The organism is Enterobacillus tribolii, assembly GCF_003363015.1.
In the GTDB taxonomy this organism is placed as follows: domain Bacteria; phylum Pseudomonadota; class Gammaproteobacteria; order Enterobacterales; family Enterobacteriaceae; genus Enterobacillus; species Enterobacillus tribolii.
This window is the reverse complement of record NZ_QRAP01000016.1, coordinates 1-42,291: the sequence shown is the minus strand read 5'-3', so window position 1 is coordinate 42,291 and position 42,291 is coordinate 1. Positions and strand designations below refer to the sequence as shown.

Here is a 42,291-nt window from a genome sequence, read left to right as displayed (position 1 = left end):
GCTACCGTCCGCAGTTCTACTTCCGTACGACTGACGTGACTGGCAACATCGAACTGCCGGAAGGCGTAGAGATGGTAATGCCGGGCGACAACATCAAAATGGTTGTTACCCTGATCGCTCCGATCGCGATGGACGATGGTCTGCGTTTCGCAATCCGCGAAGGCGGCCGTACCGTTGGCGCGGGCGTTGTTGCTAAAGTAATGGCATAATAGTTTTATATTGTTGAAAGGGCGCCTTCAGGGCGCCCTTTTTCTTTTTGGTATATTAGTGCTGTTACTTCTACATAAACATTCATTAGTTACCAAGAAAGAAAATTATATTATTTATCCCTTCTATAATCTCATCTTATTCTTCGTAATGCTTCCAGCTAAAGATCATCTTTCCTTTTATTAATTTTATTTCTTACCTGTATGTTTTTCGGTTTTTAATCGTATTGTTTTTATTATTTATCGGTGGTTATTACGTTTTTTTAAAAACCTTGTATTAATGTGTTGGCGTTTTATTTTTTATTGAATTACTATGCGCATTATTAATTTCGTTATCATTCTCATGATGTAATAGTTTCATTTCCTCATGAGTAATGCATCATTGATTATATTTTAAATGTGTGTGTTTTTTCGGTAAATATTATTGTCTCTGATAAATTCATTCAAGAATTAATCTGTTGCCTAAATATCATCGCATATTCATGCTCATAAACGGTATTTCGCCGTCTTTATATAGGGTTGGTTTGTTGTAAGCAAGGGCGTTAGTAGCCATAGGGTTATTAACGATTGGGTTGGAATTATAATGGATATAAATATGAGATTAAATAAAGTTACATCAGTAATGGTTCTGGCTGGGTTGATTATGTCATTCTCTGCTTCATCCGCAACTCTTACGATGAATGATGATACCAATACCATTTCAGGATTAAATACATCCCAGATGCTTTCTAAAAATAATGGAAGTACGTGGGTGGCTTATTCTGATGCCTCGCAGAATAGTTTCCCTGGCAAAGTAACCATTGCCGTGGCTGTGAAAGATGATATGGCGATTAAGGCCGTAGATTGGGACCCTAATATTGCTTACTCTACTGAAGATGGCGTTGATACCGTTCGCTATAATGGCTATTACTGGACGAACAAATGGTATGCTGACGGCAGTAATGTTCCCGGGCAAGGCGATCCCTGGGTACAGGCGGGAAAAATAGAAATAAATACGCTGGCCACATTCAACTTTACGCCGTGGTCAGGTCAAAAAGCGACGGATTTCCAAAACAGCGAAAAAACAAAAGTTGCAAACCAGCGTAAGGTTATCGGTTATTTCCCGGAGTGGGGCGTCTATGATGCACATAATAACTTTACGGCAAACAAAGTTGATTTCTCTCGGTTGACGCACCTGAACTATGGATTTGGCATTGTCAGCAATACCGGTGAAATTAGTATTCAGGATACCAATGCGGCTTTGACTAAAGGAACGCTGCCAGACCTGGAGAAAATGTCTGAAGCAAATGGCGTTACCTTTATGATTTCGTTTGGTGGCTGGAATAATTCCGAGCAAGGCGTTTTTGAAGCGGCAACCGCAACGACCGCAGGTATTAATACACTTGCAGATAACATGATTAGCTTCATGCAGCAGTACGGATTTGATGGGATTGATATTGATTGGGAATACCCGGATACCAATGCGGAAAAAGCGCAGTTCACTCAACTGATTCAAACGCTGCGCAGCAAACTGGATACGTTGGGTAAATCACAAGATAAGTACTATCAACTCTCTGCGGCTGTGACCACCAATCACAATAACATTCAGTATATCAACCCGTCGGTGACCGCCGGGCTGCTGGATAGCGTCAATGTCATGGCTTACGATATTCACGGTGCGTTCGACCCGATTACCGGCCACAATGCGCCGTTATTTGCCAATAGCAAAGACAGCGATCCGTTATTGAACGTTGCCTCCGCCATGAATGAATACAGCGAAACCTGGGGAGTGCCGAAGAGCAAGCTGATGATGGGGATTCCGTACTACGGACGCGGCTGGGGCGATGTTGAGCCGACGATAATCGTCAAAGGGCTGCCCGGTCTGTTTGCGAAAGGTTCGGCAACTGTACATGGTGCCTGGGATGATACCGATCAGTACACCGGCACCAACCCTTACTATGATCTGAAAACCAAACTGGCGAGCGGTAAATATGTTCGCTATTGGGACAATGAGTCTAAAGTTCCTTATCTTTATAATCCGGCGACTAAAGAATTCCTGACTTATGATGATCCTGAATCTATCCAGGCTAAAGTTAACTACCTTAATCAGCAGGGTTTTGGTGGCGCCATTATCTGGGATCTGAGCGGCGATACTTCAGATTATGAGCTGGGTAGCATTGTCGGTACGCTGAAGGGAAGCGAAATGCCGGATGGTGAGGGCGGGGATGATAATCCTGCGTTATCTATGCAAGCCGGGGTTTACAAATCCGGCAGAAATAACCTGTGTATTAAGGTTCTTTACAGCCATGTAGTCTCGAATCAGCCTGAAACCGCGGCCTGCAGTAACGTTAGCGATCAATTGCTCAGTGGTACCTCTTTCAATGAGATAAAAGTTGGAAGCAGCGGCTCGACGTGTCTTACGGTTACTGATCAGAACGTGATTAGAACAACATTCTGTGCTCAGCCATCCAGTGAGAGCGCGCCAAAAGCGCAGCAGTGGTATGTTGAAAATAACCGTTTCGTAAATAACGTTAATGGCCAGAAAAAATGCATTTCCGTTACTGATAATAATGGGTTAGTGGCTTCGACATGCGACAGTGGCAATGGCGCTCAGGTATTCTCTAAAACAGATGTATTTAATACGGGATTCTATCAGTCAGCATCAAACGGGAAGTGCATTGACGAAAACACCAAATACCCGGGCACGTCAGCAACGGCAACGTGTGATGGCAACATTGGGCAAAAGATCACGCTTACATCAGATGGCTCGCATTTCATGAAGCGGGTTTCTAAGCGGGGAGTGACATCGTGTTTCAATGTCCCGGCGAGCAATCTTCAAACCGGATACCCTGTTGTTTTAGGTAATTGCTTATCAAACTACCAAGGCATGAAGTGGCAGTATGAGGATGGTAAATTTGTCAGCCTGGTTAGTGGAGATAAATACTGCATGTCTGCGGGTACTGCTGCAAACGCATACGTCACGTTGAAGAAGTGCGATGATAGTGACCAGTCACAGATATTTAAAGAAGTGAATGTAAGTAGATAAGCCTCCTCGCGTTTACAGGCTCCCTGCCGGATCGGCAAAGGAGCCTTATTTAAAATTATCCGGAATATTTTAGCAGGAGACTTTGTAGTAAGTATCGATGTGAGCTAACATAAACCCATTGGATGCTAATGATTATCATTAGTGATAGCGAGCCGGGCTTGAGTGATAGTAGCTATGTACGTCTGCCTTTGTAACGGTATCAGTGACAAAATAATTCGCCAGGTGGTGCGCCAACACCATCCTCAGACTTTTCGCCAACTGTGCAAACTTATTCCTTTGGGAAACCAATGTGGTAAGTGTGTCCGTGCCGCCCGTGAAGTGATGCACGACGAAATGTTACACACCTCCGAATTTAAAGAAACAGCCTGAGCCTTGCTTTGACTTCACCCGTATGCCTTCTAAGCTTTTTAGAGAGTGGAAGCGGAGGAAGTCATAATGAAAGGTGATGCTAAGATAATAAATCATCTCAACAAGTTGTTGGGAAACGAACTTATTGCAATCAATCAATATTTCCTGCATGCCCGGATGTTTAAAAACTGGGGACTAAAGCGGCTCAATGATGTGGAATACCACGAGTCGATCGACGAGATGAAGCATGCCGATCAGTATATTGAGCGCATCTTGTTCCTTGAGGGGATCCCAAACCTTCAGGATTTAGGCAAGCTGAACATCGGTGAAGACGTTGAGGAAATGCTGCGTTCCGATCTGAACCTGGAACTGGAGGGGGCGAAAGATCTTCGCAAAGCCATCGCTTATGCCGATTCAGCTCATGATTATGTAAGCCGGGACATGCTGATAAATATTTTAGCCGATGAAGAGCGGCATATTGACTGGTTGGAGACTGAGCTCGATCTGATCCAGAAAATGGGAATTCAGAACTACCTTCAGGCACAGATCCGGGAAGAAGAGTAAACGATGGGCAGAGTGTCATGGCTCTGCCTTTTGTCTTGTTAGTGGAGCATCAGCCGGCAAAGCAGGATAAAACCTGCGATAGCCAGGGGCGGGCCAAAAGGGACAGGTTGTTGATGTATGCCTGCGTGGCGGGCATGACATAACGTCAGTACTATGCCGGTTAATGACGCGATAACCAAAATCAGCGGGAGGCTCTGCCACCCGCACCATGCGCCGCAGGCCGCCAGCAGTTTAAAATCGCCGTATCCTAACCCTTCGCGCCGCGTCAGCAGACGAAAAATATGGTAAACCGCCCATAAGCTCAGATAGCCCGCCACGGCGCCGTATATGACGTCCGGCAGCGGCAGCGTATTGCTCAGGCTATGGTATAGCAGCCCCAACCACAGTAACGGTAATGTCAGCATATCGGGAAGCAGCATAGTCTTCAGGTCAATCAGACTGAGTGCGTATCCGAACCAAAAAAAGCAGGCTAATCCAAACGCGGGCAGGCCCGGCGGGAAGGCAACGGCGATTGCGGCGAACCCCAGCATTGTAAAGAGTTCTGTTGCCGGATAGCGCCAGCTAATCGCAGCATGGCAATAGCGGCAACGGCCTTTCAGTGACAACCAACTGAATAACGGGACATTGTCATACCAGGCGAGTGAGTGTTGGCAGGTCGTGCAATGAGAACCAGGCCACCATAGCGACAGCCCGGCGTTTTCCTCCATAATCATGCGGGGTAGCCGGTACACCACAACGTTCATCAAGCTTCCGGTAAGCAGCCCCAATAACCCCATCCAGGCAATCCATTGTTCACTTAATAGCATAATTCACTCTGCTTTCTTCAGGCGCAATATCACGACATCGACATACTGTTTACCTGCGCCGCTTGCATCAAAGCGCAGCTCAACGGGATAGATCCCGTCATCGGCTTTAAGCTTTTCAAGCCACTGAGTCAGCTGCGACAAAGGGAGCGCTTCAAGGGTGACGAGCGCGGACTTTTGTTCCGATGTTTTAACCTGTAATACCAGCCCGGCTTTTTTGCCGGATTGTATGACGCTTTCTTCCAGCGTTACATTAGATGGCTTCACTGCAATAATGCCTGCCAACGCGGCCTGTTCATTCAGCCATTGCCGCTCTTTGCTGAGTTTCTTGTTTTCCTGACGTAGGTTAGTCGTGAGATGGGTCAAAGGCGTAAATATGCCGTACCAGACGATGACGATCAGCGAGAAGCAAGCCAATAACATCAATCCGCGTTGTTCCCGTTGGTTTTTGCTTTGCCACCATTGCTTCATGTGTTCTTCTCGCTTTGTAAGTGGTAAACATCCCCCTGCGCGGGCTGGGCGAGAGAGAGATGCAACTGATCCCGGCTGATTTCCAGAAACTGATCGATGGACTGTTTGCTGTCGGCACGGAGCGTTAAATGCAGTTCTCCCGTCTCTTTATTGCTGGAAAAACGGGCAACCTGTAAGCCGGGAACTTGCTGAAGAAGCTTTTCTATTTGCTTTAAACGGATTAGCGCATCGGGGGCTGGTTGCTTTACTTTTTGGCGGAAGAAAAAACGATAGTTCCCCTGCCGTTTGTCGCCGGGAAAGTAGCTTTGCCATGTATTCCGTAATGAGGTCGTCAACTGCTGTTTTTGCGAGTACTGCTGCCAGACGACGATGGTCTGGGTGAGAAAAAATGAAAATAAAGCGAATGTGGCAATGCTGATAATCCCTTTCCGCCAGGTCGGGGGAATACCTAAGGCAGGTATTTTTACGCGGAATTCGCCATGCAGCAGATTAAGGGGCGGAGCGGAGAAGCGCTCGTTATAGAATGCCAGGGGGGAGCGCCAGTCGCGATACTCGGCAGCGAATGCAGACGATGGGGGACTGTAGCAGACTAATTGTGGTGGGGAGAAATGCTCAAACAGCGGGTGCAATGCGGTGTCATTTATCATGCTCCATTGATAGTCTGAATGGCGGACCAGCCAGTGTTCGTTCAGGCGGAGTGCAGACCATCCTGCTTCGATAACAGGAAGGTAAAGACCATCCGGGACGACGGCCTTTACCGATATGCCAGCATGCCGGCAGTCTTCAAGCAGGGTGCGTAAACGCTGTTTATCCACTCCGACGACATCTGCATATTCGTCATGGCGCTGCGTCATCGTCCAGTGAATATCCTCGCTGTCGCCAATTACGCTGTCTTCCACCAACCAGGCGATGGCCTGCGATGATGCATTGAATTTCTGAGGGGGAATGCTGCACCGGCGGTAAATAAGGCCATCAACCGGCAGCAGCAGGCAGGCATTATCAGCGCCGCTGAGTAAGCCAATCTGCCGTAGCGCATCGGCTCCGGAGGATTGATATAACTGACCCGACAGACACCATTCTGTTACGGGACAGGTTGGCGTTTCCGGGCGGATAACCAGCGTTGTTTGCTGCATAAAATGTATTCCTGCCTTACTCATCGTTGAACACTCGCTGGTGTGAATACACCCATAGCTCACGACTTTTCCGTTGATAAAAGAGGTCACTCCTGCGCGTGAATATTTTGTCATCCCGTGAGATGCGGCTTATCAACACAAAATAATCACTTTGGGAAGTTAGCCCTCCTTTGGCGACGTTAACGGCGTCTTTGAGGTGCGGATAGGCCCGATCCGTGGCCGTTAATAGTTGTTCCGGAGCACTCCACCCGAATTCCGGCGCATTGAGTAATACTTTGCGGGCATCGTCGGTACTCAATTTGTTGAGGAAGAGTGCGGCTACGAGGGGGGCTTTGTTGGGCGTTAAAAAGCTCACGTTGATTTGCAGAACCGTATTTTCCTGCACGCACAGCCAGGGCAAAAGTTTGTTATAAAGCGTGGCGCTCATGCCTTTAATTGAGCGGATTTCACTTACCGTGAACAGCGGCTGATTGGCAACAAACCGCATGGGTTTATCGCTGTAATCATCATCTTCCGCACCGTCGCGGCGCCGGATGTTGTCTTTGTCGATATAGTCCGCAATCGCATCAATCAGTGCATCAGCGTTAAGCCCCTCCACGCCGGCTTGTGCCAAAATGGCACGGAAGACGGCGACGCTATAAGGCTCTTCTTTCTGGCTATCGGTAGGCACATTCGCCAGCGCGTTGAGGTTATAACAGTCCTGCCCGCTGTACAGTTGCCAGGTGAGACGAGTGCGTTCATCAATTTCTAGCGACTGAGGCTGAGCCCAAAATTGTTCCCGGGATGTCAGCTTTGGACTGTCTTCCAGTGATTGGCGCAAAATCGCCAATGCGCGTTCTTCCGCCAGACGAAACAGCCATTGATGCTGTAAGTCCTCGCCCTGGAATTCCGTGCGTTTCAGGTTTGTCTGGAAGCGGGTCGTCATGTTTACCGCCAGCGCAGACATGATGCCGAGAAACATTAAAACCACGAGTAATGCAAAGCCTTCCTGTTTCATTGCGGCTTTACCTCCGGATTCGTGAGCGTGGCGGCGGCGGTGTCATCGGCCGGCAGAACCGTCGGCCATGGGCCGGGAAGTGGAAAGCGGCGGGTGATTGTCTGTTTATTTTTGAGGGTTAGCGTCACTTCCAGTCCGGTCGGCAGTGGCGATGAATGTGTGAAGGCCGTTTTGCCCTGCTTATTTATGTTGCGCCATTCGTTCAGGAAATAACGGAAGGTTATCGAGTCGATGTCTTCAAGGATTAAAGCGGACGCGCTTTCTTTCGTATTATCCGGGTAATAATGGATTGCACGAAACAGGGCGCCGTCTTTGAGATACCAGCGGAGGGTCTGAATGCCTGGCGCACAGCAGGTAGGCAACCTGTCGCTCCAGTTGCGTGAGGTAAACATGAGCGAATTGGCGTCGAGGGATAAAATGGCGTTTTGTGACCGGGATTGCCGTGGGACAAAGCCGTCTACATCATTGGTTAATAGGAGTATGGCGCGCTGTAATTGATTGAAACTATGGGTAATCTGCTGACTTTTCTCATTCGCCCGCAGCACGCCGGAGAGTACCAGCCAGCTCATCAGGCTTAACATGGCGAAAACCGTGATGGCGAGCAGCACTTCCAGCAGCGTAAAGCCATGTTGTGCTTCAGGGTGTCGCGGCATGACCCTTGTCCTGTACAAAAGGCGCTAAACCATGGAGCTCCACCATCTGGCCGTTTCCGGTGCTGACGCGGATGCGTTGCAGGGAGAACATACCGTCTTCATCTTTGATGATGTCGCTCACCCAGGGCCACTCATCGCCGGCCAGGGCGGTGACGCCTTGTGCCGGAAGTCTTTTCCCGTAAAGACAGGATTCCGTTAATGCATTATCGGCGACCCATAAAGCCAGCGTTCGCTGGCGAAGATTTTCCTGACCATTCAACATGCCGTTGAAGCTGTTCATTAATGCCAGCGAGGCTACGGCAAAAATAACCAACGCCAGCAAAACCTCAAGTAATGTCATACCCTCCTGACGCGATTTCACTTCAGGCTGACTCCGTTATCGTGAGCCAGCGGTAAGAACCCATTGCTGGACAGAGAAGCCAGCTCCCGTTGTGACTCCTTGTCCGTGATATACAATGAGAAAGGTGTGATCTCACCGTTCGGCAAAATGAGTATCTGGGGATGAGGGTGCGGGTCGTCTTTATCCATCATCACTTGCGGCAGTAGCATGATATTCCAGTTACTGTCCCAATTACCGTTTGATGGCAGACGGCTCTTCTCCGAAAAAGGGCGCCAGCGTGACTGTACGGATTCCAGTAACTGCCAACTGTGCTGCGTAATACTCAGGCCCAGCGGTTGCCCCCGCATGACGGACCAGTCCGATGCGTACTGCATCAGCTCGTCAAGGCGTTCCGTTTGCAGGGAAGCCTTGCTGAGCGCTCCTTGCCGATTTCCCCCCGCCGAGATGATCAACGAGGTGCTGGCGGCCAATACAACCAAAACCAGCATAATTTCCAGTAAGGTAAATCCGCTCGTTTTCTTCATGGCTTCACTTCTTCTTGTCCAGTTCCCAGTTATTGACGTCATCGGCGGTGCCGGTCTCGCCGTCCGGGCCGGAGGCAATCAGATCGTAGGAGCCATGTTCTCCCGGGTTGACCAGCACATACTCATTGCCCCAGGGGTCGGTGGGTAAGCGTTTGATATAGCCTTCAGCATTGTAATTGGCGGGAACCGGATTACTGACCGGCTTTGTCACCAGCGCCTCCAGCCCCTGCTCGGTGGTGGGATAACGATGATTGTCGAGTTTGTACATATCCAGTGCGTTCTCCAGCGCTACGATATCGCTGACGGCTTTTTGCCTGTCTGCGCGCTCTTTATTTCCCATCAGGTTGGGAACGACCAGGCTGGCGAGTATGCCAAGAATGACGATGACAACCATCAGTTCGAGCAATGTAAAACCCTGCTGCTTTTCCCTGTGTAATTCCATATGTATTTCCTTAACTGACAAGCGTATTTAACTGAAGAATTGGCTGTAATACGGAGGCGACAATGAACAGCACCACCGCAGCCATTGTGATAATCAGCGCAGGCTCGAAGAGCGCCAGCGCCAGAGAAAGACGGTTTTGCAGCAGGGTGTCCTGGTTATCCGCTGCACGAGCCATCAACTCACCGAGCTGACCGCTTTTTTCGCCGGTTGCGATCATGTAAAGCATCATGGGTGGGAATAGCCCGCTGTTTTCCAGGGCTAGATGAAAACTGTTACCCTGGCGTACGTGCTCGGCGGCGGTGAGCAGGCGATGGTGGACCTCCAGATTGATGATCCCTTCCGTCGCGATATTCATAGCGTCCAACAGAGGAACGCCGCTGGATTGCAGGATGCTCAGGGTGCGGAGATAGCGCGCGCCGTTAATCGCGCTTATCAGGCCGCGGCACAGGCGCAGCGTTAATAAAAAACGGTGAAAGCGATGGCGGTTGCCGGGGCGGCGCAACCAGAGGGTCAGGGTGATGAACGCCATGATTAATGCCATAAGCAGCCATGGCCCCCAGGTTTGCAGCCCGTTGCTGATCGCCAATAAGGTCCGGGTCGTTACAGGCAGTTGTTGTTTCATATGAATGAACTGTTCTGTGACTTTAGGAACCACGGTCGTCAGTAAAATAATCACGACGGCAACAGCGATGGTGCTCAGCATTACCGGGTAAATCAGCGCCTGCGTGAACTTCGCGCGCATTTGCTGGCGGATCTCGTTGTAATCGGCGAGTTTTTCCAGAACAAACCCCAGCCGTCCGCTTTTTTCTCCGGCTTTCACCAGCGTGCGATAAATGGGATCAAAAATGCGCGGCCAGCTCAGAAGCGCATCCGCCAGCGAATGACCGGCCAGAACTTTTTCGCGTATTTGTTGCAGAATGCGGGTGAGTTTACGGTTTTGGCACTGGCGGGCGATAACCGCCAATACCTCCTCCAGAGGTAAGGCCGCTGCGGTGAGGGTGGCGAGCTGACGCGTCACCAAAGCGAGGTCCGCACTGCTGATTTTTATGCGTGAGGTTGAGGAGAACGGCAGTGCGGCGGCATTTCTTTTCGGTGCCAGCGATTGGGGCGTCAGCCCCTGCTCTCTCAATAGCTGGCGTGCCTGACGTGGCGTGTCGGCCTCCAGGGTGCCGCGCCGGCGTTGCCCCTGTGCGTCCAGAGCCTGCCATGAGAACATCATTGTTCACCTTCCTGTGTACCGCCGTGCTGTGCGGTTACCCGGATGACTTCCTCCAGAGAGGTTTCCCCGGCCAGGACTTGTAGCAAGCCGTTTTCCAACAGCGTCCGGCTCTGCTGGCGGAAGGCGAGGGCGATATCTTGTTCACTGGCATTGTCATGGATGGCGGTGCGCATGCCGTGATCCACGATCATCAACTCATATATCGCGAGCCGCCCCTGATAACCGGAGTGACGACAGTCCGCACATCCCGTTGCCGTCCATATGTGGTCGGGTTTAGGTTGGAAGCCGGCAAACAACGCAGCATGCTGGGGTAAAAGCGGTGACGGCTTACGGCATGACGGACACAGGCGGCGAACAAGGCGCTGCGTCAGCACGCCGATCAGCGATGAAGAGAGCAGGAACGGCTCGACCGCCATGTCGCGCAAACGCGTAATTGCCCCGGCGGCGCTGTTGGTATGTAACGTTGATAAAACCAGGTGGCCGGTCAGGGATGCCTGAACGGCGATCTGTGCGGTTTCGTTATCGCGGATTTCACCCACCATCACTACGTCAGGGTCCTGGCGCAGAATCGCGCGCAGCCCACGGGCGAAAGACATATCTACCCGCGTGTTAACCTGCGTCTGGCCTATCCCTTCCAGTTCATACTCTACGGGATCTTCAACGGTAAGTATGTTGCGCTCAGGGCTGTTAAGCGCCGACAGGATTGCATAAAGCGTGGTGCTCTTTCCCGAACCGGTGGGGCCGGTAACGAGAATGATCCCGTGTGGCTGGCGGATGACCTGATCAAGACGGCGGAAATCCTGAGCGGACATACCAAGCTTATCCAGTGTTAACGTCAGGTTGTTTTTATCTAATAGGCGCAGGACCGCGCGTTCCCCGTGCTGCGAGGGTAACGTTGAGACCCGGACGTCGATATTACGTCTCCCCAGCCGGAGCGTAATGCGACCGTCCTGCGGCAACCGTTTTTCCGCGATGTCCAGCCTGGCCATGACTTTGATACGCGACAACAGGAGCGGCGCCAGTTTCCGCCCCGGCTGCAATACCGGGCGCAATACACCGTCAGTGCGAAAGCGGATGCTCAGGGAGCGTTCAAATGTTTCGATATGGATATCGGAGGCGTTTTCTTTTACCGCCTCGCTGAGTATGGCGTTGATGAGCCGGATAACCGGGGCGCTGTTGTCATCCGAAAGCAGATCTTCGTTATCCGGGATCTCTTCGGTGAGCGACATTAAGTCGACATCCTGATCCATGTCCTGAGCGATTTGCTGTGACTCCTCGCCCGATCGTTGAAACGCTTTTTCGAGATACTCTTCAAACTGTGAAGCGTTCAGACGGGAAAGAAGAACCGCGTCCGGTGAAAGGCGCAGCGCTTCCAGCATTGCCTCCAGCGAGGCGTCATCCCGGTAGATGATGCCGTCATCGGTGATAAAAAAGCCAAGCTTCTGCGCTTGTGCCCAGGTGATGAGCGGGCGGGGTAGCGGCTTTATTGCATCTGTGATTTCCATTTCACTCATTCTTTCAGCCATGAAACGGATTACGCGGCGCGGAAGAGGGGGATGTTTCCGGTTGCGTGGCTTTTTCAGCGGGGGGGAAGTTAAGCTCATCCAGCACGGGTTCTTCGCCGACGCTGATAATCCCCGGGCTTTTCTTGTCCAGCCGCTCTTTTTGCAACGCTCTGTAGCGCGAGTATTTCTCCCCTGAAATAGAGCGATAAACATCATCATCGCGGACAATGGTTGGCCGAATGAAAACCATCAGGTTGCGCTTGGCCTTATCGGTGGCGGTATAGCGAAATAGCTGGCCGATTAACGGGATGTCTCCCAGCAGAGGCACCTTGGAGACTTGCTCCTTCGTCGAGTCGTCAATCAGGCCGCCCAGCACCACGGTTTCCCCGCTCTTAACCAGCACGGCGTTTTGGATCGTTCGGGTATTGAAGGTAGGGCCGAGTGAAGATGATGTACCGCTGGATGTGTCAACGCTGGAGACTTCCTGCTCGATCTCCATCAGTACCGCATCGCCTTCATTAATTTGCGGAGTGACCTTCAGCTTGGTGCCGATGGTTTTGCGCTCAACGGTGTTAAACACGTTGTCGCCGGAGGTCGTCTGTGAGCCGGATAAAACCGGAACATCCTGCCCTACGTTGAATGAGGCTTCTTTATTGTCCAGCGTAACGATGCTGGGGGTGGAAAGAATATCGTTTTTACTGTTGGAGGAAAGCGCGCTCAACAGCACTCCCCAATCGCCGTCGAAGAACCCGGCCGCCAGTCCGTTAAAATTGCTGAGTGCGTTGTAAACCGGGTTGTCTGTACTGAGCGAACCAGATTGGTCGTACTGCTTTTTACCTGCTGCTGCGTTAAATACCGGGAGATTTGTGCCAGTGAATTGCTGCATGCCAACGTTCCTGTTAATCCATTGCACGCCCAGGTTCATTCCGCGACCATCCTGAACTTCAACGATGATAGCCTCCACCAGAACCTGAGCACGGCGGATGTCCAGCTTGGCGATAATTTTGCCCAGTTGCTGGATTTCATTGGGTTCGGCGGTAATGACCAGGGAGTTGGTTTGCTCGTCGGCAGTGATGGAAATATTGGAGCTGGCGGTTGGCAGCGCCTGTACATTGCCTTCTTTATCGCCCGCGAGTTTCTCAGATACGCCGGTCAGCACTTCGACGAGTTTGTTCGCCTTCGCATACTTGAGATAAAATACGCTGGTATTACCTTGATTCTCCTGCTCTTTATCGAGACTTGCCACCAGGTTGGCGAGGCGTTGGCGAACGTGTTGCGGGCCGCTGATGATCAGCGTATTGGTGCGTTTATCGGCGACGACTTTAGGCATTAACCACTGGGTGGTTTTGTCGCGTGTTTCTTCGCGGATGAGGTTTGAGAGGACTTCGGCCAGCTCGGTCGCTGATGCATAATGCAGCGGGATAAGCTGGCGCTGTTGATCGCCCATGACGTCGACTTTGCGAACGATCTCCAGCAGGCGGTTAACCAGCGAGGCTTTGCCCGTCAGCATTAATGCGTTGGCCGCTTCATAATGAACCACATTCCCAACGGAACTCCCTTCGGTCATTTGACGTAGCAGGGGAGCCAAATCTTTTGCCGGCACATACTGAAGCGTAACGACGCGGGTAACGATTTCGTCGCCCTTACCCGGACGTTCGGCGTTGCCGAGAAGCCCCGGCGCGTTTTTCAATGCGGCTGAACGCACCACTTTAAGCAAACCGTTATCAAGCGTAGTGACGGAAAAACCGTATATATCCAGCACGCTCAGAAAAAATTGGTAGTACCCGGCATCGTCAAATGTGTCGTAGCTGCGGACCGAGATCGTTCCCTGAACGGAAGGGTCGATAAGGATGGTCTTGCCGATGTTGTGGCTTATCGTATCGATAAACTCACGAATATCCGCATCTTTAAAGTTTGCTGTATATTGGCCGGCACTGGCGTAGCAGGTATATATTAATGATAATAGCGTCAGGTAACATATAATCCTCCTTAATCTTTTCATTGTTTTTTAGCGTCCGTGTTATTTATAAAGTCCTGCGCTGATACCGTTGCCAGAATGGGTTGCCCATTTCTTAATAGTGTGAATTCAATTGTTCTGAGCTGCTTTATTTCGTTAAGTGCTTCATTGGCTTGCTCAATATTTTCAATTATATGATTATTAATCTTTATTGCGATGTCTCCCGGTATAAGCCCTGCGGCGCGAAATACGGCTGGGGAGACTTTATTATTTAACCGAATGCCATTCGGGATATGACTCTCCGAATACACAATGGCAGGGAAAATATAATTTTCTAAACTAATGGATTGATTCTCGCTATTGGGTTGAATTAGGCTTTCATCGGATGAAGACGTACTGCTCTTTTTCTCCGTCAATGCAAGTATCTGTAGCTGACCATTATTATTAACCGTAACCTTATCAGGATCGATTTTTTGCAGGAAGACATTCTCGTACCCCTCAATTGGTTCTTCTGTCGCATAACTGCGCTGGCTGCGCTCGTTTTTCAAGATAGCCCTGGAACCTTTCACCTCGTTACTGTAGATGATTCCGGTCACTTGTATATTGATGACTTGAGCACTCTTGGTCACTACATGGGTTTCCTTTCGCTGTGCGGGGGCGTTAGTCACTCTGCTCAATGGCAGAATCAATTTCTGCTGCGGATATATATTATTAATATCATTTTCAATATTATTTTGGCTTATATCTATAATTAGAGTATTGGCGCAATAAATAATTAAGCTAATGCTCAGCAGTACAATAACCAAAGCAATGGCTCTGACTCTCTGTGCCAGCAGAAATGAAACAAGGTTATCTAACACAATATTTAATTAAACCCTCAAAAGGGACATCATATTATTATCGAGATTGCTAATGTGCAAGTTGCAGGTATGATATCTCAGCTTGAATATTTTCTCGATTACATTTTTCCATTAAAGAAACTCATGCCTATCGATGTATGAAATAGTGTATTTCAGAGTTATTATTATTGATTATGTGTTTGCGGCATTATTGCGGTGAGATGTATTATCTATATGGTATTTCCAGTGTTTACACATGAGTTTATTGAAAACTATTTACAGCAGGAATTAAAACCCGCAAGCATAATTGTTCTGTCGGGAAATCCCGGGTGTGGAAAATCAACGTTGGCGCAGCGTATTGCCGCTGAGTTTGACGGTAATGCGGTAACCTTTATCGCTTTGCGGGGGAAAAAGGACCATAGCATGTTGATGAATGCCTGCGGTGGTAATTCGCTGAATATGCAAATGGGAGATACCTGCTCATTATCCGCATTCTGGCATGACGTCTTGGGCAAAATACCTTGTGGCGAACGCAGCTGTTTAATCGTGATTGATAATGCTCACGATCTTGCGGAAATAGAACGGTTTATCGATCTATTTTACCAGGCTGCAATATATCACCCTCAAAAACCCACGCTGCTGCTGGTGGGGGACAACAGCATGAGTGACCGGAAGAAAATGCGTAAGTTGTGCCCCTCCTGGATCAGAATGCCGTCGCCCGCGACGTATGATGATGAGCGACTCCCTGCCGTACCGGGAACACACGTATCGGCGGAAAAACAAAGAATGGTTGCGAAGGTTGCGCAGCTGTCGCGGGGGAATCTGCGTTTTATGGCCGTTGCCGCGAAGGGGTTCCAACGTTATTTCTCTCATGAAGATGCTGAAAAGAAGGATGTGCGCCGGCTAACGGCAGCGGTCGTGGAGAACGTTCAATATGCTTTCCCGGCAGCGCGGCGGACGCTCGCTCTGATGGCGGGGTATGCCGTCTGCGCATTTGCACTGGGATGGATGCTGACCGGCATTTGGCGGCTGCCGGTTCCGGTGCCGCACTGGATAAGCGGGAATCCCCCGGCTATCGCAAAAAAGGCATCACCGCCGAAAATCACCGACCAGCTCTCCGACGAACGGAGCTCGATGCAGGGGCTGTTTTCTGCCTGGGGATATGAAGTGACGCGCGATGAAGCCTGGTGCGATCAGGCCGTGCGGGCCGGGCTGATTTGCCATAGCGGCGAAAACACGCTTGAACAATTATCGAAACAAGGCCTGCCATGGATTGCCCGTCTGGAAGGCGATAAACGTCCGCTTTTCGCCGTAGTCATGAGCGCTTCGCCTGATGAGCTGGATTTACTGATAAACCAGCGGATATGGACGGTTAAGCGGCACTGGTTTGAGCAAGTGTGGCACGGGCAAAACACAATTTTGTGGAAGACGGCGCCGGATGGCGCGACGCACATTGGGCGGAAAAGTGATGTGGGGCATATCATATGGCTTGATGCCATGCTCAGCAAAGCAATGAATATACCGGCAACGCCTGTGGACCGCTGGCAACCGATACTGGCCGAAAAGCTTAAGTCATTTCAGGCCAGCCATCATCTTCCTGCGGACGGTATCGCAGGGAGGATGACGCTCATCCGATTGATGCAGGTGTTGGGTGAAAGCCCGAAACTCACGTTGGAGCCGTCGGCGCAGGCAGAAAACCCGGCTAATCCGGAGAAGCCGCGATGATCAGGATTTTCGCCGAGTCGTATGCAAAAGAGTATGGATTCCCCTCCGGAAAGGCCGGACGCGGTTTCCGAATCCGAAGAACACCGTTGCGCTGGCTGGTCGTCATTATGCTGTGGGCGGTTTGGTTTTCTTCCCTTTATATAGCAGGTTTCTATGCCCGGCATTTGTGGCTGCGCTACTCGCCGCCTCCCGCTGGGCAACAACAAGAGGCCGCCCGGCCTGATTATTATCTGTCGCCGCAGCAGTACATCGCCAAAAAGCAGCCGCTACCACAAGCTGATGTGGCGAGCGATCCAGATGAAGAACTCCCCGCTCCGGAAGAGGACGCCTCAGCGAATATCGCTGAAGAGCCCGCGCCCGTAAGCGGAACAGATGATGTACTGCGGCAACGCGTCAGAGAGGCGCTGCGCATGAGCGAAAAGACGTCGTATTGATAGATCAGGGTGGCCGGGCGGTAAATGGCTACTTTTTATCCCATCCCGCTTGCATCCTGGGTTTCTATCCGTATAATACGCGGGCTTGTCGTAATTGACGGCTGGTTCTTATGAACCCCGGCAGTGCAATTTACTGCCAAACAATGTTCCCAATCGGGGAACTATGCAAGAACGATTACACTCTCCCATCAATCGTAATGGGTACGAGGAGTAATCATTTTCGTCTATAAATAATTGGAGCTCTGGTCTCATGCAGAACCAAAGAATCCGTATCCGCCTGAAAGCGTTTGATCATCGCCTGATCGATCAATCAACCGCGGAAATCGTTGAGACTGCCAAGCGCACTGGTGCGCAAGTTCGTGGTCCGATCCCGCTGCCGACCCGCAAAGAGCGCTTTACTGTTCTGATCTCTCCGCACGTTAACAAAGACGCGCGCGATCAGTACGAGATTCGCACTCACAAGCGTCTGGTTGACATCGTTGAGCCAACCGAGAAAACCGTTGATGCTCTGATGCGTCTGGATCTGGCTGCCGGTGTAGACGTGCAGATCAGCCTGGGTTAATCAGGTCATTGAACGATTGAGAGGTTGAAACAATGATTGGTTTAGTCGGTAAAAAAGTGGGTATGACCCGTATCTTCACTGAAGACGGCGTTTCTATCCCTGTAACCGTTATCGAAATTGAAGCAAACCGCGTTACCCAGGTTAAAGATCTGGCCAACGACGGTTACCGTGCTATTCAGGTTACCACCGGTGCTAAAAAAGCAAACCGCGTAACTAAGCCTGAAGCAGGTCATTTTGCTAAGGCTGGCGTTGAAGCTGGTCGCATCCTGCGTGAATTCCGTCTGTCTGAAGGCGAAGAGTTCACCGTAGGTCAGAGCATTAGCGTTGAAATTTTCGCTGACGTTAAGAAAGTTGACGTTACGGGTACTTCCAAGGGTAAAGGTTTTGCCGGCACGGTTAAGCGCTGGAACTTCCGCACTCAGGATGCGACTCACGGTAACTCCTTGTCTCACCGCGTTCCGGGTTCTATCGGTCAGAACCAGACTCCGGGCAAAGTATTCAAAGGCAAGAAGATGTCAGGTCAGCTGGGTAACGAGCGCGTAACCGTTCAGAGCCTGGACGTAGTACGTGTTGACGCTGAGCGCAACCTGCTGCTGGTTAAAGGTGCTGTCCCGGGTGCGACCGGTAGCAACCTGATCGTTAAACCGGCTGTGAAGGCGTGAGGAGATAGCAATGGAATTAGTAATGAAAGACGCGCAAGGCGCGCTGACTGTTTCCGAAACTACCTTCGGTCGTGATTTCAACGAAGCGCTGGTACACCAGGTTGTTGTTGCTTATGCAGCAGGCGCCCGTCAGGGTTCCCGTGCTCAGAAGACCCGTGCTGAAATCACTGGTTCCGGCAAAAAGCCGTGGCGCCAGAAAGGTACCGGCCGTGCGCGTTCAGGTTCTATCAAGAGCCCGATCTGGCGTTCTGGTGGCGTGACCTTCGCTGCGAAGCCGCAGGACCACAGTCAAAAAGTTAACAAAAAGATGTACCGCGGCGCGCTGAAAAGCATCCTGTCCGAACTGGTACGTCAAGATCGTCTGATCGTTGTCGAGAAGTTCTCTGTAGAAGCGCCGAAAACCAAGCTGCTGGCACAGAAACTGAAAGAAATGGCTCTGGACGACGTGCTGATCGTAACCGGCGAAGTCGACGAGAACCTGTTCCTGGCTGCGCGCAACCTGTACAAGGTTGACGTACGCGACGTAACGGGCATCGATCCGGTCAGCCTGATCGCCTTCGACAAAGTCGTTATGACTGCTGATGCTGTGAAGCAAGTTGAGGAGATGCTGGCATGATCCGTGAAGAACGTCTGCTGAAAGTACTGCGCGCGCCGCACGTTTCTGAAAAAGCGTCTATGGCGATGGAAAAAAGCAACACCATCGTTCTCAAAGTTGCCAAAGACGCGACTAAGGCAGAAATCAAAGCCGCAGTTACCAAACTGTTTGAAGTCGAAGTTGACACGGTTCGCACCCTGGTTGTTAAAGGGAAAGTGAAGCGTCACGGTCAGCGTGTTGGTCGTCGCAGCGACTGGAAAAAAGCTTACGTCACCCTGAAGGAAGGCCAGAATCTGGACTTCATCGGCGGCGCAGAGTAAGTCGGAGGAGTAAAGAACAATGGCAATTGTTAAGTGTAAACCGACATCTCCGGGTCGTCGCCACGTTGTTAAAGTGGTTAACCCTGAGCTGCACAAGGGCAAGCCGTATGCCCCGTTGCTGGAAAAGAACAGCAAAAGCGGTGGCCGTAACAACAATGGCCGCATCACTACCCGTCACATCGGTGGTGGTCACAAACAGCACTATCGTCTGGTTGACTTCAAACGCAACAAAGATGGTATCCCGGCTGTTGTAGAGCGTCTGGAGTACGATCCGAACCGTTCCGCGAATATCGCGCTGGTTCTGTACAAAGACGGCGAGCGTCGTTACATCCTGGCCCCGAAAGGCCTGAAAGCTGGCGACCAGATTCAGTCTGGCGTTGATGCTGCCATCAAACCGGGCAACTCCCTGCCGATGCGCAATATTCCGGTTGGTTCCACCGTTCATAACGTGGAAATGAAGCCGGGTAAAGGCGGTCAGCTGGCTCGTTCAGCCGGTACTTACGTACAGATCGTTGCTCGTGAAGGCTCTTATGTCACCCTGCGTCTGCGCTCCGGCGAAATGCGCAAGGTGCCTTCTGACTGCCGTGCAACGCTGGGCGAAGTAGGCAACTCTGAGCATATGCTGCGCGTACTGGGTAAAGCTGGTGCAAGCCGCTGGCGTGGTATTCGTCCGACCGTTCGTGGTACTGCCATGAACCCGGTGGATCACCCGCATGGTGGTGGTGAAGGTCGTAACTTTGGTAAGCACCCGGTAACGCCGTGGGGCATTCAGACCAAAGGTAAGAAGACTCGCAGCAACAAGCGTACTGATAAATTCATCGTACGTCGCCGTAGCAAAAAATAATTTTAGAGGATAAGCCATGCCACGTTCTCTCAAGAAAGGTCCTTTTATTGACCTGCACTTGCTGAAGAAGGTAGAGAAAGCGGTGGAAAGCGGAGACAAGAAGCCTATTAAGACTTGGTCCCGTCGTTCAACGATCTTTCCCAACATGATCGGTTTGACCATCGCTGTCCATAATGGTCGTCAGCACGTTCCTGTTTTTGTCGCCGATGAAATGGTCGGTCACAAACTGGGTGAATTCGCGCCGACTCGTACTTATCGCGGCCACGCGGCTGATAAAAAAGCCAAGAAGAAATAAGGTAGGAGGAAGAGATGGAAACTATCGCTAAACATCGCCATGCTCGTTCTTCTGCTCAGAAGGTTCGCCTGGTGGCTGACCTCGTTCGCGGTAAGAAAGTGTCGCAAGCTCTGGAAATTCTGACCTACACCAACAAGAAAGCTGCTGGTCTGGTTAAGAAGGTACTTGAGTCTGCTATTGCTAACGCAGAGCACAACGATGGCGCTGACATCGATGATCTGAAAGTTGCGAAGATTTTCGTCGACGAAGGCCCGAGCATGAAGCGCATTATGCCGCGTGCAAAAGGTCGTGCGGATCGCATCCTGAAGCGCACCAGCCACATTACTGTGGTTGTGTCCGATCGCTGAGACTCTGGAGACTAGCAATGGGTCAGAAAGTACATCCTAATGGTATTCGCCTGGGTATTGTCAAACCTTGGAACTCTACCTGGTACGCGAATACTAAAGAATTCGCTGACAACCTGGACAGCGATTTTAAAGTTCGCCAGTACCTGAACAAGGAACTGGAAAAAGCGTCTGTTTCTCGCATCGTTATCGAGCGTCCGGCCAAGAGCATCCGTGTGACCATTCACACTGCTCGCCCGGGTATCGTTATCGGTAAGAAAGGCGAAGACGTAGAAAAACTGCGTAAGGTCGTCGCGGACATCGCGGGCGTGCCGGCGCAAATCAACATCGCCGAAGTTCGTAAGCCGGAACTGGACGCTAAACTGGTTGCTGACAGCATCACTTCTCAGCTGGAGCGTCGTGTGATGTTCCGTCGTGCTATGAAGCGTGCGGTACAGAACGCCATGCGTCTGGGCGCTAAAGGTATTAAAGTTGAAGTCAGTGGCCGCCTGGGCGGCGCCGAGATCGCACGTACCGAATGGTACCGTGAAGGTCGCGTTCCGTTGCACACGCTGCGTGCGGACATCGACTACAACACCTCTGAAGCGCACACCACTTACGGTGTAATCGGCGTTAAGGTATGGATCTTCAAAGGTGAGATCCTGGGTGGTATGGCTGCTGTTGAACAACCGGAAAAACCGGCTGCTCAACCGAAAAAGCAGCAGCGTAAAGGCCGTAAGTAAGGAGAGTCGCTGATGTTACAACCAAAGCGTACAAAATTCCGTAAAGTGCACAAAGGCCGTAACCGTGGCCTGGCTGCCGGTGCGGATGTGAGCTTCGGCACTTTCGGTCTGAAAGCTGTTGGCCGTGGCCGTCTGACTGCTCGCCAAATCGAAGCAGCGCGTCGTGCGATGACTCGTGCGGTTAAGCGTCAGGGTAAGATCTGGATCCGTGTGTTCCCGGACAAGCCGATCACCGAGAAGCCGCTGGAAGTTCGTATGGGTAAAGGTAAAGGTAACGTGGAGTATTGGGTTGCCTTGATTCAGCCGGGTAAAGTCCTGTACGAAATGGATGGCGTGCCTGAAGAGCTGGCCCGTGAGGCCTTCAAGCTGGCAGCAGCGAAACTGCCGATCAAAACCACCTTTGTAACTAAGACGGTGATGTAATGAAAGCAAAAGAGCTGCGTGAGAAAAGCGTTGAAGAGCTGAACGCCGAGCTGTTGAACCTGCTGCGCGAACAGTTCAACCTGCGCATGCAGGCCGCAAGCGGCCAGCTGCAACAATCTCACCTGTTGAAGCAAGTGCGTCGTAACGTCGCACGCGTTAAGACTTTACTGACTGAGAAGGCGGGTGCGTAATGACTGATAATATCCGTACTCTGCAAGGTCGCGTAGTCAGCAACAAAATGGAGAAATCCATCGTTGTTGCGATCGAGCGTATGGTGAAGCACCCGATTTACGGTAAATTCATCAAGCGTACGACCAAAATGCACGTACACGACGAGAACAATGAATGCGGTATCGGCGACGTTGTAGAAATCAGCGAATGCCGTCCGCTGTCCAAGACCAAGTCCTGGACGCTGGTTCGCGTTGTAGAGAAAGCGATTCTGTAATACAGTAAGCGCTTTCAAAATAAGATAAACGGCTCAGCTACTGGGCCGTTTATTTTTTCTACCCATAATCTGGATGCGGTGTTATAATGCTGCGCCCTTAATTGTGGGGGTATTTTAACGACCCATTCCGGGTCATGAAGTAGTAGTTGACATTAGCGGAGCACTGAAATGATCCAAGAACAGACTATGCTGAACGTCGCCGACAACTCCGGTGCACGTCGCGTAATGTGTATCAAGGTTCTGGGTGGCTCGCACCGTCGCTACGCAGGCGTCGGCGACATCATCAAGATCACCATCAAGGAAGCAATTCCGCGTGGTAAGGTGAAGAAAGGCGATGTGCTGAAGGCGGTGGTGGTGCGCACCAGGAAGGGTGTTCGTCGCCCTGACGGTTCTGTCGTTCGCTTCGACGGCAATGCTTGTGTACTGTTGAACAACAACAGTGAGCAGCCGATCGGTACGCGTATTTTTGGGCCGGTAACTCGTGAGCTTCGTTCTGAGAAGTTCATGAAAATTATCTCCCTGGCACCAGAAGTACTTTAAGGAGCGAATCCATGGCAGCGAAAATCCGTCGTGATGACGAAGTTATCGTGCTGACCGGCAAAGATAAAGGCAAGCGCGGTAAAGTTAAGAGTGTCCTGTCTTCTGGTAAGGTCATTGTTGAAGGTATCAACCTGGTTAAAAAACATCAGAAGCCGGTTCCGGCCCTGAACCAACCGGGTGGCATCGTTGAAAAAGAAGCCGCTATTCAGGTTTCTAACGTTGCAATCTTCAATGCGGCTACCGGCAAGGCTGACCGTGTAGGCTTCCGGTTTGAAGACGGCAAAAAAGTCCGTTTCTTCAAATCTAACAGCGAAACTATTAAGTAATTTGGAGTAGTACGATGGCGAAACTGCATGATTACTACAAAGACGAAGTAGTCAAACAGCTGATGACTCAGTTTGGCTACCATTCTGTCATGCAAGTCCCTCGGGTCGAGAAGATCACCCTGAACATGGGTGTTGGTGAAGCGATCGCTGACAAGAAACTGCTGGATAACGCAGCAGCTGATCTGGCAGCAATCTCCGGTCAAAAGCCGTTGATCACCAAAGCACGCAAATCTGTTGCAGGCTTCAAAATCCGCCAGGGCTATCCGATCGGCTGTAAAGTAACTCTGCGTGGCGAACGCATGTGGGAGTTCTTTGAGCGTCTGATTTCTATTGCTGTACCGCGTGTCCGTGACTTCCGTGGCCTGTCCGCTAAGTCCTTTGACGGTCGTGGTAACTACAGCATGGGTGTGCGTGAGCAGATCATTTTCCCGGAAATCGACTATGACAAAGTCGATCGCGTACGTGGTTTGGATATTACCATTACCACCACAGCGAATTCCGATGAAGAAGGTCGTGCGCTGCTGACCGCGTTCAACTTCCCGTTCCGCAAGTAAGGGTTACTAATGGCTAAGCAATCCATGAAAGCGCGTGAAGTTAAGCGCGTGAAATTAGCTGATAAGTTCTTTGCTAAACGCGTTGAACTGAAAGCGATCATCTCTGATACGAATGCTTCTGACGAAGATCGTTGGAACGCTGTTCTTAAGCTGCAGACTCTGCCGCGTGATTCCAGCCCGAGCCGTCAGCGTAACCGCTGCCGCCAAACTGGCCGTCCGCACGCTTTCCTGCGTAAGTTCGGGTTGAGCCGTATTAAGGTCCGTGAAGCCGCTATGCGCGGTGAAATCCCGGGTCTGAAGAAGGCTAGCTGGTAATTGTCACCAATTGAATCACGGGAGTAAAGACAGATGAGCATGCAAGATCCGATCGCGGATATGCTGACCCGTATCCGTAACGGTCAGGCCGCGAACAAAGTTGCGGTCACCATGCCTTCCTCCAAGCTGAAAGTGGCAATTGCCAACGTGCTGAAGGAAGAAGGTTTTATTGAAGAATTCAAGATTGAAGGCGACACCAAGCCTGTTCTGGAACTGGTACTGAAGTACTTCCAGGGCAAGCCGGTGGTAGAAAGCATTCAGCGTATCAGCCGCCCTGGTCTGCGCATCTATAAGAAAAAAGATGAGCTGCCGAAAGTTATGGCCGGTCTGGGTATCGCAGTTGTTTCTACCTCTAAAGGTGTTATGACTGATCGTGCAGCTCGCCAGGCTGGTCTGGGTGGCGAGATTATCTGCTACGTAGCTTAATCCGGAGGAAAGAATGTCTCGTGTTGCTAAAGCACCCGTCGTCGTTCCTGCCGGCGTAGAGGTAAAACTCAACGGTCAGGTAGTTACGATTAAAGGTAAAAATGGCGAGCTGTCTCGCACTATCCATGAAGCTGTTGAAGTGAAGCATGCTGAAAACGCATTGACCTTTGCTCCGCGCGAAGGCTTTGTGAACGCATGGGCCCAGGCGGGTACCACGCGTGCGCTGCTGAACGCAATGGTGATCGGTGTTACCGAAGGCTTCACCAAAAAGCTTCAACTGGTAGGTGTTGGTTATCGTGCCGCGGTCAAAGGTAATGTAGTAAACCTGTCTCTGGGTTTCTCTCACCCGATCGATCACGAACTGCCGGCAGGCATCACCGCTGAATGTCCGTCTCAGACTGAAATCGTGCTGAAAGGCGCTGATAAGCAGCTGATCGGTCAAGTTGCGGCTAACCTGCGCGCTTACCGTCGTCCTGAGCCTTACAAAGGCAAAGGTGTTCGTTACGCCGACGAAGTCGTGCGTACCAAAGAGGCTAAGAAGAAGTAAGGTAACACTATGGATAAGAAATCTGCTCGTATCCGTCGTGCGACCCGCGCACGCCGCAAGCTCAAAGAGCTGGGTGCTACTCGCCTGGTGGTACATCGTACCCCGCGTCATATTTACGCACAGGTAATTGCACCGAATGGTTCTGAAATTCTGGTTGCCGCTTCTACTGTAGAAAAAGCAATCAGTGAACAGCTGAAATACACCGGAAACAAAGACGCCGCTGCCGCAGTAGGTAAAGCTATTGCCGAGCGTGCTCTGGAAAAAGGCATCAAAGACGTTTCTTTTGATCGCTCTGGTTTCCAATATCATGGTCGTGTCCAGGCACTGGCAGATGCTGCCCGTGAAGCTGGCCTTCAGTTCTAAGGTAGAGGTGTAAGATGGCTCACATCGAAAAACAAGCTGGCGAACTGCAGGAAAAGCTGATCGCGGTAAATCGCGTATCTAAAACCGTTAAGGGTGGTCGTATTTTCTCCTTCACAGCTCTGACTGTAGTAGGCGATGGTAACGGTCGCGTTGGTTTTGGTTACGGTAAAGCGCGTGAAGTTCCGGCAGCGATCCAGAAAGCGATGGAAAAAGCCCGTCGCAACATGATGAACGTCGCGCTGAACAGCGGTACTCTGCAGCACCCGGTTAAAGGTGCTCACACGGGTTCCCGCGTATTCATGCAGCCGGCTTCCGAAGGTACCGGTATCATCGCCGGTGGTGCAATGCGCGCCGTCCTGGAAGTCGCTGGGGTACATAACGTTCTGGCTAAGGCATATGGTTCCACCAACCCGATCAACGTGGTTCGTGCGACTATCGATGGCCTGGCCAGCATGAAATCCCCGGAAATGGTCGCTGCCAAGCGTGGTAAAACCGTCGAAGAAATTCTGGGGTAACAGACCATGGCAAAGACTATTAAAATTACTCAAACCCGCAGTGCGATCGGTCGTTTGCCGAAGCATAAGGCAACGCTGCTTGGCCTGGGTCTGCGTCGTATTGGCCACACCGTAGAGCGCGAGGATACTCCTGCTGTTCGCGGTATGGTTAACGCGATTTCATTCATGGTTAAAGTTGAGGAGTAAGAGATGCGTTTAAATACTCTGTCTCCGGCCGAAGGGTCCAAGCACGCTTCCAAGCGTCTGGGTCGTGGTATCGGTTCTGGCCTGGGTAAAACCGGCGGCCGTGGTCACAAAGGTCAGAAGTCTCGTTCTGGCGGTGGCGTACGTCGTGGTTTTGAAGGCGGCCAGATGCCGTTATATCGTCGTCTGCCGAAATTCGGCTTCACCTCCCGCAAGGCAATGGTTACGGCAGAAATTCGTCTGTCTGACCTGGCCCGCATGGAAGGCGACGTTATCGACCTGAACGCGCTGAAAGCAGCTAACGTAATCGGCCCGCAGATTGAATTTGCTAAGATCATGCTGTCTGGCGAAATCAATCGCGCTGTGACCGTTCGTGGCCTGCGTGTGACCAAAGGTGCTCGCGCTGCTATCGAAGCTGCTGGCGGTAAAATTGAGGAATAAGTAGCAGATGGCTAAGCAACCAGGATTAGATTTTCAGAGTGCCAAAGGTGGTGTTGGCGAACTCAAGCGCAGACTGTTGTTTGTGATTGGGGCGCTGATTGTATTCCGTATTGGCTCTTTTATTCCGATCCCTGGTATTGATGCCACTGTACTTGCCAAACTGCTTGAGCAGCAGAGAGGCACCATCATTGAAATGTTCAACATGTTCTCTGGTGGTGCTCTCAGCCGTGCTTCTATCTTTGCACTGGGTATCATGCCGTATATTTCGGCATCAATTATTATCCAGTTGCTGACGGTGGTTCATCCGGCGTTAGCGGAGATTAAGAAAGAAGGGGAGGCTGGCCGTCGTAAGATTAGTCAGTATACCCGTTACGGCACGCTGGTATTAGCCATATTTCAGTCGATCGGTATTGCTACCGGTCTGCCGAATATGCCGGGAATGCAAGGTCTGGTGATTAATCCGGGCTTTGCTTTCTACTTCACTGCGGTAGTGAGCCTGGTTACCGGGACGATGTTCCTGATGTGGCTGGGTGAGCAGATAACTGAACGGGGTATCGGTAACGGTATTTCAATCATTATCTTCGCGGGGATTGTGGCGGGTTTACCGCCGGCAATTGGCCATACTATTGAGCAGGCGCGGCAAGGCGACCTGCACTTCCTCCTGTTGCTGTTGGTTGCAGTTTTGGTGTTCGCGGTAACCTTCTTCGTTGTTTTCGTAGAGCGTGGTCAGCGTCGTATCGTTGTTAACTACGCCAAGCGTCAGCAAGGTCGTCGTGTTTACGCGGCACAGAGCACACATTTACCGTTGAAAGTGAATATGGCGGGTGTTATCCCGGCAATTTTTGCTTCCAGCATTATTCTGTTCCCGGCGACCATCGCGTCATGGTTCGGGGGCGGTACCGGTTGGAACTGGCTGACTACAATTTCGCTGTATTTGCAGCCTGGGCAACCGCTTTATGTGTTACTCTATGCGTCTGCAATCATCTTCTTCTGTTTCTTCTACACGGCGTTGGTTTTCAACCCGCGTGAAACAGCGGATAACCTGAAGAAGTCCGGGGCATTCGTACCTGGGATTCGTCCGGGAGAGCAAACGGCGAAGTATATCGATAAGGTTATGACGCGTCTGACTCTGATTGGCGCCTTGTATATTACCTTTATCTGCCTGATCCCGGAGTTCATGCGTGATGCCATGAAAGTACCTTTCTATTTTGGTGGTACTTCACTGCTCATCGTGGTTGTCGTCATCATGGACTTTATGGCTCAAGTGCAAACTCTGATGATGTCCAGTCAGTATGAGTCTGCATTGAAGAAAGCGAACCTGAAAGGCTTCGGCCGTTAATGTTCGTCTGAGAAGTTACGGAGAGTAAAAATGAAAGTTCGTGCTTCCGTCAAGAAATTATGTCGTAACTGCAAAATCGTTAAGCGTAACGGTGTAGTTCGTGTGATTTGCAGCGCCGAGCCGAAGCATAAACAGCGTCAAGGCTGATTTATCTCGCATATTTTTCTTGCAAAGTTGGATTGAGCTGGCTAGATTAGCCAGCCAATCTTTTGTTAGTTGCTGCAGCATCTTTTGAGTATCCTGAAAACGGGCTTTTCAGACTGGTGCTGTTGTATATGAATTATAGGAGTGCATAGTGGCCCGTATAGCAGGCATTAACATTCCTGATCATAAACATACCGTTATCGCATTAACCGCGATTTTTGGTGTCGGCAAAACCCGTTCTCAGGCCATCTGCGCCGCAACGGGCATTGCTGAAAATGTTAAGATCAGTGAGCTGTCTGAAGAGCAAATCGATAAGCTGCGTGACGAAGTTGCCAAATACACTGTAGAAGGTGATCTGCGTCGTGAAGTTACCCTGAGCATCAAGCGTCTGATGGACCTTGGTACTTATCGTGGTTTGCGTCATCGTCGTGGTCTGCCGGTTCGCGGTCAGCGCACCAAGACCAACGCTCGTACCCGTAAGGGTCCGCGCAAACCGATCAAGAAATAATCGGGGTGATTGAATAATGGCAAAGGCACCTATTCGTGCACGCAAGCGTGTAAGAAAGCAAGTCTCTGACGGTGTGGCTCATATCCATGCTTCTTTCAACAACACCATTGTGACTATTACCGATCGTCAAGGTAACGCTTTGGGTTGGGCAACAGCCGGTGGTTCCGGTTTCCGTGGTTCTCGTAAATCTACTCCGTTCGCGGCTCAGGTTGCAGCAGAGCGCTGTGCAGAAGCAGTGAAAGAGTACGGTATTAAGAATCTGGAAGTTATGGTTAAAGGACCTGGTCCGGGCCGTGAGTCTACTATCCGCGCATTGAACGCGGCTGGTTTCCGCATCACGAACATTACTGATGTGACTCCGATCCCTCATAACGGTTGTCGTCCGCCGAAAAAACGTCGCGTATAACGCGGTCGTTTTCTAGGATTGTTGGAGAAATAAAATGGCAAGATATTTGGGTCCTAAGCTCAAGCTGAGCCGTCGTGAGGGCACCGACCTGTTCCTGAAGTCTGGTGTTCGTGCGATCGATTCCAAGTGTAAAATTGAACAGGCACCTGGCCAGCACGGCGCGCGTAAACCGCGTCTGTCTGACTACGGTGTGCAGTTGCGTGAAAAGCAAAAAGTTCGTCGTATTTACGGTGTTCTGGAGCGTCAATTCCGTAACTATTATAAAGAAGCAGCCCGTCTGAAAGGCAACACAGGTGCAAACCTGCTGCAACTGCTGGAAGGCCGTCTGGACAACGTTGTTTACCGTATGGGCTTTGGCGCCACGCGTGCGGAAGCACGTCAGCTGGTGAGCCACAAAGCTGTCATGGTAAATGGCCGCGTTGTTAACATCGCTTCTTATCAGGTATCTCCGAATGACGTAGTCAGCATCCGTGAGAAAGCGAAAAAGCAATCTCGCGTTAAAGCCGCTCTGGAGCTGGCTGAGCAGCGTGAAAAGCCGACTTGGCTGGAAGTTGATGCTGCTAAGATGGAAGGCGTGTTCAAGCGTATGCCTGAGCGTACCGATCTGTCTGCGGACATTAACGAACACCTGATCGTCGAGCTTTACTCCAAGTAAAGCTTAGTACCAAAGAGAGGACACAATGCAGGGTTCTGTGACAGAGTTTCTAAAACCGCGCCTGGTAGATATCGAGCAACTGAGTTCGACGCACGCCAAGGTGACCCTTGAGCCGTTAGAGCGTGGCTTCGGCCATACTCTGGGTAACGCACTGCGCCGTATTCTGCTTTCATCAATGCCGGGTTGCGCGGTGACCGAGGTTGAGATTGATGGTGTACTGCATGAGTACAGCACCAAAGAGGGCGTTCAGGAAGATATCCTGGAAATCCTGCTCAACCTGAAAGGGCTGGCGGTGAAAGTTCAAGGAAAAGATGAAGTTATTCTTACCCTGAATAAGTCTGGCATTGGCCCTGTGACTGCAGCCGACATCACCCATGATGGTGATGTCGAAATCGTCAAGCCGCAGCATGTGATCTGCCATCTGACTGATGAAAATGCATCTATTAGCATGCGTATCAAAGTTCAGCGTGGCCGCGGTTATGTGCCGGCTTCTGCCCGAATTCATTCGGAAGAAGATGAGCGCCCGATCGGCCGTCTGCTTGTCGACGCCTGCTACAGCCCTGTAGAGCGAATTGCCTACAATGTTGAAGCAGCGCGTGTTGAACAGCGTACCGACCTGGACAAGCTGGTAATCGAGATGGAAACCAACGGCACGATTGATCCGGAAGAATCAATCCGTCGTGCGGCGACTATCCTGGCTGAACAACTGGAAGCTTTCGTTGACCTGCGTGACGTACGTCAGCCGGAAGTGAAAGAAGAGAAGCCGGAGTTTGATCCGATTCTGCTGCGCCCTGTTGACGATCTGGAATTGACTGTCCGCTCTGCGAACTGCCTCAAGGCAGAAGCTATCCACTACATCGGTGATCTGGTACAGCGTACCGAGGTTGAGTTGCTGAAAACGCCGAACCTGGGTAAAAAATCTCTTACCGAGATTAAAGACGTGCTGGCCTCACGTGGTCTGTCTCTGGGCATGCGCCTGGAAAACTGGCCGCCGGCAAGCATTGCTGACGAGTAACCGGATCACAGGTTAAGGTTTTACTGAGAAGGATAAGGTCATGCGCCATCGTAAGAGTGGTCGTCAACTGAACCGTAATAGCAGCCATCGCCAAGCTATGTTCCGTAACATGGCCGGCTCTTTGGTTCGTCATGAAATCATCAAGACGACCCTGCCGAAAGCGAAAGAGCTGCGTCGCGTGGTTGAGCCGCTGATTACTCTTGCCAAGACCGACAGCGTTGCTAATCGTCGTCTGGCATTCGCCCGTACTCGTGATAACGAGATCGTGGCAAAACTGTTTAACGAGCTGGGCCCGCGTTTCGCGAGCCGTGCCGGTGGTTACACTCGTATTCTGAAGTGTGGCTTCCGCGCAGGCGACAACGCGCCGATGGCATACATCGAGCTGGTTGATCGTGCTGAGTCTCAAGCAGAAGTAGCAACTGCGGAGTAATCCGTACGTTGCTTGAAAAAACCGGGCTTAGGCCCGGTTTTTTTATGCCTGCGATAAGAGGAACACTTTATTTTATCTCTTGCAGCTCTTAAGCTGGCCCGGAAGTAGCCGGGAAATTCGGAGGAAACGTGTGGCTGATTGACGAATGGGCCGAAAGGCACATTAGCGAGGCACAGAAGCGTGGCGATTTTGATTCTCTGCCGGGCAGCGGCGAGCCTTTGAATCTGGATGATGACAGCCATGTTCCTCCGGAGCTGAGGGCGGGTTATCGTTTGCTGAAAAATGCCGGTTGTCTTCCGCCTGAGCTGGAGCAACGTAAAGAAGCTGTCACCATCAGCAATATGCTGCGTTATTTATCTCCTGATCATCCGGATTTTATGGTGCTGAGTGGTCGCCTGGCGTTACTGGCGTTTCGCTTGCAGCAAGCCGGAATGGATACCACGTTTTTAAGCCGGGACTATGCCAGCGCTCTTAGCGGGCGTTTTGCTGATCAAGGTAAGGAAGGTAAGGAAGGTAAGGAAGGTAAGGAAGGTAAGGAAGGTAAGGAAGGTAAGGAAGGTAAGGAAGGTAAGGAAGGTAAGGAATGATGTATCGCATAGGACAACTTGCCAAGCTTGTTGATGTTACGCCTGATACGATCCGCTACTACGAGAAGCAAGGGATGATGGGGCATGATGTGCGTAGCGAAGGCGGGTTTCGCCTTTACAACGAGCAGGATCTGCAGCGACTGCGTTTCATCCGTTATGCCAAGCAGCTTGGCTTTACGCTTGAGGCTATCCGCGAGTTACTCTCTATACGCGTTGATCCTGAGCATCATACCTGTGAGGAGTCAAAATCTATAGTAGACGCCAGGCTGGCCGAGGTGGAAAATAAGCTCCGGGAACTGGCGCGGATGCGTGATTCTCTCAAACGGCTGAGTGATGCCTGTTGTGGTAAGGCTCATGCCAGTACATATTGTTCCATTCTGGAGACCCTGGAGCAGGGGGCTGCAGAAAAGTTGTCGCATATTGATTTACGCGGCCATCTAAATAAAAAACCATATTGAGAAGAGGTTTACTATGGCGAAATATCGTCACACAAAGGGGCAGATTGCTGATAATGCACTGCATGCTCTGTTGCATGACCCGTTATTTAAACAGCGGGTTGAAAAGAACGTGAAAGGCAAAGGCAGCTATCGTCGCAAAGAGAAACATGGCAAATCGGGCGGCTGGGAGGCCGGACATAAGCGTCATTGCGATGGTGTTTATGTCCGTTCTTCCTTCGCTTTCTGTTATTAAAAAAAGCCGCTGCAGCGGCTTTTTTTAATGTAGGCATTCAGAGTTTTCTATTTCTTCTCTTTCAGCAAATCACGAATTTCCGTCAACAGTTTTTCTTCGGCCGTCGGCTCCGGCGGTGCTGCGGGTTTTTCTTCTTGATTACGACGCAGCTTGTTCATCAACTTGATGGCGAGGAAAATAGCAAAGGCGACGATGATAAAATCAAAAATATTCTGAATAAACTGACCGTAGTTCATCACTACTGCGGGCACTTCGCCTTGCGCTGCGCGCAAAATCCAGTGGAACTGTTTGAAGTCCACCCCACCAATCAGCAGTCCCAGAGGGGGCATAATAATATCGGCAACCAATGAGGAAACAATCTTTCCGAACGCGGCGCCGATAATAACACCCACTGCCAGATCGACGACGTTGCCACGCATGGCAAACTCACGAAATTCTTTTAAAAAGCTCATTGTCCACTCTCCTTGAAAAAGTAATATAACAAGTTTAACCAAAGCTTATATTATTTGCCAAAAGCAGATGCCGTTAAAGAGCCATTTTGCAGGCAAGGAAATTGACGTATGAAAATAAGGGTTATCGTCATAATGCCCTGTTGAAGGACATTATGACGTAAATGTGATGGCTTACAGGAAGAAAGGACTGGGCTGGAACAGGCGTTCAACGTCAGTAATAAATTTCTTGTCTGTTAAAAACATGATGACATGATCGCCTTGTTCAATACCGGATTCGCCATTAGCAATAATGACCTCGTCTCCGCGAACGATCGCACCGATAGTCGTGCCGGGAGGCAGTTTGATCTCCTCCACTTTGCGACCCACAACTTTTGACGTGCTCTCGTCACCATGAGCAATAGCTTCTATTGCTTCCGCAACGCCGCGGCGTAATGAAGAGACGCTGACGATATCCGCTTTACGCACGTGCCCCAGCAAGGCGGAAATCGTGGCCTGCTGTGGCGAAATAGCGATATCAATCACGCCGCCCTGAACCAAGTCGACATAGGCGCTGCGCTGAATCAGCACCATCGCTTTTTTGGCGCCGAGCCGCTTGGCCAGCATGGCGGACATAATGTTGGCTTCATCGTCGTTGGTTAGCGCGATAAACACATCGACCTGCTCAATGTGCTCCTCCGTAAGCAGCTCTTGATCGGATGCATCGCCGTAGAAGACGATCGTGTTGTGCAGCTTTTCCGCCAGCTCTGCTGCCCGCTGTTGGTTACGTTCAATCAATTTGACGCTGTAATCCTTTTCCAGCCTCTGCGCCAGTCCGGCGCCTACGTTGCCGCCTCCAACAATCATGATGCGTTTATAGGGCTTTTCCAGCCTCTGCAGCTCGCTCATCACTGCCCGGATATGCTGTGAAGCGGCAACGAAAAAGACTTCATCGCCGGCTTCGATAACGGTAGAGCCCTGGGGGCGGATCGGCCGGTCCTGCCGGAAAATAGCGGCTACCCGGGTGTCGATATGCGGCATGTGCTCTTTCAGGGAAGAGAGCGCATTACCGACCAGCGGGCCGCCATAGTAAGCTTTCACTGCGGCCAGGCTGACTTTCCCTTCGGCAAAGTTCACTACCTGCAAGGCTCCGGGATATTCAATCAGGCGGTAAACATAGTCGGTGACCAGTTTTTCCGGCGAAATCAGGTGGTCAATAGGCACGGCTTCCGCGTTAAACAGCCGGTCTTCTTCGCGCAGATAATCGGTAGCGCGGATACGGGCGATGCGGTTGGGCGTATTGAACAGCGTATAGGCAACCTGACAGGCGACCATGTTCGTTTCGTCGGAGCTGGTGACGGCAACCAACATGTCCGCGTCATCCGCGCCTGCATCGCGCAATACTCTTGGATGTGAGCCGTGGCCCTGTACGACCCTCAGGTCGAATTGATCCTGTAGCTGGCGTAAACGTGCGCCGTTGGTATCGACAAGGGTGATGTCGTTATTTTCGCCGACTAAATTTTCCGCTAACGTGCCGCCGACCTGGCCGGCTCCGAGGATGATGATTTTCATAATGTTTCCTGGCTGTTGCCCGCGCCTTTCGGACGCATCGTTCAGACCTTAATCAGCTTAGCGTAAAAGAAGCCGTCTCCCTGCTGGGGAGCGGGTAAATTTTGCAGCCCCGGATGCGCCGGCGTGCCCGTGTCTTCCAGTTTGGCATCCGGCGTGGATGCAAGAAACTGCGCAATTTGCAGCGCATTTTCCTCCGGCAGAACGGAACAGGTAGCGTAGACCATCGTTCCACCCGACTTCAGCCGGGGCCAAACGGCCTGCAGAATCTCCCGCTGTAAGGCGGCAAGCTCAGCGATATCGGCATCGCGCCGCAGCCATTTGATATCAGGATGACGGCGGATAACGCCGGTAGCCGAACAAGGCGCATCCAGCAGAATGCGATCAAACTGACGCTCTCCGGCCCAGGCGTGCGGATCACGCCCATCGCCGCAACGTACTTCAGCCTGTTGCGAAAGACGATGCAGGTTTTCCCGCACGCGGGCAAGCCTTCCTTCGTCGATATCCACGGCCAGCACCTGTGCTTTGGGCGCAGCTTCCAGGATATGCGTCGTTTTTCCGCCCGGCGCGCAGCAGAGGTCAAGGATTACGTCATGATCTTCAGGTGCCAGGAGGTCGACGCAGTGCTGGGCGCTGGCGTCCTGGACCGTAACCCAACCCTGATCAAAGCCGGGAAGTTGCTGTACGCCGAGCGGCGTTTCCAGCCGGATGGCATCCGGGTAAGTTTCGTGGGGAAACGCCGTGATGCCCGCTTCTGCTAAAAGCGAAAGGTAATCGGCCCGGCTGTGGTGATTACGGTTAACGCGCAGCCACATCGGTGGTTTTTGGTTATTGGCCTCGATGATTTCCCGCCATTGTTCGGGATAAGCATGTTGCAGACGCTTGAGCAACCACTCCGGGTGCAACAGATGGTTGCGGACATTCTGCACCCGTTGCAGCAGATCGTCCTGCTGCCGCTGAAACTGACGCAGCACGCCGTTAATCAATCCCTTCAGCTGTGGCTTTTTCAGGGCAACCGCGCCGTTGACAGTTTCCGCCAGAGCGGCATGGGGAGGGATTCGGGTATAGACCAGTTGATAGATGCCCACCATCAGCAGGTAATGCAGAGGACGCTGCTTGCCCGTCATCACTTTTGCCATCAGTTGCTGAATGCACCATTCCAGCAAAGGAAGCGTTCTCAGCACCCCGAAACTTAACTCCTGGAGCAAGGGCTTATCTTTATCGCTGAGTGAACGATTAAGTTCAGGAAGTACGTTGCTCAGGGACTGCCCCTGATCCAGAACTTGGTAAATGGCTTTGGCGGCGATCGCCCGAACGTTATAGGGAGCGTTTTTCATGGCGTATGGATGCTGATTGCGTCAGACAAAAATAATATGAGGGGGAGTGTACCGCGAACCGGGAGGTTGAGAGAAGCGGTGCGCACCATACCGGGACGCACCGCGGAGCGTTTAGTCCAGCAGATTACCCGGCGTAAACCATTCGCGGCGGGAGTTCAGCAAGTCCTGCGCCAGCATGCTTTTTTTGCCTGCGGGTTGCAGCCGGGTCATCAACAGTGCGCCTTCTCCTGTTGCGACGGCGATACCATGTTTGTCTGCGCTAAGCAGAGTGCCCGGCTGTTTTCCTCCGTTATCTGCGAGGACCTGAGCCTGCCACACTTTTACCGGCTGTTCGTCGATAACAAAATAACTCACGGGCCAGGGGTTGAACGCGCGAATACAGCGTTCCAATTGTGAGGCCGAAAGCGTCCAGTCCAGGCGGGCTTCTTCTTTACTCAGCTTTTCTGCGTAAGTTACCTGCGCTTCGTCCTGGGTTTCCGGTGCCGCCGTACCATCGGCAAGCTGAGTCAGGGTTGCGAGCAGCCCCTGAGGCCCCAGTTCGGCCAGTTTATCGTAGAGCGTGGCGCTGGTGTCTTCCGCGGTAATGTCGCAGGATACTTTATGTAGCATGTCGCCGGTGTCCAGCCCCACGTCCATCTGCATGATAGTCACGCCGGTTTCCCGATCGCCGGCCCACAGGGCGCGCTGAATCGGCGCTGCGCCGCGCCAGCGGGGCAACAGTGAGCCGTGCACGTTAATGCAGCCCAGGCGGGGCATGCTGAGCACCGTTTTGGGCAGGATCAGGCCGTAGGCCACCACGACCATAACGTCCGCTTCCAGCGCGGCCACCAACGCCTGATTCTCTTCCGGGCGCAGCGATGCCGGCTGAAATACCGGCAGGCCGTGTTGTTCCGCCAAGACCTTTACCGGGCTGGGCGTGAGCTTGTTTCCCCTGCCGGCAGGGCGGTCCGGCTGGGTAAATACGCCAATGACCTGATGTTCAGATGAAAGAAGCGCGTCAAGATGACGCGCGGCGAAGTCGGGGGTTCCGGCAAAAATAATGCGTAGCGGTTTGGACACTGTGAATTCCTTTAATCAGCGGGCTGGCTGCCGTGAATCTCTTTCCTGCTGCTTATAGAGCTTTTCCAGCTTCTGGCGGATGCGCTGACGTTTCAGCGGTGACAGGTAGTCGACAAACAGTTTTCCAATGAGATGGTCCATCTCATGCTGAATACAAATCGCCAGCAGGTCATCCGCTTCCAGTTCGAAGGTTTTGCCTTCACGGTCAAGGGCGCGAACTTTCACTCTTTCCGCACGGGGAACCAGCGCCCGGTGTTCAGGAACGGACAAACAGCCTTCTTCAATGCCGGTTTCACCGTCGCTTTCCAGCAATTCCGGATTAATCAGCACCAGACGCTGATCGCGGGTTTCAGAGACGTCGATAACGATAATGCGTTGATGGACATCCACCTGCGTGGCGGCCAGACCGATCCCTTCCTCAGCGTACATCGTGTCAAACATGTCATCGACGATTTGCTGAATTTCGGGGGTAACTTCTGCAACGGGTTGCGCTTTGGTGCGCAAGCGCTCATCGGGAAAATGTAATACCTGCAATACAGCCATAAATGTTTTCGATCGCGTTCCGGGTTAATAAATGATTTTCACTCTCTATTCTAGACAGTTCCTGGGCTGATTGACAGTATTGTCTACCTATCGAACAAATCGGCGCAGGCCGGGGGATACCGTGTTTTATGGAGTGGCAGGAAGCCTGGTTGTGCGCATTAATGGTGAAGGGGCTGACGCGGAAAAATCGCGCTATCGTTGCTCAGCAACTGATGTCCGGGGTTGATGGCGCAACGATTGAGGCCGCGATGACGCCTGAACAGGCCGCCAGCTTCCGCACCGTTGATGCCGACACGTTGGCACGTAGTCTGGCGTGGCTTTCCCGGCCGGGTAATCATCTCTTGCCGTATGATTCACCGGGCTATCCTTTTTTGCTTAATGAGATTAATTCAGCGCCGGCAGCGTTGTTTGTGCGCGGTAATCCGGACTGTTTGTCTGAAACGCAGTTGGCGATGGTCGGAAGCCGCAAATACAGCGCATATGGCGAACAATGGGCTGCTTATTTTGCCTCCGAGCTTTCCGCCGCAGGTTTGGTTATTACCAGCGGCCTGGCGCTGGGGATTGACGGCGTTTGCCACCGGGGCTGTCTCAGTGCCGGCGGCGTGACGATCGGAGTGCTCGGCAGCGGCATTGCGTGTTTGCATCCTGCCAGTCACCGGCCGCTTGCTGAACGCATCGTCGAACAGGGCGGCGCATTGGTTTCCGAATTTCTGCCTTACGAGCGTGCCAGGCCGGAATATTTTCCCCGCCGTAACCGGATTATCAGCGGACTGAGCCGGGGTGTCCTGGTTGTGGAAGCCACGCGCAAAAGCGGATCGCTGATTACGGCGCGTTATGCCCTGGAACAGGGACGTGAAGTTTTTGCGCTTCCCGGTGGTTTGGATCGTCCTGAAAGCGAGGGAACACACTGGCTGATTCAGCAAGGCGCTTACCTTGTGTCGACGCCTGCGGACGTGATAGAGCAACTCTCAGGTTCATTATGCTGGCTTCCCGTTGCCGACCCGCAAAAAGAAGAAATTATTTCCGCACACGAAGAGGTTACGCGATTGCCATTTGCCCATGTGTTGGCTAACGTAGGAGATGAAGTCGTATCAATAGACATCGTCGCCGAACGCGTTGGTCAATCGATTCCTGAAGTGGCGGTTGCCTTGCTGGATCTGGAATTAAACGGTTTGATTGAGGTGGTTTCCGGTGGTTATGTCCGAGTCAGGAGGGCAGGCCATGTTCGACGTTCTAATGTACCTGTTTGAAACCTATATTCATACAGAATCGGGGATGCGTGTCGATCAGGATAAGCTAACGGATGATCTGACCCGCGCAGGATTTGATCGAGCAGACATTTTTAATGCCCTTAATTGGCTAGAAAAACTGGCGATGTTGCAGGATGTCGACGTCCCGTCTTATTTGACGGGGGCGGATCCTCAGGCATTGCGGGTTTACACGGAAGATGAATGCGTACGCCTGGACAGCGAATGCCGTGGATTCCTGCTGTTTCTGGAACAAATTCAGTTGCTGACGCCTGAAGTCCGCGAGATGGCTATCGAGCGGGTGATGGCGCTGGATACGCCGGAATTTGATCTGGATGATCTAAAGTGGGTGGTGCTGATGGTGTTGTTCAATATTCCGGGGCATGAGAATGCCTACGAGCAGATGGAAGAACTTTTGTTTGAGGTTAACGAAGGCTACCTGCATTAATGGCGGGAAGGATAAAAGAAGCCGGTATGAGCAACAGCAGCACGTTATTTGCGACAAAAAACACCGAAACATGCCCGGAATGCGGGGCCGAACTGGTGATCCGGAGTGGTCGCCACGGCCCGTTTCTCGGCTGCAGCCGTTACCCTGAGTGTCAGTATATCCGCCCGTTGCGGGCGCAGTCTGATGGCCATATCGTCAAAGTGCTGGACAGGCAGCTTTGTCCGGAATGCGGCGCGACGCTGGTACTGCGTCAGGGGCGCTATGGCATGTTTATCGGATGCAGTGAATACCCGGCGTGCACCCACACGGAGCTGATCGATAAACCGGATGAAACGGCAATAACCTGCCCGCAGTGCCAACAGGGAAAGCTGTTACAGCGTAAGTCGCGCTATGGGAAAACGTTTCATGCCTGCGATCGCTATCCCGAGTGCCAGTTTACCATTAACCTTAAACCGGTCGCCGGTACGTGCGTTATCTGCCAATATCCTCTTTTAGTTGAGAAACGGACAGCTCAGGGTATGAAACTATTCTGCGCCAGCAAGTTGTGCGGCAAGCCGGTTGCAGAATCCGAATAAACCGTTATTGAGTCACTATGTCCATACAGAACAATTCTTCATTGGCGCAGGCGATTACAGCGCTGCGCGACGGGCGGGTTATTGCGTATCCCACTGAGGCCGTATTCGGTTTAGGCTGCGATCCCGACAGCGAAAACGCGGTGCAATCATTATTGCAGCTCAAGCAGCGTTCCTGGGAAAAAGGTCTGATCCTGATCGCCGCTGATTTCGAACAGTTAAAACCCTACGTTGATGATTCCACGTTATCGCAAGCCCGTAAGGCGGAAGTCTTTGCCTGCTGGCCCGGCCCGGTTACCTGGGTATTTCCTGCCAGAAGCAGTACGCCGAAGTGGCTGACCGGCAAATTTTCAACGCTGGCGGTGCGCGTCAGCGATCATCCTCTGGTGCGTCGTTTGTGCCTTGAGTACGGTAAACCCGTGGTTTCTACCAGTGCGAATCTCAGCGGCTTGCCGCCGTGCCGCAGCGTCAGTGAGGTAAAGGCGCAGTTCGGCGCCGGATTCCCGGTTGCAGAAGGTGAGGTCGGAGGAAGGCTGAATCCATCGGAAATCCGGGATGCCGCCACGGGGCAACTTTTCAGACAAGGGTAAGGTCAGGCAGGGATATGAAGCAATTCGTCGTTTTTGGTAATCCGATAAAACACAGCAAGTCTCCCCGGATCCATGCATTATTTTCCGAACAAACCGGTCTGGCGCTGACCTACCGGACAATGTTGGCGCCGCATGATGCTTTTGAGCAGGCAGTGACTGAGTTTTTCAGCGCGGGAGGCGCCGGGGCCAATGTGACGACGCCGTTTAAAGAGCGTGCTTACCAGATGGCGGACGAGTTGACGGAACGCGCCGGACTTGCGGGTGCCGTGAATACGCTGAAATGGCTGGATGATGGCCGGTTGTTGGGTGATAACACCGACGGCGTTGGTTTACTGAGTGATTTAGAGCGCCTGGGCATGATAACACCCGGTAAACGGGTGCTGCTGGTGGGCGCCGGCGGCGCGGCGCGGGGAGCTATCCATCCTCTGTTGTCGCTTGATTGCCCGGTAACGATCGTCAATCGCACGCCGGAGCGTGCCAGGCAATTGGTTGACGTGTTTCAGCATGCCGGGGATATCCGGGCGCTGACGTTCGAACAATTATCTGACGCTCAATTCGATTTAGTGATCAACGCCACGGCTTCCGGGTTACAAGGGGAGATCCCGGCCCTTCCGGATTCGGTGGTGAACGGCAGCGTCGCCTGCTATGACATGTTTTATCAGCAAGGGCTGACGCCGTTTCTTGACTGGGCATTGCAGCGGCAGGCCGGTCAGTTGGCTGATGGCTTTGGTATGCTGGTGGGGCAGGCGGCTCACGCTTTTGCGCTGTGGCATGGTGTAATGCCGGAGATAGCTCCGGTATTGGCTGTATTACGCGAAGAAGCGGCGTTATGAACCAGGCTATCCAGTTTCCCGATCGCCGGCACTGGGATGAAGAACGGCAAGCCGTTTGTTTTCCGGCGTTGGTAAACGGGTTTCAGGTACAGTGCGCCGTGACGCTGAGATATCTTACCGTCCTGAAAGAGGGCGCGGATCCGCTGACGATCTTCGATGATATGCGCTGGGATCTTGAAGATCTGACCGAGCAGCGGATCCTTGCCGAAGACTACGATGCGTCAGGTTGGATCTGGCTTGACGTATCCGCCAGATAATCATTCTTCCATTTCACATAGTTATTGGCTGAATAAAGTAATCCCTCCCGCTCTTCGGGTGTCAGGGGTCTGATCTGCCGGGCCGGGCTGCCAAAGTAGAGATAGCCGCTGACCAGACGTTTACCGGGTGATACCAGGCTTCCGGCGCCGATAATCACGTCATCTTCAACAACTGCGCCGTCAAGCACGACGCTGCTCATACCGACCAGAACGCGGTTGCCGATGCTGCAACCATGCAGCATGGCTTTGTGGCCCACGGTCACGTCCTCGCCGATGAGGGTGGGGAAACCGTCCGGGTTCTCCGTGGTTTTATGCGTAACGTGGATCACTGTCCCGTCCTGAATATTGGTACGGGCGCCGATCGCAATGAAGTTAACATCACCACGGATGGCAACCAGCGGCCAGATACTGACATCATCGGCCAGCGTTACGTCACCAATAACCACGCTGGAAGGGTCCACGAATGTGGATGAGGCGACTTGCGGAAAGGAAGAGCGGTAAGCCCGGAGCGACTGAGACATATAAAACACTCGTTTAAAGATAGATGCAGGCCTTCATACTAATCACTGACGGCGGAAATTCAATCAATGTGCAGAGGGAAACGCAGCCGGATCGTTTAAGATCCAAACGCAAGGGCGGAAAAATAGGCGATCGAAATAAAAAGATCAAAAAGCAGTTGTCTGGCGGCACAAGATCCTTAATAATGCGCCTCCATCGAAACGGCACATGTGAACATCATCACAAAGCAAACGAATCGATGCTGACGAGAAAATCTCATAAAATGGGATTGACTCTGAAAGAGGAAAGCGTATTATACGCCACCTCGAGTTACGGCGAAGCCGGTGACTCAACGCTCTTTAACAATTTATCAGACAATCTGTGTGGGCACTCACAAGACATTGTATCCATGTCCCTTGGACATTAAACAAATTAAAAGTCTTGAAGAGTGAACAACAGTTAATTCATTACGAACTAACAGTAAGATTCTTTGAGCATCAAACTTTAATTGAAGAGTTTGATCATGGCT

General features: G+C 51.7%; 60 protein-coding genes and 1 pseudogene. 43 read left to right on the top strand and 18 right to left on the bottom strand.

The genetic code is table 11. The annotated features are described in order from the left end of the window. The 4 genes from C8D90_RS21145 to bfr all read left to right on the top strand — a co-directional run. Positions 1–209: EF-Tu C-terminal domain-related protein (locus C8D90_RS21145; protein WP_456236434.1), on the top strand; the 209-nt coding region annotated here is incomplete at its 5' end. A gap of 592 nt (positions 210–801) precedes the next feature. Next, on the top strand, positions 802–3,231 hold the full coding sequence (locus C8D90_RS21140; protein ID WP_115460447.1) for a glycosyl hydrolase family 18 protein: 2,430 nt from the start codon (positions 802–804) through the stop codon (positions 3,229–3,231). 174 nt (positions 3,232–3,405) lie between these two features. Further along, the gene (bfd, locus tag C8D90_RS21135) at positions 3,406–3,600 is read left to right on the top strand and encodes a bacterioferritin-associated ferredoxin (protein ID WP_115460446.1); all 195 of its coding nucleotides are present in this window, start codon (positions 3,406–3,408) and stop codon (positions 3,598–3,600) included. Between the two features lie 66 nt (positions 3,601–3,666). After that, the gene (gene bfr / locus C8D90_RS21130; RefSeq protein ID WP_115460445.1) at positions 3,667–4,143 is read left to right on the top strand and encodes a bacterioferritin; all 477 of its coding nucleotides are present in this window, start codon (positions 3,667–3,669) and stop codon (positions 4,141–4,143) included. Between the two features lie 38 nt (positions 4,144–4,181). Here bfr and C8D90_RS21125 read toward each other — a convergent pair whose 3' ends face one another. The 12 genes from C8D90_RS21125 to C8D90_RS21070 are packed head-to-tail and all read right to left on the bottom strand — an operon-like array spanning position 4,182 to position 15,047. Then, entirely contained in the window at positions 4,182–4,949 is a 768-nt protein-coding gene (locus C8D90_RS21125) for a prepilin peptidase (RefSeq protein ID WP_115460444.1), read from the bottom strand. A gap of 3 nt (positions 4,950–4,952) precedes the next feature. Beyond that, positions 4,953–5,417: a type II secretion system protein GspM gene (gene gspM, locus C8D90_RS21120; protein WP_115460443.1), complete on the bottom strand. Its 465-nt coding sequence runs from the start codon at positions 5,415–5,417 to the stop codon at positions 4,953–4,955. Next, a complete protein-coding gene (gene gspL, locus C8D90_RS21115; RefSeq protein WP_162844443.1) occupies positions 5,414–6,550 on the bottom strand; it encodes a type II secretion system protein GspL in 1,137 nt (378 codons plus the stop codon). The genes gspM and gspL overlap by 4 nt, the downstream gene beginning before the upstream one ends. 16 nt (positions 6,551–6,566) lie before the next feature. Then, the gene (gene gspK, locus C8D90_RS21110; RefSeq protein ID WP_115460441.1) at positions 6,567–7,547 is read right to left on the bottom strand and encodes a type II secretion system minor pseudopilin GspK; all 981 of its coding nucleotides are present in this window, start codon (positions 7,545–7,547) and stop codon (positions 6,567–6,569) included. Beyond that, on the bottom strand, positions 7,544–8,200 hold the full coding sequence (gene gspJ / locus C8D90_RS21105) for a type II secretion system minor pseudopilin GspJ (RefSeq protein WP_115460440.1): 657 nt from the start codon (positions 8,198–8,200) through the stop codon (positions 7,544–7,546). Before gspJ ends, gspK begins: the two co-directional genes overlap by 4 nt. Beyond that, the gene (gene gspI, locus C8D90_RS21100) at positions 8,184–8,561 is read right to left on the bottom strand and encodes a type II secretion system minor pseudopilin GspI (protein WP_115460439.1); all 378 of its coding nucleotides are present in this window, start codon (positions 8,559–8,561) and stop codon (positions 8,184–8,186) included. Before gspI ends, gspJ begins: the two co-directional genes overlap by 17 nt. Then, positions 8,558–9,064: a type II secretion system minor pseudopilin GspH gene (gene gspH / locus C8D90_RS21095; protein ID WP_162844442.1), complete on the bottom strand. Its 507-nt coding sequence runs from the start codon at positions 9,062–9,064 to the stop codon at positions 8,558–8,560. The genes gspI and gspH overlap by 4 nt, the downstream gene beginning before the upstream one ends. 4 nt (positions 9,065–9,068) lie before the next feature. Next, positions 9,069–9,506, bottom strand: coding sequence for a type II secretion system major pseudopilin GspG (gene gspG, locus C8D90_RS21090; protein ID WP_115460437.1), 438 nt, complete (start codon positions 9,504–9,506; stop codon positions 9,069–9,071). A gap of 10 nt (positions 9,507–9,516) precedes the next feature. Next, on the bottom strand, positions 9,517–10,725 hold the full coding sequence (gspF, locus tag C8D90_RS21085) for a type II secretion system inner membrane protein GspF (protein ID WP_115460436.1): 1,209 nt from the start codon (positions 10,723–10,725) through the stop codon (positions 9,517–9,519). Next, positions 10,722–12,230: a type II secretion system ATPase GspE gene (gspE, locus tag C8D90_RS21080; RefSeq protein WP_230473073.1), complete on the bottom strand. Its 1,509-nt coding sequence runs from the start codon at positions 12,228–12,230 to the stop codon at positions 10,722–10,724. The genes gspF and gspE overlap by 4 nt, the downstream gene beginning before the upstream one ends. A 13-nt stretch (positions 12,231–12,243) precedes the next feature. Further along, the gene (gspD, locus tag C8D90_RS21075) at positions 12,244–14,232 is read right to left on the bottom strand and encodes a type II secretion system secretin GspD (protein WP_115460434.1); all 1,989 of its coding nucleotides are present in this window, start codon (positions 14,230–14,232) and stop codon (positions 12,244–12,246) included. Beyond that, positions 14,229–15,047 carry a type II secretion system protein N gene (locus tag C8D90_RS21070; protein ID WP_162844441.1) on the bottom strand — a complete coding sequence of 273 codons (819 nt, stop codon included), beginning with the start codon at positions 15,045–15,047 and terminating at the stop codon, positions 14,229–14,231. The genes gspD and C8D90_RS21070 overlap by 4 nt, the downstream gene beginning before the upstream one ends. A gap of 195 nt (positions 15,048–15,242) precedes the next feature. Between C8D90_RS21070 and C8D90_RS21065 the strand changes: the two genes are divergently transcribed. The 33 genes and pseudogenes from C8D90_RS21065 to C8D90_RS20905 all read left to right on the top strand — a co-directional run bounded on the left by C8D90_RS21065 (position 15,243) and on the right by C8D90_RS20905 (position 32,381). Beyond that, positions 15,243–16,751: an AAA family ATPase gene (locus C8D90_RS21065; protein ID WP_147291393.1), complete on the top strand. Its 1,509-nt coding sequence runs from the start codon at positions 15,243–15,245 to the stop codon at positions 16,749–16,751. Continuing rightward, complete coding sequence (locus C8D90_RS21060; RefSeq protein WP_115460431.1) at positions 16,748–17,185, top strand: hypothetical protein; 438 nt, start codon at positions 16,748–16,750, stop codon at positions 17,183–17,185. Before C8D90_RS21065 ends, C8D90_RS21060 begins: the two co-directional genes overlap by 4 nt. A 250-nt stretch (positions 17,186–17,435) precedes the next feature. Then, positions 17,436–17,747 carry a 30S ribosomal protein S10 gene (gene rpsJ / locus C8D90_RS21055; RefSeq protein ID WP_001181005.1) on the top strand — a complete coding sequence of 104 codons (312 nt, stop codon included), beginning with the start codon at positions 17,436–17,438 and terminating at the stop codon, positions 17,745–17,747. A gap of 32 nt (positions 17,748–17,779) precedes the next feature. Beyond that, the gene (gene rplC, locus C8D90_RS21050; protein WP_115460430.1) at positions 17,780–18,409 is read left to right on the top strand and encodes a 50S ribosomal protein L3; all 630 of its coding nucleotides are present in this window, start codon (positions 17,780–17,782) and stop codon (positions 18,407–18,409) included. Positions 18,410–18,419: 10 nt separating this feature from the next. Continuing rightward, positions 18,420–19,025, top strand: coding sequence for a 50S ribosomal protein L4 (gene rplD, locus C8D90_RS21045; RefSeq protein WP_115460429.1), 606 nt, complete (start codon positions 18,420–18,422; stop codon positions 19,023–19,025). Next, on the top strand, positions 19,022–19,324 hold the full coding sequence (rplW, locus tag C8D90_RS21040) for a 50S ribosomal protein L23 (protein WP_115460428.1): 303 nt from the start codon (positions 19,022–19,024) through the stop codon (positions 19,322–19,324). Before rplD ends, rplW begins: the two co-directional genes overlap by 4 nt. A 19-nt stretch (positions 19,325–19,343) precedes the next feature. Continuing rightward, positions 19,344–20,168, top strand: a complete 825-nt coding sequence (gene rplB, locus C8D90_RS21035) for a 50S ribosomal protein L2 (protein WP_115460427.1) — start codon at positions 19,344–19,346, stop codon at positions 20,166–20,168. A gap of 16 nt (positions 20,169–20,184) precedes the next feature. Beyond that, the gene (gene rpsS / locus C8D90_RS21030; RefSeq protein ID WP_115460426.1) at positions 20,185–20,463 is read left to right on the top strand and encodes a 30S ribosomal protein S19; all 279 of its coding nucleotides are present in this window, start codon (positions 20,185–20,187) and stop codon (positions 20,461–20,463) included. 14 nt (positions 20,464–20,477) lie between these two features. Then, a complete protein-coding gene (gene rplV / locus C8D90_RS21025; RefSeq protein ID WP_115460425.1) occupies positions 20,478–20,810 on the top strand; it encodes a 50S ribosomal protein L22 in 333 nt (110 codons plus the stop codon). A gap of 17 nt (positions 20,811–20,827) precedes the next feature. After that, positions 20,828–21,529 (top strand): 30S ribosomal protein S3, encoded by a 702-nt coding sequence (rpsC, locus tag C8D90_RS21020; protein ID WP_115460424.1) that lies wholly within the window; start codon positions 20,828–20,830, stop codon positions 21,527–21,529. 12 nt (positions 21,530–21,541) lie between these two features. Then, positions 21,542–21,952 (top strand): 50S ribosomal protein L16, encoded by a 411-nt coding sequence (rplP, locus tag C8D90_RS21015; RefSeq protein WP_099140432.1) that lies wholly within the window; start codon positions 21,542–21,544, stop codon positions 21,950–21,952. Next, on the top strand, positions 21,952–22,143 hold the full coding sequence (gene rpmC, locus C8D90_RS21010) for a 50S ribosomal protein L29 (RefSeq protein WP_115460423.1): 192 nt from the start codon (positions 21,952–21,954) through the stop codon (positions 22,141–22,143). Before rplP ends, rpmC begins: the two co-directional genes overlap by 1 nt. After that, positions 22,143–22,397, top strand: a complete 255-nt coding sequence (gene rpsQ / locus C8D90_RS21005) for a 30S ribosomal protein S17 (RefSeq protein ID WP_115460422.1) — start codon at positions 22,143–22,145, stop codon at positions 22,395–22,397. Before rpmC ends, rpsQ begins: the two co-directional genes overlap by 1 nt. A 168-nt stretch (positions 22,398–22,565) precedes the next feature. Further along, positions 22,566–22,937 (top strand): 50S ribosomal protein L14, encoded by a 372-nt coding sequence (gene rplN / locus C8D90_RS21000; protein WP_035344535.1) that lies wholly within the window; start codon positions 22,566–22,568, stop codon positions 22,935–22,937. A gap of 11 nt (positions 22,938–22,948) precedes the next feature. Then, a complete protein-coding gene (gene rplX / locus C8D90_RS20995) occupies positions 22,949–23,263 on the top strand; it encodes a 50S ribosomal protein L24 (protein WP_089552836.1) in 315 nt (104 codons plus the stop codon). Between the two features lie 14 nt (positions 23,264–23,277). Then, complete coding sequence (gene rplE, locus C8D90_RS20990) at positions 23,278–23,817, top strand: 50S ribosomal protein L5 (protein WP_115460421.1); 540 nt, start codon at positions 23,278–23,280, stop codon at positions 23,815–23,817. A 9-nt stretch (positions 23,818–23,826) separates the two neighbouring features. Further along, positions 23,827–24,132, top strand: a complete 306-nt coding sequence (gene rpsN / locus C8D90_RS20985) for a 30S ribosomal protein S14 (protein ID WP_115460420.1) — start codon at positions 23,827–23,829, stop codon at positions 24,130–24,132. A 33-nt stretch (positions 24,133–24,165) separates the two neighbouring features. Then, on the top strand, positions 24,166–24,558 hold the full coding sequence (gene rpsH, locus C8D90_RS20980; protein ID WP_115460419.1) for a 30S ribosomal protein S8: 393 nt from the start codon (positions 24,166–24,168) through the stop codon (positions 24,556–24,558). Between the two features lie 13 nt (positions 24,559–24,571). After that, positions 24,572–25,105, top strand: coding sequence for a 50S ribosomal protein L6 (gene rplF / locus C8D90_RS20975; RefSeq protein ID WP_115460418.1), 534 nt, complete (start codon positions 24,572–24,574; stop codon positions 25,103–25,105). Between the two features lie 9 nt (positions 25,106–25,114). Next, the gene (gene rplR / locus C8D90_RS20970) at positions 25,115–25,468 is read left to right on the top strand and encodes a 50S ribosomal protein L18 (protein WP_115460417.1); all 354 of its coding nucleotides are present in this window, start codon (positions 25,115–25,117) and stop codon (positions 25,466–25,468) included. A 14-nt stretch (positions 25,469–25,482) separates the two neighbouring features. Then, on the top strand, positions 25,483–25,983 hold the full coding sequence (rpsE, locus tag C8D90_RS20965) for a 30S ribosomal protein S5 (protein WP_115460416.1): 501 nt from the start codon (positions 25,483–25,485) through the stop codon (positions 25,981–25,983). A 6-nt stretch (positions 25,984–25,989) separates the two neighbouring features. Next, complete coding sequence (gene rpmD, locus C8D90_RS20960) at positions 25,990–26,169, top strand: 50S ribosomal protein L30 (protein WP_103821895.1); 180 nt, start codon at positions 25,990–25,992, stop codon at positions 26,167–26,169. Between the two features lie 3 nt (positions 26,170–26,172). Continuing rightward, the gene (rplO, locus tag C8D90_RS20955; protein WP_115460415.1) at positions 26,173–26,607 is read left to right on the top strand and encodes a 50S ribosomal protein L15; all 435 of its coding nucleotides are present in this window, start codon (positions 26,173–26,175) and stop codon (positions 26,605–26,607) included. Positions 26,608–26,614: 7 nt separating this feature from the next. Further along, positions 26,615–27,946, top strand: coding sequence for a preprotein translocase subunit SecY (gene secY, locus C8D90_RS20950; RefSeq protein WP_115460414.1), 1,332 nt, complete (start codon positions 26,615–26,617; stop codon positions 27,944–27,946). A 30-nt stretch (positions 27,947–27,976) separates the two neighbouring features. Beyond that, positions 27,977–28,093 (top strand): 50S ribosomal protein L36, encoded by a 117-nt coding sequence (rpmJ, locus tag C8D90_RS20945; RefSeq protein ID WP_002227352.1) that lies wholly within the window; start codon positions 27,977–27,979, stop codon positions 28,091–28,093. Positions 28,094–28,241: 148 nt separating this feature from the next. Then, positions 28,242–28,598, top strand: a complete 357-nt coding sequence (gene rpsM / locus C8D90_RS20940; RefSeq protein ID WP_115460413.1) for a 30S ribosomal protein S13 — start codon at positions 28,242–28,244, stop codon at positions 28,596–28,598. Between the two features lie 16 nt (positions 28,599–28,614). After that, the gene (gene rpsK / locus C8D90_RS20935; protein ID WP_002919257.1) at positions 28,615–29,004 is read left to right on the top strand and encodes a 30S ribosomal protein S11; all 390 of its coding nucleotides are present in this window, start codon (positions 28,615–28,617) and stop codon (positions 29,002–29,004) included. 34 nt (positions 29,005–29,038) lie between these two features. Beyond that, positions 29,039–29,659: a 30S ribosomal protein S4 gene (gene rpsD, locus C8D90_RS20930; RefSeq protein ID WP_115460412.1), complete on the top strand. Its 621-nt coding sequence runs from the start codon at positions 29,039–29,041 to the stop codon at positions 29,657–29,659. 25 nt (positions 29,660–29,684) lie between these two features. After that, entirely contained in the window at positions 29,685–30,674 is a 990-nt protein-coding gene (locus tag C8D90_RS20925; RefSeq protein WP_115460411.1) for a DNA-directed RNA polymerase subunit alpha, read from the top strand. A gap of 40 nt (positions 30,675–30,714) precedes the next feature. Continuing rightward, on the top strand, positions 30,715–31,104 hold the full coding sequence (gene rplQ, locus C8D90_RS20920; RefSeq protein ID WP_004929726.1) for a 50S ribosomal protein L17: 390 nt from the start codon (positions 30,715–30,717) through the stop codon (positions 31,102–31,104). Between the two features lie 128 nt (positions 31,105–31,232). Then, positions 31,233–31,595, top strand: a pseudogene (locus C8D90_RS20915) (DnaJ family domain-containing protein); the annotation flags it as partial. Positions 31,596–31,690: 95 nt separating this feature from the next. Continuing rightward, the gene (gene zntR / locus C8D90_RS20910) at positions 31,691–32,149 is read left to right on the top strand and encodes a Zn(2+)-responsive transcriptional regulator (protein ID WP_115460448.1); all 459 of its coding nucleotides are present in this window, start codon (positions 31,691–31,693) and stop codon (positions 32,147–32,149) included. A 13-nt stretch (positions 32,150–32,162) separates the two neighbouring features. Next, on the top strand, positions 32,163–32,381 hold the full coding sequence (locus tag C8D90_RS20905) for an alternative ribosome-rescue factor A (RefSeq protein ID WP_115460409.1): 219 nt from the start codon (positions 32,163–32,165) through the stop codon (positions 32,379–32,381). A 47-nt stretch (positions 32,382–32,428) separates the two neighbouring features. Here the strand turns inward: C8D90_RS20905 and mscL are convergent, their stop codons facing one another. The 5 genes from mscL to def all read right to left on the bottom strand — a co-directional run bounded on the left by mscL (position 32,429) and on the right by def (position 37,317). Continuing rightward, a complete protein-coding gene (gene mscL / locus C8D90_RS20900; RefSeq protein WP_115460408.1) occupies positions 32,429–32,833 on the bottom strand; it encodes a large-conductance mechanosensitive channel protein MscL in 405 nt (134 codons plus the stop codon). Positions 32,834–33,004: 171 nt separating this feature from the next. Next, complete coding sequence (gene trkA / locus C8D90_RS20895; protein WP_115460407.1) at positions 33,005–34,381, bottom strand: Trk system potassium transporter TrkA; 1,377 nt, start codon at positions 34,379–34,381, stop codon at positions 33,005–33,007. 41 nt (positions 34,382–34,422) lie between these two features. Next, positions 34,423–35,715, bottom strand: a complete 1,293-nt coding sequence (gene rsmB / locus C8D90_RS20890; protein WP_115460406.1) for a 16S rRNA (cytosine(967)-C(5))-methyltransferase RsmB — start codon at positions 35,713–35,715, stop codon at positions 34,423–34,425. Between the two features lie 111 nt (positions 35,716–35,826). Next, complete coding sequence (fmt, locus tag C8D90_RS20885) at positions 35,827–36,774, bottom strand: methionyl-tRNA formyltransferase (RefSeq protein ID WP_115460405.1); 948 nt, start codon at positions 36,772–36,774, stop codon at positions 35,827–35,829. A 15-nt stretch (positions 36,775–36,789) separates the two neighbouring features. Next, positions 36,790–37,317 (bottom strand): peptide deformylase, encoded by a 528-nt coding sequence (gene def / locus C8D90_RS20880; protein ID WP_115460404.1) that lies wholly within the window; start codon positions 37,315–37,317, stop codon positions 36,790–36,792. Positions 37,318–37,445: 128 nt separating this feature from the next. Here def and dprA point away from each other — a divergent pair, with 128 nt between their 5' ends. Genes dprA through C8D90_RS20850 form a run of 6 tightly spaced genes read left to right on the top strand, consistent with a single transcriptional unit; the run spans position 37,446 to position 41,264 of the window. Further along, positions 37,446–38,567 carry a DNA-protecting protein DprA gene (gene dprA / locus C8D90_RS20875; protein WP_115460403.1) on the top strand — a complete coding sequence of 374 codons (1,122 nt, stop codon included), beginning with the start codon at positions 37,446–37,448 and terminating at the stop codon, positions 38,565–38,567. Further along, positions 38,539–39,012 carry a DUF494 family protein gene (locus C8D90_RS20870; RefSeq protein ID WP_115460402.1) on the top strand — a complete coding sequence of 158 codons (474 nt, stop codon included), beginning with the start codon at positions 38,539–38,541 and terminating at the stop codon, positions 39,010–39,012. The genes dprA and C8D90_RS20870 overlap by 29 nt, the downstream gene beginning before the upstream one ends. Before the next feature lie 26 nt (positions 39,013–39,038). Continuing rightward, positions 39,039–39,587 (top strand): DNA topoisomerase family protein, encoded by a 549-nt coding sequence (locus C8D90_RS20865; RefSeq protein WP_115460401.1) that lies wholly within the window; start codon positions 39,039–39,041, stop codon positions 39,585–39,587. Between the two features lie 17 nt (positions 39,588–39,604). Next, positions 39,605–40,174 carry an L-threonylcarbamoyladenylate synthase type 1 TsaC gene (gene tsaC / locus C8D90_RS20860; protein ID WP_115460400.1) on the top strand — a complete coding sequence of 190 codons (570 nt, stop codon included), beginning with the start codon at positions 39,605–39,607 and terminating at the stop codon, positions 40,172–40,174. Between the two features lie 14 nt (positions 40,175–40,188). Continuing rightward, on the top strand, positions 40,189–41,007 hold the full coding sequence (aroE, locus tag C8D90_RS20855; RefSeq protein ID WP_115460399.1) for a shikimate dehydrogenase: 819 nt from the start codon (positions 40,189–40,191) through the stop codon (positions 41,005–41,007). Continuing rightward, entirely contained in the window at positions 41,004–41,264 is a 261-nt protein-coding gene (locus tag C8D90_RS20850; RefSeq protein WP_115460398.1) for a DUF1488 family protein, read from the top strand. Before aroE ends, C8D90_RS20850 begins: the two co-directional genes overlap by 4 nt. Here the strand turns inward: C8D90_RS20850 and C8D90_RS20845 are convergent. Further along, entirely contained in the window at positions 41,219–41,785 is a 567-nt protein-coding gene (locus C8D90_RS20845) for a gamma carbonic anhydrase family protein (RefSeq protein ID WP_115460397.1), read from the bottom strand. The genes C8D90_RS20850 and C8D90_RS20845 overlap by 46 nt on opposite strands. Positions 41,786–42,291 lie beyond the last annotated feature (506 nt).

Bases quoted from the DNA above. Each gene is read 5' to 3' on its own strand.
- zntR (WP_115460448.1), top strand. From the start codon at position 31,691: ATGTATCGCATAGGACAACTTGCCAAGCTTGTTGATGTTACGCCTGAT.
- C8D90_RS20905 (WP_115460409.1), top strand. From the start codon at position 32,163: ATGGCGAAATATCGTCACACAAAGGGGCAGATTGCTGATAATGCACTG.
- C8D90_RS21140 (WP_115460447.1), top strand. From the start codon at position 802: ATGAGATTAAATAAAGTTACATCAGTAATGGTTCTGGCTGGGTTGATT.
- C8D90_RS21060 (WP_115460431.1), top strand. From the start codon at position 16,748: ATGATCAGGATTTTCGCCGAGTCGTATGCAAAAGAGTATGGATTCCCC.
- secY (WP_115460414.1), top strand. From the start codon at position 26,615: ATGGCTAAGCAACCAGGATTAGATTTTCAGAGTGCCAAAGGTGGTGTT.
- rpmD (WP_103821895.1), top strand. From the start codon at position 25,990: ATGGCAAAGACTATTAAAATTACTCAAACCCGCAGTGCGATCGGTCGT.
- bfr (WP_115460445.1), top strand. From the start codon at position 3,667: ATGAAAGGTGATGCTAAGATAATAAATCATCTCAACAAGTTGTTGGGA.
- bfd (WP_115460446.1), top strand. From the start codon at position 3,406: ATGTACGTCTGCCTTTGTAACGGTATCAGTGACAAAATAATTCGCCAG.
- aroE (WP_115460399.1), top strand. From the start codon at position 40,189: ATGAAGCAATTCGTCGTTTTTGGTAATCCGATAAAACACAGCAAGTCT.
- rplN (WP_035344535.1), top strand. From the start codon at position 22,566: ATGATCCAAGAACAGACTATGCTGAACGTCGCCGACAACTCCGGTGCA.
- dprA (WP_115460403.1), top strand. From the start codon at position 37,446: ATGGAGTGGCAGGAAGCCTGGTTGTGCGCATTAATGGTGAAGGGGCTG.
- rpmJ (WP_002227352.1), top strand. From the start codon at position 27,977: ATGAAAGTTCGTGCTTCCGTCAAGAAATTATGTCGTAACTGCAAAATC.
- rplB (WP_115460427.1), top strand. From the start codon at position 19,344: ATGGCAATTGTTAAGTGTAAACCGACATCTCCGGGTCGTCGCCACGTT.
- trkA (WP_115460407.1), bottom strand. From the start codon at position 34,381: ATGAAAATCATCATCCTCGGAGCCGGCCAGGTCGGCGGCACGTTAGCG.
- rpsC (WP_115460424.1), top strand. From the start codon at position 20,828: ATGGGTCAGAAAGTACATCCTAATGGTATTCGCCTGGGTATTGTCAAA.
- C8D90_RS20865 (WP_115460401.1), top strand. From the start codon at position 39,039: ATGAGCAACAGCAGCACGTTATTTGCGACAAAAAACACCGAAACATGC.
- rpmC (WP_115460423.1), top strand. From the start codon at position 21,952: ATGAAAGCAAAAGAGCTGCGTGAGAAAAGCGTTGAAGAGCTGAACGCC.
- rpsJ (WP_001181005.1), top strand. From the start codon at position 17,436: ATGCAGAACCAAAGAATCCGTATCCGCCTGAAAGCGTTTGATCATCGC.
- C8D90_RS20870 (WP_115460402.1), top strand. From the start codon at position 38,539: ATGTTCGACGTTCTAATGTACCTGTTTGAAACCTATATTCATACAGAA.
- rplR (WP_115460417.1), top strand. From the start codon at position 25,115: ATGGATAAGAAATCTGCTCGTATCCGTCGTGCGACCCGCGCACGCCGC.
- rsmB (WP_115460406.1), bottom strand. From the start codon at position 35,715: ATGAAAAACGCTCCCTATAACGTTCGGGCGATCGCCGCCAAAGCCATT.
- rplC (WP_115460430.1), top strand. From the start codon at position 17,780: ATGATTGGTTTAGTCGGTAAAAAAGTGGGTATGACCCGTATCTTCACT.
- rplF (WP_115460418.1), top strand. From the start codon at position 24,572: ATGTCTCGTGTTGCTAAAGCACCCGTCGTCGTTCCTGCCGGCGTAGAG.
- gspF (WP_115460436.1), bottom strand. From the start codon at position 10,725: ATGATGTTCTCATGGCAGGCTCTGGACGCACAGGGGCAACGCCGGCGC.
- rpsH (WP_115460419.1), top strand. From the start codon at position 24,166: ATGAGCATGCAAGATCCGATCGCGGATATGCTGACCCGTATCCGTAAC.
- C8D90_RS20845 (WP_115460397.1), bottom strand. From the start codon at position 41,785: ATGTCTCAGTCGCTCCGGGCTTACCGCTCTTCCTTTCCGCAAGTCGCC.
- rpsN (WP_115460420.1), top strand. From the start codon at position 23,827: ATGGCTAAGCAATCCATGAAAGCGCGTGAAGTTAAGCGCGTGAAATTA.
- rplX (WP_089552836.1), top strand. From the start codon at position 22,949: ATGGCAGCGAAAATCCGTCGTGATGACGAAGTTATCGTGCTGACCGGC.
- rplQ (WP_004929726.1), top strand. From the start codon at position 30,715: ATGCGCCATCGTAAGAGTGGTCGTCAACTGAACCGTAATAGCAGCCAT.
- rpsQ (WP_115460422.1), top strand. From the start codon at position 22,143: ATGACTGATAATATCCGTACTCTGCAAGGTCGCGTAGTCAGCAACAAA.
- rpsK (WP_002919257.1), top strand. From the start codon at position 28,615: ATGGCAAAGGCACCTATTCGTGCACGCAAGCGTGTAAGAAAGCAAGTC.
- gspE (WP_230473073.1), bottom strand. From the start codon at position 12,230: ATGGAAATCACAGATGCAATAAAGCCGCTACCCCGCCCGCTCATCACC.
- gspD (WP_115460434.1), bottom strand. From the start codon at position 14,232: ATGAAAAGATTAAGGAGGATTATATGTTACCTGACGCTATTATCATTA.
- rplD (WP_115460429.1), top strand. From the start codon at position 18,420: ATGGAATTAGTAATGAAAGACGCGCAAGGCGCGCTGACTGTTTCCGAA.
- C8D90_RS21125 (WP_115460444.1), bottom strand. From the start codon at position 4,949: ATGCTATTAAGTGAACAATGGATTGCCTGGATGGGGTTATTGGGGCTG.
- rpsS (WP_115460426.1), top strand. From the start codon at position 20,185: ATGCCACGTTCTCTCAAGAAAGGTCCTTTTATTGACCTGCACTTGCTG.
- rpsE (WP_115460416.1), top strand. From the start codon at position 25,483: ATGGCTCACATCGAAAAACAAGCTGGCGAACTGCAGGAAAAGCTGATC.
- mscL (WP_115460408.1), bottom strand. From the start codon at position 32,833: ATGAGCTTTTTAAAAGAATTTCGTGAGTTTGCCATGCGTGGCAACGTC.
- C8D90_RS20850 (WP_115460398.1), top strand. From the start codon at position 41,004: ATGAACCAGGCTATCCAGTTTCCCGATCGCCGGCACTGGGATGAAGAA.
- rplW (WP_115460428.1), top strand. From the start codon at position 19,022: ATGATCCGTGAAGAACGTCTGCTGAAAGTACTGCGCGCGCCGCACGTT.
- rplP (WP_099140432.1), top strand. From the start codon at position 21,542: ATGTTACAACCAAAGCGTACAAAATTCCGTAAAGTGCACAAAGGCCGT.
- gspG (WP_115460437.1), bottom strand. From the start codon at position 9,506: ATGGAATTACACAGGGAAAAGCAGCAGGGTTTTACATTGCTCGAACTG.
- C8D90_RS20925 (WP_115460411.1), top strand. From the start codon at position 29,685: ATGCAGGGTTCTGTGACAGAGTTTCTAAAACCGCGCCTGGTAGATATC.
- gspL (WP_162844443.1), bottom strand. From the start codon at position 6,550: ATGCAGCAAACAACGCTGGTTATCCGCCCGGAAACGCCAACCTGTCCC.
- gspK (WP_115460441.1), bottom strand. From the start codon at position 7,547: ATGAAACAGGAAGGCTTTGCATTACTCGTGGTTTTAATGTTTCTCGGC.
- gspM (WP_115460443.1), bottom strand. From the start codon at position 5,417: ATGAAGCAATGGTGGCAAAGCAAAAACCAACGGGAACAACGCGGATTG.
- rplV (WP_115460425.1), top strand. From the start codon at position 20,478: ATGGAAACTATCGCTAAACATCGCCATGCTCGTTCTTCTGCTCAGAAG.
- gspH (WP_162844442.1), bottom strand. From the start codon at position 9,064: ATGAAGAAAACGAGCGGATTTACCTTACTGGAAATTATGCTGGTTTTG.
- rplE (WP_115460421.1), top strand. From the start codon at position 23,278: ATGGCGAAACTGCATGATTACTACAAAGACGAAGTAGTCAAACAGCTG.
- gspJ (WP_115460440.1), bottom strand. From the start codon at position 8,200: ATGCCGCGACACCCTGAAGCACAACATGGCTTTACGCTGCTGGAAGTG.
- rplO (WP_115460415.1), top strand. From the start codon at position 26,173: ATGCGTTTAAATACTCTGTCTCCGGCCGAAGGGTCCAAGCACGCTTCC.
- def (WP_115460404.1), bottom strand. From the start codon at position 37,317: ATGGCTGTATTGCAGGTATTACATTTTCCCGATGAGCGCTTGCGCACC.
- tsaC (WP_115460400.1), top strand. From the start codon at position 39,605: ATGTCCATACAGAACAATTCTTCATTGGCGCAGGCGATTACAGCGCTG.
- rpsD (WP_115460412.1), top strand. From the start codon at position 29,039: ATGGCAAGATATTTGGGTCCTAAGCTCAAGCTGAGCCGTCGTGAGGGC.